At 69.6% G+C, this 56283-nt stretch carries 55 protein-coding genes and 6 pseudogenes (1 of these 61 only partly in view); 18 read left to right on the top strand and 43 right to left on the bottom strand.

All coding sequences use genetic code 11. The features are described from left to right. Nucleotides 1-478, top strand: partial view of an alpha/beta fold hydrolase gene (locus tag C3492_RS36490; protein WP_146075763.1) — the 3' portion only. The gene continues 314 nt to the left of window position 1, outside the view; the window shows 478 of its 792 coding nt (coding positions 315-792); its start codon lies beyond the left edge, outside the window; its stop codon occupies nucleotides 476-478. A 156-nt stretch (nucleotides 479-634) separates the two neighbouring features. On the opposite strand, the pseudogene C3492_RS36485 reads toward C3492_RS36490, so the two are convergent. From C3492_RS36485 to C3492_RS36470, 4 genes and pseudogenes are all read right to left on the bottom strand, one after another. Further along, nucleotides 635-1465 (bottom strand): annotated as a pseudogene (locus tag C3492_RS36485) (alpha/beta fold hydrolase); the annotation flags it as partial. A gap of 413 nt (nucleotides 1466-1878) precedes the next feature. Beyond that, nucleotides 1879-2715 carry an enoyl-CoA hydratase/isomerase family protein gene (locus C3492_RS36480; protein ID WP_103816917.1) on the bottom strand — a complete coding sequence of 279 codons (837 nt, stop codon included), beginning with the start codon at nucleotides 2713-2715 and terminating at the stop codon, nucleotides 1879-1881. Between the two features lie 140 nt (nucleotides 2716-2855). Beyond that, the gene (locus C3492_RS36475; protein WP_103816916.1) at nucleotides 2856-3749 is read right to left on the bottom strand and encodes an alpha/beta hydrolase; all 894 of its coding nucleotides are present in this window, start codon (nucleotides 3747-3749) and stop codon (nucleotides 2856-2858) included. Between the two features lie 97 nt (nucleotides 3750-3846). Continuing rightward, nucleotides 3847-4314, bottom strand: a complete 468-nt coding sequence (locus C3492_RS36470) for a helix-turn-helix domain-containing protein (protein ID WP_103816915.1) — start codon at nucleotides 4312-4314, stop codon at nucleotides 3847-3849. Between the two features lie 195 nt (nucleotides 4315-4509). Between C3492_RS36470 and C3492_RS36465 the strand changes: the two genes are divergently transcribed. Then, the gene (locus C3492_RS36465) at nucleotides 4510-4911 is read left to right on the top strand and encodes a tautomerase family protein (RefSeq protein WP_103816914.1); all 402 of its coding nucleotides are present in this window, start codon (nucleotides 4510-4512) and stop codon (nucleotides 4909-4911) included. Between the two features lie 121 nt (nucleotides 4912-5032). Further along, a complete protein-coding gene (locus tag C3492_RS36460; protein ID WP_103816913.1) occupies nucleotides 5033-5641 on the top strand; it encodes a DJ-1/PfpI family protein in 609 nt (202 codons plus the stop codon). Nucleotides 5642-6041: 400 nt separating this feature from the next. Here the strand turns inward: C3492_RS36460 and C3492_RS44940 are convergent, their stop codons facing one another. Together C3492_RS44940 and C3492_RS36450 are read right to left on the bottom strand one after the other, a co-directional pair. Continuing rightward, nucleotides 6042-6428, bottom strand: a complete 387-nt coding sequence (locus C3492_RS44940; RefSeq protein WP_181140734.1) for a hypothetical protein — start codon at nucleotides 6426-6428, stop codon at nucleotides 6042-6044. Between the two features lie 143 nt (nucleotides 6429-6571). Continuing rightward, nucleotides 6572-6864: pseudogene (locus tag C3492_RS36450) on the bottom strand (transposase family protein); the annotation flags it as partial. A 246-nt stretch (nucleotides 6865-7110) separates the two neighbouring features. On the opposite strand from C3492_RS36450, the gene C3492_RS44315 reads away from it, so the two are divergent. Next, complete coding sequence (locus C3492_RS44315; RefSeq protein ID WP_146075762.1) at nucleotides 7111-7419, top strand: hypothetical protein; 309 nt, start codon at nucleotides 7111-7113, stop codon at nucleotides 7417-7419. A gap of 518 nt (nucleotides 7420-7937) precedes the next feature. On the opposite strand, the pseudogene C3492_RS36440 reads toward C3492_RS44315, so the two are convergent. After that, nucleotides 7938-9502, bottom strand: a pseudogene (locus tag C3492_RS36440) (RHS repeat-associated core domain-containing protein); the annotation flags it as partial. 330 nt (nucleotides 9503-9832) lie between these two features. On the opposite strand from C3492_RS36440, the gene C3492_RS36435 reads away from it, so the two are divergent. Then, entirely contained in the window at nucleotides 9833-10072 is a 240-nt protein-coding gene (locus tag C3492_RS36435) for a hypothetical protein (RefSeq protein WP_058084289.1), read from the top strand. Beyond that, a complete protein-coding gene (locus C3492_RS36430) occupies nucleotides 10072-10449 on the top strand; it encodes a toxin Doc (protein WP_103816911.1) in 378 nt (125 codons plus the stop codon). The genes C3492_RS36435 and C3492_RS36430 overlap by 1 nt, the downstream gene beginning before the upstream one ends. Here C3492_RS36430 and C3492_RS36425 read toward each other — a convergent pair. Together C3492_RS36425 and C3492_RS36420 are read right to left on the bottom strand one after the other, a co-directional pair. Further along, nucleotides 10410-11111 carry a Fic family protein gene (locus C3492_RS36425; protein ID WP_258056103.1) on the bottom strand — a complete coding sequence of 234 codons (702 nt, stop codon included), beginning with the start codon at nucleotides 11109-11111 and terminating at the stop codon, nucleotides 10410-10412. The genes C3492_RS36430 and C3492_RS36425 overlap by 40 nt on opposite strands. Nucleotides 11112-11209: 98 nt before the next feature. After that, the gene (locus tag C3492_RS36420; RefSeq protein ID WP_258056102.1) at nucleotides 11210-11779 is read right to left on the bottom strand and encodes a hypothetical protein; all 570 of its coding nucleotides are present in this window, start codon (nucleotides 11777-11779) and stop codon (nucleotides 11210-11212) included. A 218-nt stretch (nucleotides 11780-11997) separates the two neighbouring features. Here C3492_RS36420 and C3492_RS36415 point away from each other — a divergent pair, with 218 nt between their 5' ends. Then, nucleotides 11998-12522: a hypothetical protein gene (locus C3492_RS36415; protein ID WP_103816910.1), complete on the top strand. Its 525-nt coding sequence runs from the start codon at nucleotides 11998-12000 to the stop codon at nucleotides 12520-12522. Between the two features lie 86 nt (nucleotides 12523-12608). On the opposite strand, the gene C3492_RS36410 is transcribed toward C3492_RS36415, so the two are convergent. Both C3492_RS36410 and C3492_RS36405 read right to left on the bottom strand, forming a co-directional pair. Then, on the bottom strand, nucleotides 12609-12935 hold the full coding sequence (locus C3492_RS36410; protein ID WP_374938415.1) for a WhiB family transcriptional regulator: 327 nt from the start codon (nucleotides 12933-12935) through the stop codon (nucleotides 12609-12611). A 160-nt stretch (nucleotides 12936-13095) separates the two neighbouring features. Then, on the bottom strand, nucleotides 13096-13491 hold the full coding sequence (locus C3492_RS36405) for a hypothetical protein (protein WP_258056101.1): 396 nt from the start codon (nucleotides 13489-13491) through the stop codon (nucleotides 13096-13098). Between the two features lie 114 nt (nucleotides 13492-13605). Here C3492_RS36405 and C3492_RS36400 point away from each other — a divergent pair, with 114 nt between their 5' ends. Then, nucleotides 13606-14730, top strand: a complete 1125-nt coding sequence (locus C3492_RS36400) for a hypothetical protein (RefSeq protein ID WP_103816909.1) — start codon at nucleotides 13606-13608, stop codon at nucleotides 14728-14730. A 126-nt stretch (nucleotides 14731-14856) separates the two neighbouring features. Here C3492_RS36400 and C3492_RS36395 read toward each other — a convergent pair whose 3' ends face one another. From C3492_RS36395 to C3492_RS36320, 16 genes are all read right to left on the bottom strand, one after another. Beyond that, nucleotides 14857-15174 carry a hypothetical protein gene (locus C3492_RS36395; RefSeq protein ID WP_103816908.1) on the bottom strand — a complete coding sequence of 106 codons (318 nt, stop codon included), beginning with the start codon at nucleotides 15172-15174 and terminating at the stop codon, nucleotides 14857-14859. A gap of 345 nt (nucleotides 15175-15519) precedes the next feature. Next, entirely contained in the window at nucleotides 15520-15864 is a 345-nt protein-coding gene (locus tag C3492_RS36390; protein ID WP_103816907.1) for a hypothetical protein, read from the bottom strand. 126 nt (nucleotides 15865-15990) lie between these two features. Further along, on the bottom strand, nucleotides 15991-17076 hold the full coding sequence (locus C3492_RS36385; protein ID WP_103816906.1) for an aldo/keto reductase: 1086 nt from the start codon (nucleotides 17074-17076) through the stop codon (nucleotides 15991-15993). A gap of 151 nt (nucleotides 17077-17227) precedes the next feature. Continuing rightward, a complete protein-coding gene (locus C3492_RS36380) occupies nucleotides 17228-18223 on the bottom strand; it encodes a hypothetical protein (RefSeq protein ID WP_103816905.1) in 996 nt (331 codons plus the stop codon). Between the two features lie 143 nt (nucleotides 18224-18366). Then, on the bottom strand, nucleotides 18367-19227 hold the full coding sequence (locus C3492_RS36375; protein WP_103816904.1) for an aldo/keto reductase: 861 nt from the start codon (nucleotides 19225-19227) through the stop codon (nucleotides 18367-18369). Nucleotides 19228-19330: 103 nt separating this feature from the next. Further along, entirely contained in the window at nucleotides 19331-20110 is a 780-nt protein-coding gene (locus tag C3492_RS36370) for an alpha/beta hydrolase (protein ID WP_103816903.1), read from the bottom strand. Between the two features lie 46 nt (nucleotides 20111-20156). After that, complete coding sequence (locus C3492_RS36365) at nucleotides 20157-21125, bottom strand: aldo/keto reductase (RefSeq protein WP_103816902.1); 969 nt, start codon at nucleotides 21123-21125, stop codon at nucleotides 20157-20159. Between the two features lie 371 nt (nucleotides 21126-21496). Next, nucleotides 21497-22714 carry an MFS transporter gene (locus C3492_RS36360; protein ID WP_103816901.1) on the bottom strand — a complete coding sequence of 406 codons (1218 nt, stop codon included), beginning with the start codon at nucleotides 22712-22714 and terminating at the stop codon, nucleotides 21497-21499. Nucleotides 22715-22890: 176 nt separating this feature from the next. Beyond that, a complete protein-coding gene (locus C3492_RS36355; RefSeq protein WP_103816900.1) occupies nucleotides 22891-23574 on the bottom strand; it encodes an NADPH-dependent F420 reductase in 684 nt (227 codons plus the stop codon). 104 nt (nucleotides 23575-23678) lie between these two features. Then, complete coding sequence (locus tag C3492_RS36350; RefSeq protein WP_219822116.1) at nucleotides 23679-24701, bottom strand: zinc-dependent alcohol dehydrogenase family protein; 1023 nt, start codon at nucleotides 24699-24701, stop codon at nucleotides 23679-23681. 180 nt (nucleotides 24702-24881) lie between these two features. Next, nucleotides 24882-25331, bottom strand: a complete 450-nt coding sequence (locus tag C3492_RS36345; protein ID WP_258056100.1) for an aldo/keto reductase — start codon at nucleotides 25329-25331, stop codon at nucleotides 24882-24884. Nucleotides 25332-25398: 67 nt separating this feature from the next. Continuing rightward, nucleotides 25399-26652: an MFS transporter gene (locus tag C3492_RS36340; protein ID WP_103816898.1), complete on the bottom strand. Its 1254-nt coding sequence runs from the start codon at nucleotides 26650-26652 to the stop codon at nucleotides 25399-25401. Between the two features lie 343 nt (nucleotides 26653-26995). Next, a complete protein-coding gene (locus C3492_RS36335) occupies nucleotides 26996-27874 on the bottom strand; it encodes a helix-turn-helix transcriptional regulator (protein ID WP_103816897.1) in 879 nt (292 codons plus the stop codon). Nucleotides 27875-28197: 323 nt separating this feature from the next. Continuing rightward, nucleotides 28198-28539 (bottom strand): YciI family protein, encoded by a 342-nt coding sequence (locus C3492_RS36330; RefSeq protein ID WP_181140729.1) that lies wholly within the window; start codon nucleotides 28537-28539, stop codon nucleotides 28198-28200. A 313-nt stretch (nucleotides 28540-28852) separates the two neighbouring features. Then, nucleotides 28853-30328 (bottom strand): FAD-dependent monooxygenase, encoded by a 1476-nt coding sequence (locus C3492_RS36325; RefSeq protein WP_103816895.1) that lies wholly within the window; start codon nucleotides 30326-30328, stop codon nucleotides 28853-28855. A 289-nt stretch (nucleotides 30329-30617) separates the two neighbouring features. Beyond that, on the bottom strand, nucleotides 30618-31493 hold the full coding sequence (locus C3492_RS36320; RefSeq protein WP_374938414.1) for an alpha/beta fold hydrolase: 876 nt from the start codon (nucleotides 31491-31493) through the stop codon (nucleotides 30618-30620). A gap of 119 nt (nucleotides 31494-31612) precedes the next feature. On the opposite strand from C3492_RS36320, the gene C3492_RS36315 reads away from it, so the two are divergent. After that, nucleotides 31613-32179: a TetR/AcrR family transcriptional regulator gene (locus C3492_RS36315; RefSeq protein WP_103816893.1), complete on the top strand. Its 567-nt coding sequence runs from the start codon at nucleotides 31613-31615 to the stop codon at nucleotides 32177-32179. A gap of 388 nt (nucleotides 32180-32567) precedes the next feature. Here C3492_RS36315 and C3492_RS47035 read toward each other — a convergent pair whose 3' ends face one another. Next, on the bottom strand, nucleotides 32568-32954 hold the full coding sequence (locus C3492_RS47035) for a hypothetical protein (RefSeq protein WP_219822115.1): 387 nt from the start codon (nucleotides 32952-32954) through the stop codon (nucleotides 32568-32570). A 105-nt stretch (nucleotides 32955-33059) separates the two neighbouring features. Here C3492_RS47035 and C3492_RS36305 point away from each other — a divergent pair, with 105 nt between their 5' ends. After that, nucleotides 33060-33845 carry an alpha/beta fold hydrolase gene (locus C3492_RS36305; protein WP_103816892.1) on the top strand — a complete coding sequence of 262 codons (786 nt, stop codon included), beginning with the start codon at nucleotides 33060-33062 and terminating at the stop codon, nucleotides 33843-33845. A gap of 454 nt (nucleotides 33846-34299) precedes the next feature. Here the strand turns inward: C3492_RS36305 and C3492_RS36300 are convergent, their stop codons facing one another. Beyond that, nucleotides 34300-35322: a glycosyltransferase family 2 protein gene (locus tag C3492_RS36300; protein WP_181140728.1), complete on the bottom strand. Its 1023-nt coding sequence runs from the start codon at nucleotides 35320-35322 to the stop codon at nucleotides 34300-34302. A 659-nt stretch (nucleotides 35323-35981) separates the two neighbouring features. Between C3492_RS36300 and C3492_RS36290 the strand changes: the two genes are divergently transcribed. Continuing rightward, a complete protein-coding gene (locus tag C3492_RS36290) occupies nucleotides 35982-36236 on the top strand; it encodes a hypothetical protein (protein WP_103816890.1) in 255 nt (84 codons plus the stop codon). Continuing rightward, nucleotides 36233-36808 (top strand): hypothetical protein, encoded by a 576-nt coding sequence (locus C3492_RS46295; protein WP_258056099.1) that lies wholly within the window; start codon nucleotides 36233-36235, stop codon nucleotides 36806-36808. Before C3492_RS36290 ends, C3492_RS46295 begins: the two co-directional genes overlap by 4 nt. Here C3492_RS46295 and C3492_RS36280 read toward each other — a convergent pair. After that, nucleotides 36704-37480, bottom strand: coding sequence for a transposase (locus tag C3492_RS36280; RefSeq protein ID WP_258056098.1), 777 nt, complete (start codon nucleotides 37478-37480; stop codon nucleotides 36704-36706). The genes C3492_RS46295 and C3492_RS36280 overlap by 105 nt on opposite strands. A 159-nt stretch (nucleotides 37481-37639) precedes the next feature. Here C3492_RS36280 and C3492_RS36275 point away from each other — a divergent pair, with 159 nt between their 5' ends. Next, a complete protein-coding gene (locus C3492_RS36275; RefSeq protein ID WP_308461175.1) occupies nucleotides 37640-37825 on the top strand; it encodes a hypothetical protein in 186 nt (61 codons plus the stop codon). Between the two features lie 77 nt (nucleotides 37826-37902). On the opposite strand, the gene C3492_RS36270 is transcribed toward C3492_RS36275, so the two are convergent. Next, nucleotides 37903-38445, bottom strand: coding sequence for a DUF6882 domain-containing protein (locus C3492_RS36270; RefSeq protein WP_258056097.1), 543 nt, complete (start codon nucleotides 38443-38445; stop codon nucleotides 37903-37905). 84 nt (nucleotides 38446-38529) lie between these two features. On the opposite strand from C3492_RS36270, the gene C3492_RS44310 reads away from it, so the two are divergent. Both C3492_RS44310 and C3492_RS36265 read left to right on the top strand, forming a co-directional pair. Then, nucleotides 38530-38793 carry a hypothetical protein gene (locus tag C3492_RS44310; RefSeq protein WP_146075761.1) on the top strand — a complete coding sequence of 88 codons (264 nt, stop codon included), beginning with the start codon at nucleotides 38530-38532 and terminating at the stop codon, nucleotides 38791-38793. Nucleotides 38794-38851: 58 nt separating this feature from the next. Next, nucleotides 38852-39295, top strand: a complete 444-nt coding sequence (locus tag C3492_RS36265; RefSeq protein WP_258056096.1) for a helicase associated domain-containing protein — start codon at nucleotides 38852-38854, stop codon at nucleotides 39293-39295. 102 nt (nucleotides 39296-39397) lie between these two features. Here the strand turns inward: C3492_RS36265 and C3492_RS36260 are convergent. Continuing rightward, nucleotides 39398-39577: pseudogene (locus C3492_RS36260) on the bottom strand (ATP-binding protein); the annotation flags it as partial. Between the two features lie 75 nt (nucleotides 39578-39652). Here C3492_RS36260 and C3492_RS36255 point away from each other — a divergent pair. Then, nucleotides 39653-39964, top strand: coding sequence for a hypothetical protein (locus C3492_RS36255; RefSeq protein WP_103816888.1), 312 nt, complete (start codon nucleotides 39653-39655; stop codon nucleotides 39962-39964). 1375 nt (nucleotides 39965-41339) lie between these two features. On the opposite strand, the gene C3492_RS36250 is transcribed toward C3492_RS36255, so the two are convergent. Continuing rightward, nucleotides 41340-41888, bottom strand: coding sequence for a DUF1062 domain-containing protein (locus C3492_RS36250; protein WP_103816887.1), 549 nt, complete (start codon nucleotides 41886-41888; stop codon nucleotides 41340-41342). Nucleotides 41889-42352: 464 nt separating this feature from the next. Here C3492_RS36250 and C3492_RS36245 point away from each other — a divergent pair, with 464 nt between their 5' ends. Then, complete coding sequence (locus C3492_RS36245; protein ID WP_258056095.1) at nucleotides 42353-43009, top strand: triacylglycerol lipase; 657 nt, start codon at nucleotides 42353-42355, stop codon at nucleotides 43007-43009. Between the two features lie 308 nt (nucleotides 43010-43317). On the opposite strand, the pseudogene C3492_RS36240 reads toward C3492_RS36245, so the two are convergent. The 10 genes and pseudogenes from C3492_RS36240 to C3492_RS47030 form a co-directional block, all read right to left on the bottom strand. Further along, nucleotides 43318-44362, bottom strand: a pseudogene (locus C3492_RS36240) (IS481 family transposase). Continuing rightward, nucleotides 44359-45537, bottom strand: a complete 1179-nt coding sequence (locus tag C3492_RS36235) for a Cmx/CmrA family chloramphenicol efflux MFS transporter (RefSeq protein WP_103816885.1) — start codon at nucleotides 45535-45537, stop codon at nucleotides 44359-44361. The pseudogene C3492_RS36240 and the gene C3492_RS36235 overlap by 4 nt, the downstream one beginning before the upstream one ends. Nucleotides 45538-45991: 454 nt before the next feature. Beyond that, on the bottom strand, nucleotides 45992-46744 hold the full coding sequence (locus C3492_RS36230) for a 2-phosphosulfolactate phosphatase (protein WP_103816884.1): 753 nt from the start codon (nucleotides 46742-46744) through the stop codon (nucleotides 45992-45994). Next, complete coding sequence (locus C3492_RS36225) at nucleotides 46741-47286, bottom strand: hypothetical protein (RefSeq protein ID WP_146075760.1); 546 nt, start codon at nucleotides 47284-47286, stop codon at nucleotides 46741-46743. The genes C3492_RS36230 and C3492_RS36225 overlap by 4 nt, the downstream gene beginning before the upstream one ends. Nucleotides 47287-47543: 257 nt before the next feature. Continuing rightward, nucleotides 47544-47903, bottom strand: coding sequence for a hypothetical protein (locus tag C3492_RS36220; RefSeq protein ID WP_146075759.1), 360 nt, complete (start codon nucleotides 47901-47903; stop codon nucleotides 47544-47546). A gap of 27 nt (nucleotides 47904-47930) precedes the next feature. Further along, nucleotides 47931-52502, bottom strand: coding sequence for a hypothetical protein (locus C3492_RS36215; RefSeq protein ID WP_146075758.1), 4572 nt, complete (start codon nucleotides 52500-52502; stop codon nucleotides 47931-47933). Next, nucleotides 52499-53374, bottom strand: coding sequence for a GPI inositol-deacylase (locus tag C3492_RS36210; protein ID WP_258056094.1), 876 nt, complete (start codon nucleotides 53372-53374; stop codon nucleotides 52499-52501). Before C3492_RS36210 ends, C3492_RS36215 begins: the two co-directional genes overlap by 4 nt. A gap of 821 nt (nucleotides 53375-54195) precedes the next feature. Then, the gene (locus tag C3492_RS36205) at nucleotides 54196-54543 is read right to left on the bottom strand and encodes a hypothetical protein (RefSeq protein ID WP_146075757.1); all 348 of its coding nucleotides are present in this window, start codon (nucleotides 54541-54543) and stop codon (nucleotides 54196-54198) included. A 534-nt stretch (nucleotides 54544-55077) separates the two neighbouring features. After that, nucleotides 55078-55245 (bottom strand): hypothetical protein, encoded by a 168-nt coding sequence (locus C3492_RS46290; protein ID WP_258056093.1) that lies wholly within the window; start codon nucleotides 55243-55245, stop codon nucleotides 55078-55080. 109 nt (nucleotides 55246-55354) lie between these two features. Beyond that, a pseudogene (locus tag C3492_RS47030) lies at nucleotides 55355-55729 on the bottom strand (PQQ-binding-like beta-propeller repeat protein); the annotation flags it as partial. 104 nt (nucleotides 55730-55833) lie between these two features. On the opposite strand from C3492_RS47030, the gene C3492_RS36195 reads away from it, so the two are divergent. Beyond that, the coding region (locus C3492_RS36195; protein ID WP_219822114.1) for a selenium-binding family protein at nucleotides 55834-56283 on the top strand (450 nt) is incomplete at its 3' end.

The raw sequence follows: 56283 nt of genomic DNA, 5'->3' as shown, positions 1-56283 counted from the left end.
CCTTCGTGACAACGGCCTGCGCGCAGGGGTCGTGGACCCGGGGATCGGCGAGGTCTCGCCTGCGGACCGCGCGAGGAACGTCGCGACCCAGGAAAAGCTCCAGAGGTCCTTCGCGTACTTCCAGCAGCAGAGCTACCGGCCCACCACGATCGGCTACTTCAGCGACTCACCGGTCGGTGCGGCCCAGTGGATCATCGACACGTACTACCTGTGGAGCGACCGCCGCAACCGCCGCTTCGAGCAGATCTACACCATGGACCAGTTGCTCACCGAAGTCATGCTCTACGTCGCTACTGACTCCTTCTCCACCGGCCTGTGGGTGTACGAAGGCGCCTACGAAGAGAACGGCAGCACTCTTCCGCGAGGCGCCCGTGTCGAACGGCTCACCGCCTTCTCCGCTCTTCCTGATCCGTTGGTACCGCCCCCCACCCGCACGGAACCTCGGGGTGACCCTTTAGCGACCGTGCCTCGATTCTGATCGCGACCGGCGGCCGAGGAGGAGGACGGCAGAACCCGCGGCCACCAACACAGTGGCTATGCCGCCCAAGGTGATCCCCTGCGTGGTCGGCCGCCCGGAGCCGGTCATCGCGAGGGTCGAGCCGGAGGGTTCCGTGGTGGTCGTCGCCGGACTGGCGGTGGCCTGTGCCGCCCGTTCGATCAGGCGGGCCACCGCGCCCGGCTGGGAGACCGAAACGGCGTGGGATGCTCTGACCTCAACGGTGTGTGCGTGGGCGCGCTGGGCCATGAAGCGCTGTGCGGCCGGCGGGATGTTGCGGTCCTCCGTGGTGACCAGAGTCCAGGTGGGACGGGTCTTCCAGGCGGCCCTGGTGGCCTTCTCCTCCAGGGCCGAGGCGGCCACGGGACGCTGGGTGGCGGCCATCAGGTCAGTGACGGACCTGGGTACGTCGGCGGCGAACTGGTCATGGAACTTATCGGCCTTGATGTACTGGTCGGTGCCGGTGCCACCACCGGGAAGGGGGAAGGGCACGCTGTTGAGCGTGGGGCCGAGAGTGCTCCCGGGGAACTTGTTGGACAGCTCCAGAGAACTCTCCCCCTCCGCGGGGGCGAAGGCGGCGATGTAGACCAACGCCTTGACCTGGGCGTCACCGACGGCAGCCTCGCTGATCACGGAGCCGCCGTAGGAGTGACCGACAAGCACGACCGGCCCCTGCACGCTTTTCACCACGCTATGGATGTACTCGGCGTCACTGGCCAGCCCCCGCAGCGGGTTGGCGGGAGCGATGACTGGATACCCTGCCCGCTGTAGGCGCTTGACCACTCCGTTCCAGCTGGAACCGTCGGCGAAGGCGCCGTGCACCAGCACGATGGTGGGCCTCATGCCACCCGCGTCACCATCCGCTGAAGCTGGTACCGCCGAGACCGCGCAGAGGGAGGCGACGGCGAATCCAGCCGCCGCACCGTGGAGACGCCATGTGTGGCGTCGCGTGCCATGGACCGCACTCATTCTGTTCACACCTTCCGTTAGGCCCTATGGCGATCACCTTCACGCGTCCGTGTCACAGGGTCATCCCATCCGGTGCAATCGGGTGAACTCGGTACTGCAGTAGGTGTAACCGTTTCTGCGAAAGGTGTGGGGCGGCCGAGTCACACGCCGGAACAGCGGCACCAATCAACCCTTGACTGCGTGCTGGAGAGCGGCGCGCCCGTACGGGACCGACTGGTGGACCCAAAGGCGCGCCCGGGGCCGACGTGCCGGAGGAGTGCCGGCGCGCAGATCCTCGACGTCACCGACGTGTGCCGAGATCCGCGCTCGTCTGCGCGTCCCCGACAGCGGTCATGACGACACCGAGGTCGCCCGGACCGTCGTCGGCCAGCCGCGGGCGAGGGCGCGTCAGTACGGCCACACTGCCGGCTCTGTCAGCCGGGGAACTCCGCCACGGCCTTGCCGAGGTGGCGTTCGAGATCACCAGGCGTCTGCAGGCCCCGATTCGCGAGGTGGTCCAGGCGCTCACGGGTTTCGGGAAGGGCGACCAGGCCGAGGAACGTGGCCGAGTCGGAGCGGACGGCCGCCGGCTGCGGCAGCGTGAGGTCGTTGATGGCGCGCTTCGCGGCCTTGACTCCTGCGGGCGGGAATCCGGCGATGCGCTTGGCCAGTCGCTCGACGAAGGCGTCCAGTTCGGCGTCGGGCAGGGCGCGGTTGATCCAGCCGTAGCGCTCTGCGAGGTCGGCGTCGAAGTCGTCGGCGCCAGTGATGGCCTCGATGGCGCGTGTTCTGCCGAGTCGCCGGGTCAGGTGCTGGATTCCGCCGGCGCCGGGGAGGGCGCCGGTGCCGGACTCGAACTGTCCGAAGACCGCGTTCTCGCGCGCGGCGAAGATCATGTCGCAGGCCAGGGCCAGTTCGTTGCCGCCGCCGCGGGCCCTGCCGCGCACCTTGGCGATGGTGATCACCGGGACGCGCGCCAGCTTGTGCAGGAACATGCCGAGCGAGGCGTCACCAGGGCCGCCTGCCTTGGCGGCCTCCGCGGTGTACTGCGGGATCGCCGTGAGGTCCACATGAGCCGAGAAGAATTCGGGTGAGGTGCTGTCGAGGATGACGACCCGCACGTCACCGGGGTCGCTGTACAGCGCGTCGACGAGCGAGACCAGGTCACGGACGAGGTCGACACCGATGAGGTTGAGGGGGCCGGCGTCGAGGGTGGCGAACAGGACACCGTCCTCTTCCCGGGTCTGAATCGACGAGTAGGCGAAGCTCATGGTCTTTCCTTTGCGTGGGGGTGCAGAAGGGAGCTGGGAAGGGGCGGAGGCTCCACTGGATCCGTCGGCGCCGTGGTGCTGGTGGATGCCGTTACCACAGAGCGCCGGTGTGGGGACGCCGGGGAAGGGTGCGTCGCCTGTCAGGCGAGGTGCTCACGGAACCAGGCGCGGGCGGCGCCGCTCGCCTGGTCGAACCGGCTGGTGTACGGGTCGAAGTGGCCGCCCGGGATCAGTTGCAGTCGCTTGGGTTCGAGGGCACGTTCGTAGGCGGCGAGCGCCAGGTCGGTCACAGTGACCGCGTCACTCAGGGCGACCACCATGAGCAGCGGGGTGGGAGAGACCCGCGTGACCCAGATCCCAGGCTCGTACATGCGCGCAGCGCGGGTTGAACGGACCGTGACCTTGTTCTCCCAAGCGCCGTCGGGCGTGGGCTGCAGGTAGAAGTCGAGGGCCTCCTGCGACCGGTAGGAGGCGGGCACCGCCGGATCGCTGCTGACGACGGCCACGGTGTGCGGGGCCTCGCCCCGGAACCGGGCCCGCTCGTCCTGCGCGAAGGACTGCTCGAGGGCCGCCACGGCGTCCGGTGCCACGCGGCGCAGGCCTTGCTCGTACCCGCTGATGGTCGGTACCTGGGAGACCACGGCGCGCAGCCGGCGGTCCGTCGCACCCAAGACGATCGCGTGCCCGCCGGCGTAGCTGCTACCCCATAGGCCGATCCGGTCGGCATCGACCTCCAGCCGGCTCTCCAGGTACGAGATTGCCCGCCGCCAGTCGGCGATCTGCTGCCAGGGGTCGACGTCCTGCCGGGGCTCGCCATCGCTGGCCCCGAAGCTGCGATGGTCGTGCACCAGGACGACGAACCCGTCCTCGGCGAAGGCTCGCGCGAAGGGCTCCAGGCCGTGCTCTTTGACCCCCGCATAGCCATGGGCCATGGTGACCGCCGGGTGCGGGCCCGGCCCGTCCGGCAGGAACAGCCATCCTCGAAGCGTGACCGCGCCGTCGGCTTCGAACTCGACATCCTCGCGCTCGATCATGAAGACCTCTCAGGTGGGACAGGATTCGGTCCCGGTGGGACGATCAGCCTCCATCCCGCCGTGCGATGCGCGAAAGGCCGAGACCGGGTTGACCGCGTCAGGTGGACAGCCGGACGGCGCCGGGGCCCAGGACCGGTTCCACGTCGGGACCGGCCACCTCGTGGCCGCAAGAACAGCGCAGCTCGACGTGGACGTGGCCGCCGCAGCCGGAGTGGCGCAGCACCACCGGCGCGTCCGCAGGGTCGCCGAGGTGGGTGTCGCCGTACTGGAGCAGCGCGGCCAGGACCCATTGCAGGTCGTGGGCGCGCACAGTGAGGTGGTACTCATGGCGCGAGCGCTGCCCGGACTCCTGGTAGCTCCGGCGTTCCAGCAGGCCGGCGTCGACCAGTTGCCCAAGGCGCTCGGTGAGAGTTCTGCGGGAGATCCCGAGGTGCTTGGCGATCTCGTCGAAACGATGCAGTCCCGCGAAGACCTCGCGCAGGACGAGCAAGGTCCATCGCTCGCCGACCAGGCTCAGTGTCGCGGCGACGCTGCAGTTGCCCAGATCAAGTTCTCGCCACTCCATGACGACAGCGTACCTCTTGAGTTCTACTTTGGAACTCAGCCTTGACGACATCTGAGTTCCAGATGGAGACTGAGGCGTCGGCACGTGCAGGGAGCGCGAGCAGTCTCTCCGTCCGGCGCCCCAGCCCCACCGCGGCGGGAGCCGGTCAGTCCCCCGACCGCACGAGCCGGCACCGCACTCCGTCAGGAACAGGTCATGCCCGTCTTCAACGCACACATCCCCGCCGACCGCTTCTCCTCGGAACAGAAGCGCGTTCTCGCCGATGCGCTCAACCAGTCGCTGGTCCAGGCCCTGGGAATACCCGAGGGCGACCGGTTCATCATGATCAGTGAGCACGGCGAGAACGAACTCTTCCTGGACCCGACGTTCATGGGCATGCAGCGCAGCGGCGACGCCATGATCATCAGCCTTCAGCTCGGGGCCCACCGGCCTCCGGAGGACAAGCGGGCAGTGGCGGCGGCCATCAACCAACTCGTGGTCGAAGCACTCGGTGTCTCGCCCGATGACATCTTCATCGCGTTGATTCCGGTCCCGAACGAGAACTTCTCCTTCGGCCGGGGCGAACTGCAGCTCGCCGACGGCGCTCCACGCTGGTAACACAAGGCCGAGGCCGCATGGTGCGGGTGCCGCACCTCGGCCGGCCGCTGACCCAGTTCTCGCCCCAGGACGGCGCGCCAGGCAAGAGCGCAGATCGCATGCCGCGCCCGAAGGAGATGTCATGCAGGTAGCCGTGGTCACTTTTGACGGATTCAACGAACTCGACAGCTTCATTGCTTCCGCGCTGATCAACCGCTGTCGCGAGGACGGCCTGGAAGCCTTCATCACGACACCGACACCGGTGGTCACTTCGATGAACGGCGTCGAGGTGACCGGACAGCGCCCCATGGACTTCGTGACCGAAGCCCAGGTCGTACTGATCGGCAGCGGTGTGAAGACACGAGACGTGGTCGCCGACGACCGGCTGGTCTCCCGGATACTCCTCGACCCTTCGCGACAGCTGATCGGCGCGCAGTGCTCCGGCGCGCTCGTGCTCGCCCGGCTGGGGCTGCTGGAGAACATGCCCGCGTGCACGGACAGCAAGAGCCGGCCGTTCGTCGAGGCCCGCGGCGTCACCGTGCTGGACGCGCCGTTCCACGCCGAGGGGAACATCGCCACAGCGGGTGGCTGCCTGGCGTCCCAGTACCTCGCCACCTGGGTGATCACCCGGACACTCGGGGAAGAGGCCGCACGCGACGTCCTCGACTACGTGGCCCCGGTTGGCGAGAACCGGGAGACCGTCGACCGTGCCCTACGTGCCGTCCAGGCGGGAGCCGTCGCACTGCGCTGACTTCTCGTCATCGTGGAGCGGTGCTGGCCCCTGCCCCTGAATTCGAGGGAGAGCCCCGGCGGTACGCCCCGCGCTTGGTGGGCAGGACCATGCCGTTCGCTTCCCCGCAGTCGTAGACGTACTCCGCGGCCGGGAATCCGCCCGCTACGTCGGCGCGATAGTCGTGTCGGCACAGCAGTCGGTCGGGTCCGAATTAGAAGTGGCTGGCCATGTCGGGTGCGGACAGTCCTCGCCGGCACGGCCAGCAGAAACGTCCGACCAGTCCGTGCTCGGACGTCCCGTGGCTCGTCGGTCCCCGTCACCTCGCCGGGCAGGCGTTGCACTCCTGGGGTCAGCTGAAGTGCACATCGTTGGGGCCGACCGAGGCCATGAACCGCTCGATGATGCGAGAGCCGTTGAGTCAGTGCCCGCGGAGAGTACACCTGCGCACGGCTCGGCGTACGGCCCTGCGCAGCGACTTGCTCAGGCGCAGGACGGGGTGTGGCGGGGACCGCCAGACGGGCGGCCGCTCCGGTCGCAGCGGGACCCGCGGCATGAGGTAGCGAGACCGGTCGACCTCCATCTCGCACAGGACCGCCTCGCCCATCTCTCCCAGCCGGATGATCACAGGACGCGGCGGGTCTCCTGGGATTTCGGCGCGCAGCACGGCGGTGCCCGCCCTCGGTACCTTTCCCTGGCCGACGACCTTCCCGTCGACCAGCACCTCGACCGAGCCTGATGCGCGTGCCGGCTGGACCGTGACGGAGTGGCCATCCTGGTCGAGGTGGAAGCGGCTGCCCGCACCCATGCGTCCAGCGTAGGGCCGCACGAGGGGTACGGCGCGACCCTGACAGGGAAGGATGTCGGACTGACGCCCACTGACCGCGGAAACCTGCCCTGGTGCTGGGCCACGCGGCCATCTGGGCATCCCCAAAGCCGCGACTTGTTCTCCGCCTTCTTCTGCACGGTCGTCATGGTCTGTTCCAGCGAGGGGGCCCGAGCGGCCAGGAGTTCGACGGCTTCGCGTATGTACCGGTGGACCGTCGCGATCCGGACACGGAAGCCTGCTGCGAGACGGGCGTAGGTGTCGCACCAGCGCAGGTGTGCCAGGACGAGCAGGGCCTGCCGGCCACAGGTCAGGCGACGCCACCGGGAGCCGATTTGACGGCGGTGGCCTGCGAGGAGACCGGAGAGGTGGTGCAGGTGCGGTTGGACAGATCAATGCCGGACGAGTAGACAAGCACGCGCAAGCTCCTGACGGGTTGGTGATCTTGGTCGTGAACCCGTCTACCATGAGCCTTCTTCATGTCCGCTGTCGGGGTCGCCCGCCCAACCTCCCGTCAGATCGGAAGCGGCTTCATGTCTGGGCCGCGTAGTTGGTCAACGAACCGCCCCACCTGCTGTAGCTGTTTGTAAGGTCCCGCAGATTTGTCCATTGTGCGTGCCGCATCCCCATCTCATCCATCAGAGCCAAAAGAGGGAATATTTTCATGACGAAGTGGATAATAACGGCCGCCCTGTTTGATATCGCCTATCCCCCCACCTTGCGAATCGTGGCAAGATTTGAGGGTAACGAAGAAGAAGCGCGCTCAAGGTTTCGAGAAGTGCTGAACTCATACGACGGAGCGGCTAGGAAATTGACGCGCCGCGAAGTATTCAAATTCTCCGACAGTCAATACTTTGTGCGCATCGAGGACCGCCCGAATGAGTTCGAATATATGATGCAACTCGGAGAATTGATCGTCGACACCCAGGATCCCGAGCTTCCGGACTCGGTTGTGTGGCCGGACGGCGTTTAGAAAAGCAGGACTCGATGTTTTTGGTGGAGCCGTCGGCCATGAGGACATTCGTGCCGGCCAGGAAGCACTTGCAGTCAACAGCCTTCCCGAGCTCTGCTACGTCGTCCGCGTACTTGCCGTACTTGCCGAACTTCAGGACCTTGAAGACCTTGCCCCAGGGCAGGTCCAAGGCCATCGGGCCGCAGTTCCCCCAGCTGACGTCATCCTTGCACTGGGCCGCCTGGTCGGTGTCGAAGACGAAGAAGTTGAACAGGTCCTTCGCCTGCTGCTTGCGGCGGTTCTCGCCCAGCGGGGCGATGCCGTTGTAGATGCCGTACTTGCCGACCGTGACATAGGTCTTGGCCCTGAAGCGCCGGCGGTGTGCGTGTAGGTGAACACGTCGAGCCGTCGGAACGGGAGGTCGTCTTCTGCTGGACCATGTGCTGGGTCCAGTGACCCTTGTCGTCCTGGGTGAACCACTCCTTGGTGCCCGGCGGGCAACCGCCCATCTCGCAGACGCCCACCGGGCGCAGGCCGTCGGGGTCGGAGGTGGAGACGGGGCTGTTGCGGGCGTAGGTGTAGCCGTTGATCTGGAGCGGGTCGGTGATGTCGATGACCGGGTCGGCGGACAGGAATCGGCCGGAGTTCTGGTCGTACTCGCGGGCCCCGATGTGGGTGAGGCCGGTGGCCGTGTCGTCGATGCCGGTGCCGAGGTAGCCGCGCTTGTTGGGCCAGGCGGCCGGCTTGGTACCACGGACCTCGCCGCGTTCGGCGAGGAGGCCGAGGGCGGCGACCGCGCGGACGAGCGCAGCGAGATGGGGGTCCCCCCGGGCGAAGGTTGGGGAGGGCCATCCTGCTCGGGGCCGCCGAGGGCCTGCTTCCGGACGTATGCCGCCTTCAGCTCCGCCCAGCGCGTTGCCTGGGCCGGGGTGAGGGTCCCGCGCAGTTCGGCCAGTTTCAGCAGGCTGGCCTCGGCGCCGCCGGTCAGCGTCTGGGCCTCGGCGGCGAAGTGGTCGTCGATGACGGCCGAGACCTCGGTGCCGTTCATGACCGGCCGGATGCGCTGGGCGATCCTGTTCATGGTGCGGTAGGAGCCCTGGAGCCGGAACGGCGGCTCGGTACGGGTGGCGCCGGACTGCGCCGCGGAGGCGATGTAGGCGGCGTTCACCGCGAGGACCGTCTCGCGCACCCGCAGCAGGTGGCGCACCACCGCCAGGATCTGCTCCAGCTCGGAGGCCCCGTAGGGGTGGGCTAGCCGGTCCGCGCGGGCCGTGGGGTCCCCCTCTGCGAGGCGGACGAACAGCTCCAGGTCGGCACGGTCTCGCCCGGCGAGCTGGGCGAGCACCGGGCTGGAGGTGAGCGCGTTCTCCAGGAAGCTGTCCGCGAAGCCCGCCTCCTTGCCGGTGCGGACGTCGCCGAGGTTCCACACGTCGGCTCGGTTGGCGAGCATGTCGGGCACCTGAAAGCGGGCCCCGGACCCGGTGTAGGGGTTGCCGGCCATGCAGACGCGAAGCGTTTACCCCGCAGGCCGTAGGTGCGTGATTCGGCGTTCCACACGCCGTCGACGTGACGGGTGGCGTCGCACAGCGGGATGAACTTCTGGAGCAGTTCCGGGGACGTGTGCTGGATGTCGTCCAGGTAGAGGAGGGTGTTGTTGCCGACCGCGAGCGCGAAGTTGATCTTCTCGATCTCCTGGCGGGCGGTGGCGTTCGGGGTCTCGGCCGGGTCGAGCGAGGTGACGGAGTGGCCGAGGGCCGGGCCGCTGACCTTGACCAGCATCAGGCCGAGCCGGTCGGCGACGTACTCGATCAGCGTCGTCTTGCCGTAGCCGGGCGGCGAGACGAGCAGCAGCAGTCCGCCTGTGTCGGTGCGCTTGGTCTCGCCCGCGGTGCCGAGCTGCTTGGCAAGGCTGTCGCCGACCAGGGGCAGGTACACCTCGTCGACGAGGCGGCCCCGCACGATCGAGGCCAGGGGAGCGCGGGCGGTGGTCGTCCAGCCGCAGCCTGGCGCGCTCGGCCGCCACCAGGGCGGTGCGCCGGCGCTGGTGGGCGCGGAAGGCCGGGACGTCCTGGTCGGCGAAGCGCCGGGTACGGGCGAGGAACTGGGCCCGGGCCCCGGGCTCAGGCAGCGGAAAGTGGCGGCCGCACCGGTCCGGCGACGTCGCCTTGGTCCTGCTCGTCCACGCCTCCATCGTCTTCCGGGCCAGGGCGCGCGGAGGTGGCTGCACGAAACCCCTGCGTCGGCATGCCCGGTGCTGGCAGGGTGAGGTGACGCGACCAGAGCGGCGCAAGCGCGTCACCCCACCTCGGTGCCATCATCGCGCCTGCTGCGCCGCCGACGCCCTCCATCCATCCAGGAGCCGGTGATGGTGTGGCTGCTCTGAGCACGCTCACCGGCCTTGAGGAATGGGGTACCAACTAGGTACCATCGGGTTATGCCATCACTGAACGTGTCCTTCTCTGACGAGGAAATGGAAGGCGTCCGGGCCGCCGCCGCCGCCGAGGGCAAGAGCCTCAAGCAGTACCTGCACGACCTCGGTGTACGCGAGATGCACCGCAAGCGGTTCGTCGCTGGCGCCACCGCCTGGGCCGACAGGCTGCGCGGGGAGTTCGACGAGGCGTTCCCCGAGGAGATTCCGCCTTCTCAGCGCGGCGACGGGGCTGCGGCTGCCTGATGGTTGTCCACATCGACGTCTCCTGGCTCCTCGACGTCCAGGAGGCCGCCCTCGGGCACGAAGACGTGACCGTGAGCGACTACTCCGCGCTGGTAGCGGCCGTCGCCCGGCACAAGACCCGGATGCCGACGCTCGAGGCCTCCGACCCGGATGCCGCCTGGGGCGCGGCCGCGCTCCTGCACACGATCGTGCGCCTGGAGCCACTCCCCCACCGCAACAGCCTCTTCGCCGCCTTCGTGGCCGCTCAGTACATGGATCAGTCCGGCGAAGGCATCGACCCCCCATACGGCGCCCTGTCCGACCTCGTCAGAAAGGTCCGGGACACCCGGCTGAGCGTCTACGCCGTCGCCGAGGCCCTGCGGTCCTGGCGCATCTGATCCAGGCGCCTCAGGCGGCGCTGGGACGGACGCCGCTTCGCAGCGGTGATCAGGATTCCGAGCAGCATTGCCAGATTGGCCGCGCCTTCCGCGTCGTCGGCCCAGCGGGTGGTCTGCAGTGGGTGAACTTGGTCAAGGAGGACGCCCTCGCAGGCCAGGACGAAAGCCAACGCCAGCATGGCCGCGCGGGCGTTGCCGTCCTCGAACGGATGGAAGAAGAGGATGTCGAGATAGGCCAGGGCAGCACGTGAGGGGAGGGGCAGATACGGTTCAACGCTCCCGGACAGACAGTGCTCGAACAGCGCCTGCGCATCGGGGACAAGACCGTAGCGCTCCCGTCCGCCCTTCGCGAATCCCGGCATCGTGCGGAAACCGACCAGGTCGTGGCCCAGCACGGTCCGCTGCCACTTCGCCATGAGGGCGAAGGTCAGCGGCCTGCCCTGCTCAGCGTCGGCGAAGGCCAAGTCGAGGGCGGTCAGGAGCCGCACGGTTCCCTCGCTGTCACGTCTGCCTCGCGTTGCCATGAAAAAGTTCCGGAAGCCGTCGCGGGCTGGCGCTTCGAAGGCGAGGCGTGCGCCACACCAGGACGGCCAGGAGATCTCCGGCCGGATGAGCAGCCACTCGGCGAGGCTGTCCTTCGGTTGGCCGAGCCCGGCGGTCATCTGATTCCGCCCACGCCTCTGGCGAACCGCGAGCTCACTGCGTCGACCACCGGAACGTCAGGTGCGATCCAACTGCCGAACTGGCCGCCGACCGCAGTCTAGACGATCTCCTCGGCCTGGCCCTCGTTGATGCCGTTGCAGGCGAGGAACCATCGGAGGACTTGCATGCAGTGCCCGTACCAGCCACTCTCGGCCTGGGTGCGGTCAGCCACCACGGTGACCAAGCGCGTGCACGCCCGCTCCCAGTACCAGAGGTCCGCTGTAGACGCCGGGGATTTCCCCGACGGAGCCAGGGCCGCGAACCGTTCCGCCAGGTCCTCCAGCCAGCCACGCCACTCCCGAAGGGCCTCAACAACCAGCGGGGCAGTCGCATCCGGGGTTGTCACGGAGTCGGATGAACAGCACCACGCCTCGACGACACCTCCGTCGACGTCACCCTCGCCGACTGACCAGTTCCATCCGCAGGCCCATCGGCCGTACCGGCCCGCCAGGAACTCGGTGACAGGATCCAGCGAACGCCAGCGCTCCTCCCGAGCGACCTCAGGCCTGGGCAGCAAGGGCGCAACAAGGGCCGCCAACTCCGCCGCCATGTCGCCGTCCATCTCGAACGGATGTCGAGCGGGATCCACGTCCGCCCACGTCAGGGTATGTGCCCACAGTTCACTCACCGTCCCACTCTGCCTCGCGTAATCACCCTGGCTCCACTCCATATCGAGTGGCCGCCCCACGCGCGGGAAACGATCTACGGGCAGCCGGGAAGCGATCTTCTACCGCTTCTGTCCTGCCTGGTCACCGCGACTCGTGAACACCCCACCGGCACCGTCGTCGCGGTCGAGGCAGGGGCCATTCCCGTCCTGGACTGCTGCTGCCCTTCATCGACGAGGAGTTGCTGCCTCACGACGACAGCGACGCGGCGGCAGATGCCTGGGAGCTGATGGAGAGCATCAGGTCGCTGATCGGCCAGATGCATGGTCTGGTCGACCGCCGCCTCGGTCCGCTCGGCGAGAACCTCGGGCCCGCCAGCGGTTACACGCTGCGTTGCCTGTCCTGCGGCCACATCGCGGCACTCGTCACTCCCGGCAACGGTGGTGCGCGGCCCGTCGGATGCCTGCTGTGCGGCAAGGCGTACGACGACGTCGCGGAGGTGGTGAACGCCTACGGAATGGGGAGTTTCTACGAGGCGATCAGCGAAGGCGGGGAGCCGCCGGCCTACGAGTGCGCGGAGTGCTCCACGGGGCAGGCATGCGTGGTGCCGACCCAGACGGCCGACGAGCCAGACGGGCAGGTCCTGCTGTGCCTGCTGGGCGCGCATGCGCTCGAAGGCATCTGCGACTTCTGTCAGCGAGCGGCGGACTTCGCTCTGCCGGACATGTGCAGTGACTGTCTGGACATCCGGTACGCCAAGTTCTGACGGGTTCTCCGGTCACCGAGGCCGCGTGCCGGACTGACAGCCGTCACCCCAGGGACCGTCCGCCCGGAGGGGATGGCCCGGGTTCGTCATCCGGTTGCGTGCCAGGCCTGTCCTTCATCCGCTGCAACCGCTCGTTCGTGCTCCGAGCGGGCGGTTTCCAGCAGGCGCCGCCAGGACGCGACTAGGGGGCGCCGCCGCAGGAGTGCCCTGCGTTCGCGCTCGGTCATCCCGCCCCAGATTCCGTGCTCGATGCGGTGATCGAGAGCGTGGGCAAGGCACTCGGTGCGCACCGGGCAGCCGGTGCAGAGCGCCTTGGCGCTGTTCTGGGCCGCGCCTTGTACGAACAGCTCGTCCGGATCGGCCCTCCGGCACACCGCTCGCGCGCTCCAGGCCTCCTGGTCATCCCCGATCATCCGATGCCGTCCTCTCCCCGGTACGGCCCGCCGTCCTCCCTGGGCAGGCGCGGTCCGAGAACGGTACGGCAAGCGCATGCGGCATGGGACATCCTGGTGTTCCAGCAATTCCATCGGGTGAAGCAGCCTTGACAAATACCCGGGCGCCTTGGGGCGTAGCTCAGCCAGTGGCCGAGCAGCCGGGCATCGCAGGCAGCGAAGCCTCGCCGGTCACGGCGCTGATGCGCCGCCGGATTGCCGCGAACGTCGCGGCGCGGTCTTGCCTGACGGCGTAGTCGACCCGGTCGTAACGCAGTTGAAGGGTGGCGGTGCGGTCCGGGGCCTTGAGCAGGATCAGGCCGAGGCTCCCGCCGGGGGTCAGGTCGCGGTGCCAGTGCAGCTGTTGCGGCAGACCGTGCTGCGGGTCGGTCAGAGCCTGCACCAGCTCGGCCCTGCGCAGCCCGGTGTCGGAGTCGTGGTCCAGCTCCAGGATCCACCACTCCCCCAGCCTGTCGCTCAGCTTCTTCAGCCGGGTGTTGGCGCGGGCGTTCTGGCCGTCGACGCGCGGTTCGTCCATGCGGTAGAGGGACTCACCAAACGTGAATAACGGCACGTTACGGTGGGGCTGGGTCCGCCTGGTGCCCTCGAATGGCCAACTGGCCTTGTCAGACGGTGGCCTTACAGTGCGGTCATGAGTGAGGACGATAACCGCCCACAGCTAGAAGACAAGCAGCCCGACGAACCTGGCCGCGAAGCCGCAGCGGAGCCCGAAGCCACAGAGGAAGAGTCCGGCGCACCTGGCTTCCGCCTTGACCCGAGCGTCGTTGCCAAGGTCGACATGACCAGGCTGCTCAGCTTCCAAGCTGCGGCTCGTCAATATAGCGAGCAGATAGCCAGCCAGTTCGCATCCCTCGCTGCCGCCGGGGACCGTCTCAGAGCGATGCAGCAGGACTTCGTCAAGTCGGCAGCCCCGTCACTCGCGGCGCTGGTCCAGCGCAGGGACGGCTTGGCTGAGCAAATGCGGCAGGCAGCCCGCATCGCCTTGCCGTTGCCTCGGTATGACTTTGGCGCCGACCTAGGCCGGGTTCTCGACGCGAACAGGCAGCAGTGGGTATCGAACATCCGCCGCCTCGTCGAGTTCGTCACGCAGCTCATCCCGGACAATCTGCGGGGGCTGCAAGCCGAGAAACTCGTCGAGGTATTCAAGGTCAACGTAGAAGACGGCACTTCCCTGGCGTGGGCTCCTCGCACCAGCATCGTCGAGCAATTGATCGAGGTCCCTGACATGGAGGCCCGGGGCGTCATCCTTGTCACCCACGCCTCGGAGATCGCCGATGACATCGACGCATCGCTCGCTGTAGTCGCCCTCCCTGAGCACCAGGACCTGAAGTCCATGCTGCTGGAGGCAACCGCTGCCATCCGCGCCGGCCTCTACCGCCCCGCCCAGGCAGCGGCCTGCGCCGTCTTCGACACCGTCGTGAACGAGCACATGCTGAAGCACCTCGCATACACCGGTCGCAAGACCAAAGACAAGACTCGCAATCACTTCCGCCCCATCGAAGTTTCGGAGTGGGATGATGCCAGCTTTGCCGAGGTAGGACTCGTCCTCGTCGGTGCTGGCATCTCCACGGCCTTCCAGCACTGGGACCGTGGCATCGGTCAGGCGTCATTCAACCGGAATGGGAGCACACACCAGGTCGACGACGGCTCCTACTCGTCTGCACATGCTGTCAGGGCCGCGTTGATCGCGCATGCCACTCTCCGGTGGCTTGACGAGGCCCTCGCGGCCGAGCAGGACGAGGGGGAGGCAGCCTGAAGTATGTTGGTGGCCGGGAACCAATCCTCGGGGCGCACAGGTTTCGAGTTGGTTCCCGTCCTCACTCCCACACGCTTCTGCGGAGTGCCTTCGCAAGCCCTGTCGGTAGTGACGTGAGCCCTCCTGCTAGCGCGTCGCGCCCGAGCTGCGCAGTTCGCCCCATGTGCACAGGTGGTCGTTTGGAACCCAGTGATCAAGGTGATGGGGCGCCGGGTCTCCGCTGTTCCAGCAGTACCAGTAGCCCTCAATGTCGTCATCGGACAGCGATGGATTATCGATGACGAAGGGGACGGCTGTGGGCGAGTCCGCTGGCTGCACTCGCCCGCCGTCTGGCGAGACCAGCATGACCACTGCCGCGAACGCAGCAACCACCAGGACCTCCGCCGGGATGAGCAGCAGCCCCTTAAACGTGAACTCCTGGGAGAGCCACCTCACCGTTTTCACGGCAATCCCTTCTCATGCGGGAGGCCTTGAGCAGGCGCACCTGCAGCATGGCACGCGGGTCTAACAATCCCCCGGTTCTACGGGGCTCTTGCTGTCCCCCGGGCAGGTGGGCTTGCTGCAAGAGGGGTGCTAAGGAGACATATCGGGGTTTACGCTGTCGCCCCTCCTCGGGTCGCTCTACGAGGCTAGGTGTGCTCACGCCACGGGACCGACCCGGGCCGAAAATACCGTCGTGTCAACTGCGGGAGCCGCGATCCGGGCGCGGGCCTGGGCCCGGGTGGGGCCGTGGCCCGAGAGCTGCGGCACGTCGCCGGCGCCCGCGGCAGCGACGGGCGTGGCTCCGGCCTAGACCCCTGGAGGCGGCAGCTGCTGGGGGCTGAGGTCGTCGCGTACGCGCAGGTAGCGGACGGGATGCCGGTAGCGGCCCGAGTCCACCGCGGTGTCCCCGGCGAACTCGACCACGACGTCGGGCACGACCGGCCGGTGGTCGATCACCTCGCGGGTGCCCCACCCGGCCAAGAAGCGGCGGCCCTGCCAGGGGTGGTCCGCGCCGCCCGGATACAGCAGACCGCCGATCTCGCGCCGTGCCGTCGCCGACAGCGGTGCCGTCCGCGCGACGAACCGCAGCCGGCCCGACTCGTCGTAGCGGCCCAGCAGCAGCGTCGACGGGGCGGCCCCCCGGCCCGTCACCGAGGCGACGACCGCTTCCGCACTGGCCCGGGCCCACTGGTGAAGAGCTGTTATTCGAAAGGTGCGGTATTCCCCTAACAGCTCTTCATACGGCAGGCATGTTGGCGAGGGGCGGTTTTGCCTCAGCTATGCGTGACCGAGGGGTGCGTCGCTTCCGCCGTCGACGAGGTTCGCCTGGGCCTTGCTGCCGTGGAAGTCGCGGGAGCGTTGCGCGGTACCGAAGCCGCCGTAGGGGTAGCCGCCGTGCTGGGGTGTGCTGACCGTGTTGAGAGCCGCGGTGGTGTCGGCGTCGAGGTGCAGTTCGGCCGCGCCGAGGTTGTCGGTCAGATGGGTGAGGGTGCGGGCGCCGACGATAGGGGCGGCGACGGCAGGCTGGTCGGCTGCCCAGGCAAGAGCGACCTGGCCCGGCGTGGCGCCGATCTCGCGGGCGATGCGGACGACCGTGTCGATGGTGTGCCAGTTACGGTCCGAAGCGGCGTACTCAGCGGAGACCCACTGGTACAGCTCGTCGTTGGAGCCGGCGCGAGTGTCGGGATCGGGGGTGGTGCCGCGCTGGTACTTGCCGGTGAGGAAGCCGCCGGCGAGGGGGGACCAGGGCAGCAGGGAGACCTGGTTGTGCAGGGCGGCGGGGATGACCTCGTACTCGCTCTCCCGAGACAGCAGGCTGTACTGCTGCTGGAGAGACACAGGGGCGTCGGTGCCCATTTGCTGTGCCGTGGAGAGGGCGAGCTGGAGCTGCCAGCCGGTGAAGTTGGACAGGCCTACGTAGTTGATCTTCCCGGAGTGTACGGCGTCGTCGAGGAACGACAGTGTCTCCTCGATCGGTGTCAGGGGGTCCCAGGCGTGGATCTGGTACAGGTCGACGTGATCGCGTCCGAGGCGACGCAGGGAGGCGTCCAGTGAGCGGCGCAGCTGCCGACGGGTGGAGCCGAGGCTGTTGACGTCGGTGCCGGTGCCGTAGCGGCCCTTGGTGGCCAGCACGACGCGGTCGGTGACGTCGCTGGGGCGGCTGGCGAACCAGCGGCCGATGATTTCTTCGCTGCTTCCGCCGCCGTAGAAGTTGGAGGTGTCGACCAGGTTGCCGCCGGCGTCCACGAATGCGTCCAGCAGCGCGAACGCCTCGTCCTCGGGCGTCTGGACGCCGAAGTACATGGTTCCGAACGCGATGCGGGAGACGGCGGTTCCGGTGTTGCCGAGCTTGCGGTACTCCATGGTGCTCCTTGTCGTGGTGCGGCTCGCGCCGCGGAGAGGGATAGGTCCGTGGCGGGCTCGGGACGACCTGGACGGTTCGCGGTGCCGGTCGGAAAGTGGGTGGCTTGGGCTGGGGCGGAGGCACCGCCCCGCCGAAGCCTCTGCGGGCCGTTTAGTGGTGCCGGGGGTGCTCGGTGAGGGCGTGGAGGTTGATGGTTGCGCTCTGCAGCTTCGCGTCGTGGGGTGCCTTGAACCCGGCATCGGCGATGTACAGCTTGTCACCGCTTATGGCGGTGGTGGTGGGTGAGGCGAGGCCGTCGCCGGTGGTGAGGGCGACCTGGGTGGTCCCGTTCGGGCGCACGACGGTGACCCGGTCGGTCGGGTCGTTCTGCGCGGCGAAGACGATGTCGGAGTGGTTGTTGAGGAAGGCGAAGTCGTCGAAGTCGGGGATGTTGTCGGCGACGGTGTGGATGGGGCCGGGGGTTCCGTGGGCGGTGACCGGGATCCTGAGCAGCTTGCCCTGGCTGTAGTTGCTCAGCCAGACGGCGCCCTTGTGGAAGCGGACGCCGTTGACGCCGAGGGGTAGGGAGCCGTGGGGGTCGGCTGCGAGCGCCGGGCCGTTCAGCCAGATCTTCGCCGGTCCGCCGGAGGTGGGCACGGCCCACACTGTGCTGTTGTAGCTGTCGGCGGCGTCCAGGGTACGGCCGGCCGGGTCGATGGCAAGGCCGTTGGGCAGGCCATCGGGCAGGGCGGTCAGACGCTCGGGGCGGCCGTTCGGGGGCAGCTTCCAGACGCCGTTGCGGGCGGTGTCGTCGGAGTCCACGTTGTAGTAGACGGTGCCGTCGCTGCCACGGGTGTTGCCGGTGATCTGATCGCCCAGATGTCCGTTGATGAGGGTGGTGCGCTGCCCGGAGGGCGTGATCCGCACCAGCTTGGGCGGCTTGTTCGCGGGCACGCCCAGCAGGGACACCGTCAGGGAGCGGTCCGGGTTGACGTTGATGTTCTCCGGCGAGTCGCCGGAGGCGAAGTCGAACGCGACCGCGGTCTTCGCCTGGGTGACGACCGGCTGAGTAGCACCTCGTCCGGTGGCGGCGGAGGCGGACGGGGCCGTGACGAGAACAGCCGCCAGAGCGGGGACTGCCGCCAGGTGAGCGAAGCGAATGTGCATTGTTGTTGCCTTCTGTAGAAGCGGCTGGAAGACGAGAAGGCAATGCCCTGTGTCTTCGGGCCGTGCGGTGGCCCGGCCGACCATCTGGTGGCCTGGGAGCTGACTGCGGATGCGCGGTCAGGTGAGTGAGGCGCGGCTAGGAATCAGGTGTCGAACCGCACCCCGCCGAGCCACGTGACCTTCTCCGGGTCGTGGTGGTCGAAGATGGGGCTGCGGCCGGTGTCCAGCGTGGCGATGCGTGCCATCTCTTCGTCGGTGAGCCGGAAGTCGAAGACGTCGATGTTCTCCGCCATGCGTTCGGGCCGTACCGACTTCGGGATCACGACGATGTCGCGCTGGACGAGCCAGCGCAGCGCGATCTGGGCGACGGACTTGTCGTGGGAGCGGGCGATGCCGGCGAGCACCGGGTTGTCGAAGAAGCCGTGTCCGCCTTCGGCGAGCGGCCCCCAGGACTCGTGCTGGACGCCGTACCGGCGCATCAGTTCCTGATCCTCGGTGCGCTGGAAGAAGACGTGCGTCTCGATCTGGTTCACCGCGGGGACGATCTCGTTGTGGGTGATCAGGTCGGCGAGCCGGTCGGGGTAGAAGTTGCTGACCCCGACCGCCCGGCTGCGGCCGTCGCGGTTGAGGGCTTCCATGGCCCGCCAGGCGCCGTAGTAGTCGCCGAAGGGCTGGTGGATCAGGTACAGGTCGAGGTAATCGAGACTGAGGCGGTCGAGCGAGCGGTCGAAGGCACGCTTGGCGCTGTCCTCGCCGTAGTCCTGGACCCACAGCTTGGTGGTGACGAACAACTCGTCGCGGGGGATGCCGCTGGCGGCGATGGCCCGGCCCACGGCGCGCTCGTTCTCGTACCCGGCGGCGGTGTCGATCAGGCGGTAGCCGGCTTCCAGCGCGGCCTCCACCGCCTGCTGGGTCTGGTCTTCGGGGATCTGGTAGACGCCGAAGCCGAGGATCGGCATCTGCACGCCGTTGTTGAGGGCGACCTCGGGAACCTTGATCGTCATGGCTGAGACTTTCACTTTCGGACGGTGGGGGACGTCGGCCGGGCAGCGCCGGTGGGGCAACTGCTGATATCGGACTGGGCGAAGACGGCAGGCCGCCGGGCTTCTACCAGGTCTGGCGTTCGAGCCAGGTCTTGATGCGCTCGGCCGTTTCACGCCAGCCGGGTTCGAGGAGCACGTTGTGGGTGCGGCCGGGAAGGAAGAGGTAGTCGGAGCCGAAGTAGGCGGCACTGCGGCGGATCGCCTCCGCGGGGACCACGACGTCGTTTTCTGCCGCGATGACCAGGGACGGGCCACCGATGCGGGTGCGGTCCACGCTGAAGGAGGTGGAGATGGTCTCCTGGATGGCGAGGGCCGACTCCCTGGACAGCAGGGCGTAGTAGCGGCGGGCGTCCTCTTCCGAACACCCGGCCAGCACACGGGGCCACTCCTCCTCGAAGGAGCCGATGCCGACCGGCTTCGACAGATCCAGCTGCCGCTCCGGGTGGAGACCCACCTCGGCGCAGATGGCGGGCGTGATGTGGACCTGCGCCACGACCGGGTGCTGTTCGGCGTACTTCTGGCCGACCAGCGCGCCCATGCTGTGGGTCACCAGGACAGGGACCTGTCCGATGTGGTCGACCACGATCTCCAGCTCTTCCACGGTCTCGGCCATGGAGCGCGCCGCGAACTGCTCCTCGGGCAGTTCATGGGAGCGGTGGTGGTTGTACCAGCTGAACGCGTAGCAGTCCCGGCCGGTCGCGGCGAAGAAGGGGAGGTAGTTTTCCCACACCCAGCTGCCCTGGCCGCCGCCGTGGACGAAGACGATGGGCGCAGCGGACGGGCTGCTTTCGGAGCGGGCGTACTCGATGAACACACCCTTGACGGTGGTGTTTTCGACCTTCACAGTGATTCCTTTTCGGTGTCGATGGGAGTGGGCGGTGTGGGGGCGGTCAGTTGCCGCGGCCGCCTTGTGGGTCGGGCAGGGCGTTCAGTGCGGCCAGGTCGGCCTTGCTCAGCTGGACGTCGGCGGCGCCGGCGTTCTCCAGCAGGTACTTTGGGGTCTTGGTGCCGGGGATCGGGATGACGTACCGGCCCTGGGCCAGGACCCAGGCGAGGGCCACCTGGGCCGGGGTGGCACCGATCCGCTCGGCGATCTCACGCACCCGGCCGACGAGAGCGAGGTTCTGCTGGAGGGCGTCCTGCTGGAAGCGCGGCATCCGGCGGCGGACGTCGTCCTGGGGCAGGTCGTCCACCGAGGTGAAGCGGCCGGTGAGGAAGCCCCTGCCCAGGGGCGAGTACGGCAGGAAGGCGATGCCCTGTTCCCGGCAGTAGGGCAGCACCTCCTGCATCCAGTCCCGCGTCCACAGCGACAGCTCGCACTGCACGGTGGCGATCGGGTGCACCCTCTGGGCGTGCTTGATCTGTTCGACGTCCACCTCGGACAGGCCGATCGCGCGGGCCTTGCCCGCGGCGACCGTCTCAGCCAGGGCGCCGACGCTCTCCTCGATCGGCACGTGGGGGTCGACCCGGTGCAGCTGATAGAGGTCGACGTGGTCGGTGCCGAGGCGTTGCAGGCTTTCGTCGATGGAGCGGCGGATGTGCTCCGGGCGGCCGTTCTCGGCGCGGACCGGCTTGCCCTGCTCGTCGCGGGACAGGGCGCCGACCTTCGTGGCCAGCACCGCACGGTCGCGGTGGCTCCCGGACAGTGCCCGGCCGACCAGTTCCTCGTTGGTGAACGGCCCGTACACGTCCGCGGTATCGATCAGGGTCACGCCCAGATCCAGCGCCTGGCGGATCACCGAGACGTACGTGTCCTCGTCACGCGCGGCGGCCATGTCGTAGGCGTAGCTCATGCCCATGCAGCCCAGGCCGATCACGCCCACCTCGGGACCGCCGGGTCCGAGTGTCGTCGTACGCATGTGCTTCCTTTCATCTCTCAGAACCCGAGGTGTCGGATGCTGGGCGGGGAGCACCGGCCTTCCCGCGCGGTGCAATCCGCGCTCATTCCACGAAATCAGCTCCCGCGTCCCGCTGACAGGCACGCTTGTTAGGGGTAACGGCAGTGACCCCCTCGGGCCCGAGCCGCAGGGCGTGCCCGGATGTGTATGGAGAGTGACTGGAGCGGGACGCCGGACGAACGGTGCATGGTGTCAGTTCTCGCTTCAGCCTGCGCCACAGCCGCGTCCTGGCCCCGCATGGCCGCCCGGCTGACCGACAGCTTCAGGCGTCCGCAGACCGATCAGGTTCGAGGAACTCGCGCACACCTTGGGTTCTGACATCTTCCGCCCCCTCAGAGGGACGTCTTGGGCCTCTCCACTCGCGGGTGGGAAGGGGCCGCCAGGCGGCTGCTCCTGTCCGCGAGTCGGTTGCGGCCGACGGCCCAGACGATGAGGCCAGCGCAGGTGACGGCCAGGGAGACAGCCATGATCGCTGTCCAGCGGCCGAGCGCCCAAAGAGGGCCGGCGGCGGCCGATCCGACTGCGCCGCCGAGAAAGTTGCTGACGACCAGGCCCGTGTTCAGGCGGCTGTGCGCGGAACCGGGCAGGGCGAACAGCCGGGTCTGACTCAGCACAAGGACGCTCTGCGTGGCGATGTCGGGCACGACGACAGCGACGATCAGCCCGAAGATCGAACCGCGTGCTGCCCAGGGAGCGACCAGGGACAACACCAGCAGCGCAAGCGCGGCGCCGGTGGCGGGCACGGACCAGCCCCGGTCGTGCAGCGCGCCCGCGCGGCGTCCGGCGAGGGCGCCGGCCAGGCCAGCCAGGCCCAGCAGGCCGATCTGGCTGGTCGAGTAGGAGAACGGCGCCGCCGTCAGTAGGTAGGTCGTCGACGTCCAGAACAACGAGAACACCGCGAAGGTCACGGCGGACAGCAGCAGGGTCGGTGGCGCCGCGCGATGGCGGGCCACGGTGGTGAAGACCGATCCCAGCAGGCGTGGGTAGGGGACGGGTTCGCGGGGTTCGAGGGGCGGGATGGCCGCGCGGAGCACGGCGGCGAGGGTGATCGCCGCCGCGGCGGCTATGCCGTATATCGCCCTCCAGCCGAGGAGGTCGGCGACGACACCGCTGATTGTGCGTGAGAGCAGGATGCCGATCAGCGAGCCGGATGCCACGGTACCGACGACCTGCCCGCGCCGTTTGGGTTCGGCGAGTTCGCTGGCCAGTGGGGTCAGCAGTTGCGCGCCGACGGTCGTCAGTCCGACGCCGCCGAGTGCCGCGAGGAGCACGGCGAACGTCGGGGCCAGGGCGGCGCCGAGGAGCATCACGGCGGAAAGGGCCAGGACGAGGGGGATCAGGCGGCGCCGGTTGAGGACATCGCCGAGAGGTACGAGGAGAAAGATCCCGAGTGCGTATCCGCCCTGGGTGACGGTCACCAGGGTCGCGGCGCTGGAGGATGAGACGTCGACAGACGCGGCGATGGTCTCGATCAGGGGCTGGGCCCAGTAGAGATTGCCGACGGCCAGGCCGGCGGCGACCGCAAAGGCCAGGGTGCGCGCCGGGGTCATCCGATGAGCGGAAGCGGAGGGCACAACGGGTCCTTTCACCCATGGGGTGGTGCTGCACTGAGGTGTGCGGGGGGCGGGAGGAGTACAGACCTTCCCGCCCACCCGCGGGCGGCAATGGGCACGCTTCGGCCGCGATCGGCCTGTCTTGCGCAGCCGCTTCGATCGAGCTCGTGCCGCTACTTGCGCGTGATCCCGATGTTGAAGTGGAACGTCCCCGTCGCGGCCGCCACCGCGAAGAGCAGTTCCCCGTACATCTCCACCGCTCGCGCGGCTTTGATCCCGCCGAGGTCGATGATCGCCTCGTCGGGCCAGCCGAACTCGCCGAGCAGGCTCTTGACCGTTTCCTTGGCTTCGGCGTCCTCGCCGGCGACGAACACGTTGTGGTGGCCGGGGAGCCGGCCCGGGTCGACCATGATCTCGGCGTGCATCGTGTTCAGCGACTTCACGACGCGGGCCTCGGGGTAGGCACGCTGGATCTGCTCGCCGAGACTGTCGGTGTTCGCCACCGTCAGCCTCGGCGGCATGCCCTGGGAGACGTCCAGCGGGTTCCCGATGTCGAGGAGCACCTTGCCGGCGAGGTTGGTGGCGCCCGTCGCCTCCAGCGCGTTCAGCGACGCGGCGCCGTGGGTGGCGTTGACGATGACTTCTCCCTGCGCTCCGGCATCGGCCAACGTCGTCAGCTGCACTGCGGGGTGCGCCTGCTGCCACCGTGCGAAGGAAACAATCCCAGGCCGGTCCTCGGTGTGCCCCAGGGTCCGCTCCACGTCGCGCGTGCCCACTACAACGTCGTGGCCCAGCGCGCTCAGCCGGCCCGCGATGGCACGGCCGACCATGGCTGTTCCCAGAACTGCGATCCTCATCATCATCCTTTGTGTCAGTGCGTTGAGAGTGTTCAGCGGCTTACCGGCGGCGTCCGTGAGTGCGCTGCCGCTGGGCGCCCGCGCTGAGACGGAGCCGCGGGCTTTCAGAGGGTGAGGAGGACCTTGGTGGCACGGCGCTCGTCCATGGCCTTGTAGCCCTCCGCGGCCTGGTCGAGAGGCAAGGTGAGGTCGAAGACCTTGCCGGGGTCGATCGTGCGGTTCCAGATGAGCTGGATCAGCTCGGGCAGGAAGTGCCGCACGGGGGCCGGCCCGCCGAGCGTGTGGATGCCGGCGAAGAACAGCTCGATCCCGGGGATGGTCACGTCGTAGTTCAGGCCCACATAGCCCAGGTGGCCGCCGCCGCGGGTGGCGCCGACGGCCTGCATGAAGGACTCCTGGGTGCCGACCGCTTCGATCACGGAGTGTGCGCCGAGCCCGTTGGTGAGTTCCTTGATCTTCGCGATGCCTGCCTCGCCGCGTTCTTCGACGATGTCGGTCGCGCCGTAGTAGCGGGCCAGCTTCTGCCGCTCCGGGTGGCGGGACATGGCGATGACCCGCTCGGCGCCCAGCTGCTTGGCGGCGAGGACGGCCATGAGGCCGACCGCGCCGTCGCCGACGACCGCGACGGTCTTGCCGGGGCCGGCCTGGGCGGCGACGGCGGCGAACCAGCCGGTGCCCAGCACGTCGGAGGCGGCCAGCAGTGCGGGGATCAGCTCGGGGTCGGGCTGTCCCGGCGTGGCGACGAGGGTGCCGTCCGCGTGCGGGATGCGGGCCTTCTCGGCCTGGGTGCCGATCGTCTGCGAGACGAACTCGGCGTGCACGCACTTGGACGTGAACCCGGCCTGGCAGATCTCGCAGGTATTGTCGGAGATGACGAACGAGCCGACCACGAAGTCTCCGGGCTTGACGTTCCTCACCGCCGAGCCGACCTCCTCCACGACCCCCACATACTCATGCCCCATGACCTGGTGGTCGGCGGGCTCGACCCCGCGGTACGGCCACAGGTCCGAGCCGCAGATGCAGGTCGCGGTCAGCTTCACGATTGCGTCGGTGGGCTCGATGATCTTCGGATCCTCGCGCTCCTCGACCCGGACGTCGCCGGCCTTGTACATCACTACTCCGCGCATCAGCGTGTTCTCCTCGTGGTTCTGTGTTCAGCGGTGCTTGATGCGCACCTGGGCGGGCGACGGTGGGCTCGGTGACGGGGACGTCGCCGAGGGCCTCGCGGCGGCCATGAGCAGGTCGTCCGTCAGCACCAGGCCGGAGGCAACCGCGCTGCGGCGCAGGATCGGTCGGCGGGTGTCCGGTCAGCGTCGGCGGGCTGCCGGTTCCAGGGCGGGATTGACGAAGCTGCTGTCGGCTGGGTTGATGACCGTGCCGGGCGTGACGATCTCGTCGATGCGGTCCAGGACCGCCGGGCCCAGGACGACGTCTGCCGCGGGCAGCTGCGACTTCAAGTGGGCCTGGGTGCGCGGGCCGATGAGCACCGATGCGACCGCGGGATGGTTGAGGGCGAAGGCGATGGCCATCTCGATCAGCGTCATGCCGTTGTCCTCGGCCAGGTGGGCGAGGGCCTCGGTGGCCTCCAGCTTGCGCTGGTTGACCGGCAGGGACATGTCGAAGCGGTCGGCCAGACGCTGCCGGGCCGGGGAGGGGGTGGGCAGGTCGGCGTCCTGGCGCCACTTGCCGGACAGCCAGCCGCCGGCCAGCGGGCTGTAGGTGATCACTCCCATGCCGTGCCGGGCCGCGGTGGGCACGCGTTCGGGATGTTCGGATCGAGGTGTTGCACGGCGTGCGGTGGTGCGGGCGTCCCTGCCCAGGAGGTCAGCTGCGCGTTGCTTCCGCCTTGCGCTGGGAGGCGGCCAGCAGGCCGAGGGGCAGCAGGGCCACCAGGGCGAAGGCGAAGCCGGTCAGGGACGGGCCCTTCAGGTCCAGACTGGAATTCAGGGCGACACCACCGAGCCAGGAGCCCGTGGCGATACCGATCTGGAAGGCCGAGGTGGCCACGGCTACCGGCAGGGACCGGCCCTGTCCGGCGATCTTGACGACCTGACCGACCACGATCGGGTTGCCAGCGAAACCGGCGGCACCGAGCAGCATGATCAGGACGACGGCCACGACGCTGTTGGTCGCCCACAGAGTGATCCCGCCCAGAGTGGCGGTGGTCAGGGCGGCGGTCGGGATGAGCGTGCCGTAGGGCCGCCGGTCACCGAGGCGACCGCCGACCGTGGTGCCGGACAGGGCGCCGATGCCGAAACCGAGCATCGCCAGCGGTACCGCCGAGCTCGCCAGGTGGGCGCGGTCGGTCAGCAGGGGGGCGACGTAGCTGTAGGCGCCCATGATGCCGGCCTGGAGCAGGGCGATGGACAGGTAGACCAGCCACAGCCGGGGCTGCTTGAGCGCGGCCACCTCGGCGCGCAGGGAGCTGTCGGCGCGGGTGGTGTCGGCCGGGATACGGCGGGCGATCACGGCCGCGGCGGCCACGGCGAGTGCGGCGAGCACCCAGTAGGGGGTCTGCCACCCGCCCAACTGGCCGACTGCCGTACCCAGGGGGACGCCGATGATGTTGGCGAGCGTGATGCCGCCGACCATCACGCCGGTGGCGCGGGTGCTGGCGGCGGGGCCGGCCGCGGCGGTGGCGATCACGGCGCCCACGGCCCAGAAGGTGCCGTGGCCCAGCGCGGCGGCGAGCCGGCCGACGATCGCGAGGGTCAGGTTGGGGCTGAGTGCGCTGAGGACGTGCCCGGCGGCGAAGACCAGCAGTGCGGCGATCAGGGCCGAGCGGCGCGGCAGGCGCTGGGTCGCGATCGCCATCAGGGGGGCGCCGATCGTCATGCCGATGGCGAAGACAGTGATCAGCATCCCGGCGCTGGAGACGCTGACGTTCAGGGCGTCGGAGATCTGCGGCAGCAGGCCGGAGACGACGAACTCGCTGGTGCCCATGATGAAGGTGATGCCGCCCATCAGCCACACCACGGGCGGCAGCTTGACCTTCCCGGCAGGCACGGACGTGCTGTCGTCGGCCGTGAGCGGTGCGGCGGCCGAGGTATCCGGCTGCGTGGACGAAGGGGAACTCACTGATGATCCTTTCCAGAGGTGGCGCGGGGCCCGGTCACCGAAGGCGGGCCGGCAAGCGTCATACGCGCCGAGGGTGGTGCGGGCGGGCCCCTTCAGGCCCGCCGCAATCCACGAAACCAGCCGGTGAGCAGCTCGGGGAGTCACGCTTGTGAGGGGTAACAGCAGGGACCCCCTCATGCCGAGAGCGTCAGTGAGTACACGCTGAAACGGGGTATCCGGCCGCGGCACACAGTGCGGACAGGCCGATGGCTGCCGCTGGCGCTTGTTGAGCGGGTGCCGGCGTGCAGGGCAGCGGGCCGCACGTCATCACGGCGGCGCCGGCACAGGGGCCGCCGGCTGCGTGTCAGTGCTCGGTGTCAGCCTGGGAAGCGGCCGCGTCCCGGTCCTCGCTTGCCGCCCAACTGGCCAGCAGGTTCAGAGCGTCCGCGGCCGGGGTGCCGGGCTCGGCGCTGTAGACGGTGATGGACAGTCCCTCGTCACCGGGCAGGTCAAGACTTTCGTGGACGAGTTCCATCTCGCCCACCACCGGATGGTGGAACCGCTTGGCTCCCCTGGTGAAGGAATGCACGTTGTGCGCACCCCACATCGTGCGGAAGGCGTCACTGCGGGTGGACAGCTCACCGATCAGGTTGGACAGCTCGCGGTCGTAGGGGTTCTTGGCGACCTCGAGGCGCAGCACCCCCACTGCGTCGCGGGCCACGCGTTCCCAGTCGAGGTAGAGCCGGGGGGCGCGGGGGTCGAGGAAGCAGAACCGGCAGGTGTTCGGCTGTTCCATCTCGAACACGTAGCTGTGCAGGACGCGGGCAAGCGTGTTGGCGGCCAGGACGTCCATCCGGTTGTTGCGCAGATACGCCGGCTGGTCGTGCAGGCCCTCGATGATGCGCAGCACACTGGGCCGCACCGTCGCCTGCTTCGGCCGGCGCCGGGCCCTGGCCGGGGTCACGTGCGCTGCGCGGGCCAGGGCGTAAAGGTGGTCCCGCTCGGTATCGTCGAGGCGCAGGGCCTGGGCGAGTGCGTCCAGGACGCTCTCGGAGACCCCGCCGAGATCACCGCGCTCCAGGCGCGTGTAGTACTCCACGCTCACCCCGGCGAGCATCGCGACCTCGCCCCGGCGCAGCCCGGGAACCCGGCGGTGTCCGTACACCGGCAGACCCACCTGTTCGGGCGTGATCCTGTCACGGCGGGATTTGAGAAATGCACTGACTTCGGCCCGGTTGTCCATGAATCCAGCGTAGAAAGACGGCACAGCCGGTGGGGGTCCCTGTCAGTACCCCCCACAGCACGCACCAACTCAGTGGCGGCCGTCAGCGCGAACGCTCTGACTTTCGAGGGAGGCCTCTTCCAGGCGACCTCGCGGCGCCTCCCCGCGCACCTGCGACCGGCACCGGACCGCGGCCATCTTCCACGGCACGCAGCAGGTGCTGCGGGAGGTGCAACGGCTGCGCGGCAGCGCGCACCGGCATCCGGACGCGCGTCCTGGCGGCACGTCCGGGGTCGTGGTGAGAGAAGTGCCGCTTGATCAGTCGGCTTCGAGCAGCGTCAGCCTCATGTCGATTCCGCCGGGCGCCGCCTGCGGTACCAGGGACTGACGGTGGGGGTGCGGAGTCCTGCCGCGTGCAGGGGGTCCTGGCTTGCGATCTGTTCTGCTTCGGCCAGGGAGGCGGCGCGCAGGATGTACAGGCCGGTCCCGGAGTTCTCACCGTCAGGCGTCATGAGGGGACCGCCTTCGAAGGTGATCCCCCTGCTTTCGAGGTCGGCTCCGAAGGCGAGGTGCTCCTTGATCTTCGGCAGCAGTGTGCTCGGGTCGTCACCGACGAGTCTGCTCATGACGAGGTAGAGAAGCTCGTGGGTGTCATCGGGATACGGGCGGTTTTGCTCGCTTCTCATCAGGGGTCCTACCTCCTTGAACGTGGGTCTGATCGGCTTGAACGGGCCCGGCGAAGGCGCCCGCGGTCTGGATGACTGCGGACGGCATGTCGGCCTGCCGGCCCGGCTGCGGAGCGGACGGGCCACCTCCCGCATGCTGACCGCCCGATCCCAGCCGATGTCGACGCGTCCGGTGTGAGACGTCGGCGTCGGCCGCAGCTGTCAGGTAGGGGGGCGAGGTCAGCGGTGTGGACGTAGGTTGGGTGATCTCGGGCTAGGCCATCCAAAGCATCCACCCCTTGTCGACGGCGTTGCCCGCCGAGGCGGTTCCTGGTCAGGAAGCCAGCCAGTCGGTGAGTGTCGCCCTGATCTGCTCGGTGTCCGCCCCTGTCCACGCGCGGGCGATGTGTCCGTCGGGTCGTACCAGGGCGGCAGTCAACCCGGACCAGGGCCCGGCGGGGACCACCTCCACCGCCGGCGAGCCCAGGGCAGCGAGCACCCCGCCCGGGGTGCAGTCCAGTAGCAGGAAGCGGTCGACGCGCAGTCGGCGCAGCAGGCTGTCCCCGTCCGGCAAACGCAAGTCCGGCACACGGTGCCCGTCCAGCGGGTGGCCCACATCGGGGGTGTCGTAGGACACGCTCAGCCCCGACAGCAGTCCGGCCAGGTACGCGTTGGTCTCCGGCCCGGCGAGCAACGTGCTCATCAGCTCCGGCAGGGCCGCACCTTGGGGGGTGAACGTGGTCATCAGCGCGGTCTGGGCCTGCGTGTTCTGCGCCAGGGAGGCCGCCACCGGGCGGCGTTCACGGTCGTAGGAGGCCGCGCCGTTAATGATCAGCGGGGTGGCCCGGCCCTTGACCTCGGCCGCGAGCTTCCATGCGAGGTTGACGGCGTCCTGCATGCCGACGTTGACTCCCTGGCCGCCCGCCGGGAAGTGCACATGCGCGGCGTCACCGGCAACGAAGACCCGGTTGACCCGGTACCGGGTGGCGTGGCGGGTGGTGTTGCCGGCCGTGGAGATCCACACCGCGCTGCGCAGCCCGTAGTCGGTGCCGGCCACGCGCTTGAGAATGCTTCGTAGGTCATCGAGGGTGAGCGGTTGGCTCCGCTTGGCAGTGACCTGCTCGGGCGTCAGGCCGGTGTCCTCCGGCAGAACGCCGAACATGCGGTGGATGCCGTCGAAGAGCGGCACGATACTGACCCAGCCGTTCTCGTGGTCCCACACGTGGGTCGCTTTCTGTGGTGCTCCGTCCAGTTCGACATCCGCGAGGTAGGACACCACGTTGCCGGGCGTGCCGGGAAACTCGATGCCGGCCTGCTGCCGGACCCGGCTCCCCGCGCCATCGGCTCCGACCAGGTACCGGGCCGTGTGGACGCAGTCACACGCATGCACGCGCACGGCGGTGTCGTCCTGTTCGAATCCGGTGACCTCCTGGCCGTAGTGCACGGGGATGCCGCGCGCTATGGCAAGGGAGGCGAGTACCCGCTCGGTGGTGGCCTGGGTGATCTGCAGTGTGTGGGGGTAAGGGGTGTCCAGCTCGGTGTAGTCCAGCAGCTGCGGCAACATCCCGAAGTGCGTCCGGGGCACCGCGCGGCCGTGTGACAGCAGGATGTCGGTGAGCGTGCGGCCATCCTCGGCCCGCACCGTCGCCAGGACCTCCAGAGTGCGCGGATGCAGGACGGCGGCACGGGAGTTCGCACTGCGCTCAGTGAGCCGCTCGAAAACCGCGACCTTCACCCCGGCCGAGTCAAGGAGCACGGCGGTCAGCAGACCGACGGGTCCGGCGCCTGAGATGATGACGTCGACACTCATGGGTGCCCTCCGTTCGTGATCGTCGGGGCCGCTGTCGGGGTGATCGGCCGTGTGGGTGGGATCGGTCCGATAGCACTGGTGAAGCACGCCCTCGGCACTGCGGTTGGGAGCTGGGAGTGGCTCCGCGCCACGAGACCCGGGGCTGCGGCAACGGTCCTCGCGACGCGGGTTCCTGTCCCAGTGCCGACGGCGGGCCGTGATGACTACCACTGCCAGGCGCGGAAATGCCTAAACTCGGCGCATGGCCGGCCCTCGGTGGCCGCCTGTCGTACGTGGCGCGATCCCCGGGTCAGCGCAGGAATCCCAGGACTGCCTTGCCGAGTTCCTCCGGCGCCTCTTCGGGCAGGAAGTGGCCGGCTCCGGGGATGACCAGTCCGGTGACGTCCGTGGCGACCAGGCACATGGTCTCCTCCGGCATGGTGCCGGTGCTGTACTGGCCGCCTATGGCCAAAACCGGGATGGCCAGCAGCCCCTCGTCGCGCCAGCGCAGGACGTACTCGGCGGATGCGTCGATGGTCCGGTAGTACTCGAAGCTGGCGCGCAGAGCGGCCGGGTCGCGCAGCGAGTCGACGTAGACGTCGATGGCATGCTGCGGGATGGCGCCGGGGGTGGCGGTCTTGGAGGTGAAAGTGTGACCGAAGTAGACCTCCTCGCGGCCGGCGACCATGCGCTCGTTGATGTCCGCGAGGCGGTTGAAGGCAAAGTGCCACAGCATCTCGTTGGTGGCCGGGTCCGACAACAGCGGCGGGGACGGCGAGATCCCGGGGATGACGGCCTCGCTGACGACGAGGCGGGTGACGCGGTCGCGGTGGCTCGCGGCCAGGGCGTAGCCGACCAGCATGCCCAGGTCGTAGCCGACGACGGCGAAGCGGTCGTGGCCCAGCGCGGTCATCAGGGCGGCCATGTCGTCGGCGAGCGTGGCGGCGTCGTAGCCGGTGGCGGGCTTGTCGCTGGCGCCCATGCCGCGCAGGTCGGGTGCGATGACGGTGAAGTGCTCGGCCAGGGCGGGCATGACCAGACGCCAGCTGTACCAGAACTGGGGCCAGCCGGGCAGGAGCAGGAGCGGCGGCCCGTCCCCGCCGACCACGGCATGCAGGGTCAGCTCGCCGGTCTTGACCGTGTGGCTGGTGAACGTGTCGGTGAAGCCGGCGGGCAAGCCCGGCACGTCAGTGATGGTGAACGGCACGGTGAGTCCTCTCGTGGCGCATGACGGCCACCTCAAGCGGATGAACTATCCAGTTCACCGTAACACAATCGGATGACCTATCCGTTTATGCTGTGCGCATGACCAGTGCACCGATGCGCAAGGACGCTGCCCGCAACCGGCAGCGCATCGTCGACGTCGCCCGGCAGCTCGTCGACGACGGCACCCCGCTGCAGCTCAACGACGTCGCCCGCCTGGCCGGCGTGGGAGTGGCCACCGTCTACCGGCACTTCCCGACACCGGAGGCCCTGATGGAGACCGTGGCGGCCCCGGGGCTGGAGGCGCTGGTCGCCCACGCGGAACGGGCACTGACCGAGGAGGACACCTGGAGCGCCCTGGCCGGCTTCCTCGACGTCACCTTGGAGGCGCAGCTGACCGACCCCTCGCTCACCATCGTGCGGGCGGCGCCGGAACGCGTCCTGCCCCGCACCGAGGAACTGACCGCCCGGCTGGACTCGCTCGCCGGCCGGCTGCTCGACCGCACGCGCGCGGCGGGCGCCGTACGCGGCGTGGTCACCTGGGACGACCTGCTGCCGCTCATGTGCGGGATCGCCTTCGCCGCCAACGTCCATGCCGGCGACCGGCAGACGCGTCTGGAGTCCGGCCGCCGCTACCTGGACGTGATGCTGCGGGGACTACGCAGCTGAGCCACCGCCGGACCCGCACAGCGTCCGTCAGCGCCGAGCTGGAAGGGCAATCCTCACATGATGGTGTTCAACTCCACCGTGGTGACGACGGTCGCCTGCTCCGCAGCAAAAGGCGTCGCCCACGCGGTCATCCCGTTCGTCGCCCAGGTCCTCACCGAAGAGGAGTGGGGTGACTTCGTCGCCAGTGTCCTCGGCAAGATCGAGGCCGTCGGCGTGGGACAGGCCCTCGATGAGCACGCGGCGCCGGCAAACATTCGGTGTGCCTCACCGACGTGTAGTTGCAGCGAGTTGAGCGGTGGCGGCCCTGCAACCCGCCACCGCCTGAAGACGCACCACGTGATCAGCAACGGCATCGCTCCCCCAGCCTGTCGTCAGGGCAGCGGTGCCGTTATCTGTGGACGGCCGCGCGCCTTCGATTCAGTTGGTCACCGTGGTGCGGGCTCCTGGATGTGCTGAGGTACGGCAGACCTGGCTGGGGCGTTCTGGTCGGGGTCGGGAGGAAGGTCCAGCTCGTGCGAGTCGGTTTCCCGAGGTGGGTGAGTGCGGCTGTGACCAGGGCCTGGACGCCGGTGTCCAGGGTGGGCTGCAGGACCGGTGCGAAGCGGGGGCTGTGGTTGACCGGGATGTCCTGGGCCACGGTGCCGCGTTGCCGGGCGGCCTGGTAGGCGTGCGGATTCACACAGCCCCGGGCCCAGTAGGTGTACGGGGTGCCGAAGGCGTCCGGGATCCGGCTGAAGTCCTCGCCGGAGAACGCGACGCTGGCTGGTTCCGCCACGTACGCATCCGTCATCCCACTCCCCAGGCCGAAGCAATCGCCATAAATGAGCCCCACCAGTGGGCCGCGTCAGAGGGCGCATCCCCCGCTGGCAAGCTGACACGCATGACGCCAATGACCCAGCCCCAGCCGAAACGCGCGGCCCTGACCGTGGACGGGCATCGCCTGTCCTTTCTCGACTTCGGCGGCCCGGGACGCCCTCTGCTCGCCTTGCACGGGCACTTCGGTGAAGGCAGGACGTTCACTTGCCTGGCCAATGACCTTCAGGACCACTGGCGGATCATCGCACCTGACCAGAGAGGGCACGGCCGTTCCGACCGTCCTGCGGACTTTTCCCGCGGCGGCTACGTGAAGGACGCAGCCAACCTTCTCAACCACTTGGGGCTCATCGACACCGTCGTGCTCGGGCACTCACTGGGAGGCATCAACGCCTACCAACTCGCCGCTCGCCACCCGCACTTGGTTCGCGCTCTGATCATCGAAGACATCGGCGCCGAGGTCGATGATGACCTGTCATTCAGCCTGTCTTGGCCGCATCGAGCCCCGACCCGAGCTGGGCTTCTGGAGGGTCTCGGGGCGTCAGCGAACTACCTCACCGACGCTATCCGCGAATACCCCGACGGGTGGGGCCTCGCCTTCAGTCCGCAGGACATGATCACCTCACAGCAGCAACTCAACGGCAGCCACTGGAGCGACTGGCTCGCCAGCAATTGCCCTGCCCTGCTTATCCGCGGCAGCCGCAGCTCGGTTCTCAGCATCCAGCACGCTAAAGACATGGCGGCACGACGCCCTCACACACAGCTCATCGAGCGGCCGACTGGCCACACCGTCCACGAAACCGACCCGGTCGGCTTCGCTGCTGTTGTCAGAAGCTTCCTTGACGCCTTGTGACCCCATACCGCCAGCCGTGTTCCACAGAGGCCTCTGCCCCTGTTGCGCACCATTCCTCGTTTGGCTGCCCAGTGACCTGCACATTCTTGAAGAACGTCCCACCGCAGGCAACAGAACACAGTCGAAAGAGAACACTGCTGAGGTCGGCGCCGTTCCTCGACTGCAGGTGCGCGCGACCAGGGCCCGCGAAGAGCACCACGCGGTAGCCGTCCGGCTTCTGCTCGAAGGCCAACCCGCCTGGCAGCGCCCGCTCGGGCGGGAGTCCGGGGCGTGCCTCGGCGAGCATCGGCCGGAGGGGAGGAGACAGCACAGTTCAGGTGTATGCCGGACGGGCGCCGGTCGCACCCGAGGGCTGTTGTCATTGGGTGACGTACCCCACGCGCCGGTGCCGGAACCGGGCGGCGGTCACGTCACGGCCCGGCAGGTCCGCAGCCCGCCGCTTCCTCCGGCCTGGTCACCGTCCGCGGAGGGCGGCGCCCCGGGAGACCAGACTCCGTGCCCGCTGCGGGAGACTGGCGGCCTCCAAGGCGCTGTATCTGCCGCTCGCCATGAGTTGGAACTTGACACCCTCTCGGCCTTCGGGGTGGTCGTAGCCGTCGGGGAGGTAGCGCCGGTAGTGCTCGCTGGCGCGTTCGAAGAACCGCGGGCGCTCGGAGCGGGAGAGACATCCCTCGAGGTTGAGCAGGAAGAGATAGTGGCGAATCATGCGGGTGAAGAGAGCGGGAGCCACCACGTCCAGGGCGCCGCGCTCGCCGAGCAGGCCGAAGCTCTCTTCGTACCGGCCGAAGACGTCGAAGTGGGTGCCGTCGGGTGAGCCTGCGGGGTGCTGGGTGTGCCGGCGGCGGATCTGCACGCAGTTCCATTTCAGGACGGCGATCCGGTCGGCGGCGAGCATGGCCCGGTGGACGACTGTGACCTCCTCGTGGAGACCGTCGGGGAAGGCGAGTTGCTGCCCGGTCCACAGCTCGCGGCGGACGAGACGGTCCCAGGAGTAGGCGGGAGCACCGAAGAACTCGGGCCGGTCGAGCGGGGCGAAGGGTTCACTTCCCTGCTGGGCCAGCAGGCCGGCCGCGGCACCGGGCCACGAGCGGCTGCGGTGGAGGCGGGTGTGCCCGAAGAGAAGAACATCCGGCTCGCCCGCCGCTCGCAGCCGGTCGGCCATCGCCTGCAGCGTTTCGCCCCGGACGATGTGATCGCTGTCCAGAAACAGCAGGTAGTCACCGGCGGCGCGCTGGGCCCCCGCGTTGCGTATCCGGCCGATGCCGGCGACACCCGTCAGCCGTACGACCGAGAGCCGCCCATCGCGCCGGGCATAGTCGTCCACCAAGTCTGCGGGGCAGTGGGCAGACTGGTCCAGGACCGCGACGACCTCCACGTCCCGGAAGGACTGGTCCAGGATCGATTTCAGGCAGACCCCAAGTTGTCCCTGGAGGTCGTGCGCGGCGACTATGACGCTGATCAGCGGGGATGCGAGCACGGTGACCGAACATAATTGGACAGCTGACGGTGTAACAAGTCTTGTGAGCACCCAGTCCACAGCACCATGAAAAGTCCCGCGTATGTTCACACTGCCTTCGCATAGCGGGCGTCCGGTCATCGCTCCGCCGCACACACCCCGCGCTGCGGCTCGCGCCGCGTGTACGGACATCGCGGGGCCGGCGGCACCCGACGACTGTGGGGCACCACCTGGCGAGCCTGCTGCGGCCAGTAGAACGTGAGCGCCGCCGCGGGCGTGCCCGCCAGGTCCCGGCCTTTGGGACTGGCCGCGTGCACGGCGAAGCTCCAGCCTCCCGCACCCACGGGTACGTACCCGTACCCGTCACGACCGTCGTCCGCCCGGATCCCGGCGGCCCCGCCGCTTCGGCCCCGCCGGTCCGCTGTGAGCTTGGCGGGGGTCGCGCTGTCCCTGACGCGCGAGAGGCACCCTGATCCGGCGGCCGGCCGCGAGTCAGGCGGTAGGGGGCAGCGTCTGTCCGCCGCATCAGGTAGGGCCGAACTCGTGAGCGGGGCCACCGCGCCACTGCACCCACTGAGGGTCGTCCAGGAGCGCATCGGGGTCGGCGATCCTGCTGAGCTTCCCCGGGCTCGGCATCGGGTCCTTGGAACTACCGGCTTGAAGCGACGCATCGCCGGGCTGTGCCCGCCAACGTCCGTATCCCCGAAGAGGCCAAGGAGCGTCTGGCCGCCATAGCCGCCGCTGAGGGGCTGTCGCTGCGCGCCTACCTGGCCCGCCTCGCCGAAACCCTGCTCACCCCGGCCGAGCGGGCCGCACGGGCCGAGCAGGCCCGGGCCGCGCTGGAGAAGTGGAACGGCTATGCGCCCACCGCGGCCGAGGAACAGGACCTCGACAGCGAGCTCGACCGCCGTCTGGCCCGGGCGGCCGCACGGTGACCGACGCCATGCACATCGTCCTGGACGACACCGCGATGGCCGCGGCCGGCCAGGGCAACGTCCTCGCTTCCCGTCTCATCCACCGCGCCCACGGACCCCCGGCCAGCCCAGCAACCGCGTCCCGGCGCTTGCGGAGCAGGTCCGTACGTGCAGGCCGGGCCCGCGCCCAGCAGGACTCGCTCTGGAACCGGCAGCAGCTCGCCAACCAGCTCCGCTCGCTGCTGCGGGAGTACTACCCGGCTGCCCTGGACGCCTTCGCCACCTGGACTAACGGCCTGTGCCGTCCCGAGGCTCGTGAACTCCTCAAGGCTGCGTCAACTCCCACCCGGGCCGCACGGCTTACCCGCACACAGCTCCAGGCCGTCCTCAAGCGCGCCGGCCGCAAACGCGGCGTCGAGGCAGAAGCCGACCGCCTCCGTGACGCCTTCCGTGCCGAGTGGGCGCACCAGCCGCCGCTGATCGAGGACTCACTGGGCCGACGTCAGGTCCGCGGTCTGCTGGTGGGACAGCAGGCCCGCGACGGCTTGGACGATGTCGCTCATGTGCTCGCGGCGGCCGAGATGGCGGGTTAGGGCCCGCCAGTTCTTCAGGTGCGCGATGCCGTGCTCGACGCGGATGCGTCGTGAGGAGTGCGCTTTGCGCTGCCGCTCGTGCATTTCCTCGTACCAGTCCGGAGCGTTCTTCTTGAACTTGCGGTGCGGAGGTGTGACCACACGTCCGCCGGTCTGCGCACCCAGGCCCTGGTAGCCGGCATCGGCGAGGATCTCCACGGCGGGACCGTCGGCCAGGAGCTTGACCAGCCCTAACTGGCGGGCGTGGGTGATGTCCGCGCAGCTTCCGGGCCTGGTCGGGCTGCACAACAGCACCCGGCCGTCGCCGCCCGTGACGACCATGGTCTTGACGGCGTTCTGCTTGCTCTTGCCAGAGATGAACTTGTCCCGGTCCTTGCGACCGGCGGCCGGTCGGCGGACCCGGATCTCGGTGCCGTCGACGATGCCGGTCATCCCGCTGGCGCCGAGATGGTCGACGACCTCGGCCAGAGTCCGCAGCCGAAGGCCAGGGCTGACCGTGCAGCCTCGCTCGGCGAGCAACGGTCGTATCTCGCCGACGGCGCGGGTGACAGTGGAGCGGTCCCCGTCGAACCAGCAGGCCAGCACGCCGTGCGTGGCCCCGTGCCGCAGGTACACGAGGGTGGCCAGGAGCCGGTCGACGAAGACCAGCCGGTGCTTCGCTCCGGCGCCCACCGCCCGCTCCCGCGGCCTGGACGCAAGCTTGGCCTGGTGCCGTTCATGCCACAACGGGCCCAACTCAGCCACCATTTCAGCGATCAGATCGGCCGAGAGACCCGTGATTCTCCGGTCGCTGACGATCACTGCACGAGACGCGTTCCCCACCACACGCCCATGATCGACGATCAGCAGCCCGACGCCTCACCACCTACCGTGCACGAGCTCGTTAACCCGGTCGTCGCCGAGTCACTGCTGGACCGGCTGATCAACGCCAGTCACCAGGTGATCATGAACGGCCCCAGCTACCGGCCCAACAAGCGACCGAAGGGCCCCACCGAGAAGCCGGACAAACCGATCTGATCCGCCGAGCCCGGGCGCTGCCGAGATGCCTGGCCGCGCGAGGCCAGGCACCGGGCCATCGTCCCCGGCAACAGCTGCTATTCGATATTGATCTTGAAGGTTGACGTGCTGCCGTCCTGGGCGGTCAAGGTGACGGGTCCGAACGTGATGATCGCGATCGACCTCGCGCCGGGCCCACGATAGAACCCTGTCGCCTTAGTGATCCGGACGGCCAAGGCCGCGAGAGTACCTGCCGTCTGCTCGTCGGCCTCGACCTCCGGCTCTACGAGAGCAGCGTGACCATGGGCCTCGCCCCAGTCACGAACGGTGCGGGCGTCGCGGCTCATCTCGGGCAGGATGCTCTCGTTGGCCCATGCCCACCGCCATGAGGACGACGAGGGGCTCCAGCTGCTGAGGATCTGTGCTGGGGCGGTGGCGGTCTTGTCGGGGAATGTCCAGGTGATGACTCCGGTTCGCTGGTCGAGTCCCCACCGGTCCGCCGAGCCAAGTCCCCAGGACATGTGCGCGCGGGCCAGCTGGTCGATCATGTCTTCGCCCTGCAGGAGCAGCGTGCTCAGCCCTTCCGGGTCGGGGCCCTGCGGGGCGCCTTCCGGCTTTCCGCCTCGCTTGAACAATCCCATGCGGCGAAGTCTGCCAGGGCGATTCCCTGCCCACGGCACCGGCTTCGGCTCGGGTGCCGTTCAACCGAGGAGCTGGGGAATTACGTGACGTTCGACCTGGGGCATTACGTGACCGTCGACACCAAGACCAGCCATCCTCGCCGAACTCGCCGGCGGTCACGCGGACCGCACCTGGGACAAGCGGATGCGCGGCACTTCCTGCCCCCGGTCAACGCGGTCGGGGACAGCGGTCATCCGATCGGGGTATGGGCCAAGAACAGGCGCGCCGAGGCCCGCAGGACCTGGGAGAAGGCCGAACGGCGCGCCGCAGGGGAAACCCGTGCCGGTGGGCGCTGGGGAGCTGCCTGAGAGCCGTCTGGAGGCTTTGGAGGTCATCGACCCGGGATGATGCCCGCTGGGGTGGACCGTGGCGTGGCAGCGCTGCTTCACCCTCGCACGCACCCACGTCCGGGCCGGGAATGCGCTGCCCGAGACGGCGGGTGAACTTGTCGTGCAGGGCGAGGATCTCGGGGCGTGGACGGCGGCGCAGCGGCAGCGGTGGGACAAGCTGACCCCCGCGCAGCAGTGGCTCCTGGGCAGCACGCTCGGCTTGGAGCCGGCCGCGCCCGGGGCGCGGCCGGGGAAGCTCACCGCAGATGGCAAGTGGGCGCTCAACCTGCGCGCCGCGCGGCAGTTCCACGACCGTGAGGGGCATCTGCGGCCGGGGCGGAAGCACATCGAGCGCGTGGACGTCGACGGCGTGGAGGTCGACATCAAGCTCGGCCCGTGGCTGGACAACGCCCGGCGCCGGGCCGACAAGCTCACCCCCGAGCGACGCGCCGAGCCGGACCAGCTCGGGATGCGCTGGTGACCCGACCGGACACCGACGGGGCGGCGGGCGGCTGAGCCGAAGCACCGTAGTTGCCACATAGGCAGTCTTGTTGTCACCTGCGAGGTGCGGCGCCGGGAGATCTCAATTCTTGACGGTCTCCGCGATCTGCTGGGCGGCCTGCGCAGGGGTGAGGTGCGTGGTGTCGATGACCTCGGCCTCGGCGTGCAGCCACGCGCGGGCGGCCTCGGCGTAAGGCTCGATGTACCGGAGACGGAACGGGGAGTTGGGACCGAGCACGGTGTCACCCGCGATGCGCGCCCGGTCCCGGCCGGAGGCAGCCACGGCTGACGAACTGGCCTCCCGGCAGAACCGCCGGCCGCGCCCGAGGCCCCGCCCGTGAAGCTCACCGCCAACGACAAGTGGGCGCTGAGCGCGTCTGCCAGGCGCCGGTACCGCGACGACGTGTGCCGGGCCCAGGCGTACCGGGCCCGGCGGGTCTCCGACCGGATCATGGCCTTGGGGATGCTGCTGGCCGAAGCGGAGTGGACCGGCGACAGGCGCATGATCAGGCTGTTGACCTGCCCGGAGTGCGGCCGGATCACGTTCGCCGGTGGCGACTGCCGCCGCGACGCGGTGTACTGCTCCGGCCGCTGCCGCTCCAGAGCGTGGCGCCGCCGCGCAGCCCCCCACGTCGGGGCGTCAGCGTGACGTAGCCGTCACAAAACCGCGCCGTACCAGCGCGTATGACGCCTCGACGTCACACACATGCCTGTCCTACCGCGCGCGGCCACGCCGCTGCGCGCGATACCCAGCCCGGAGCACACCCTGCGCAACGGCTCGCGTACCGCCGGGTCGGGCCTGCGTGGTGGTCGGCCGCGGCGGGACCACCAGTGCGGCCGCTCGCCTTGCTCCTGGCGGTGGCTATCGCCCGGTCGGACGCGGCCGGGGTCATGGCGGGGTCGGCATCGGGACTGCCGGGAGGGAGCGGGAGTCGGCGTGGCGCGGGCGCGGCGGCTCGGGCGGCCGGACAGACGGGAACGGGACAGCGGACGCGGGCCCGACTCAGCAGCCGGCGCAGTGCGGGGGCCCGTGCACTGCGGGCGGGGAACACGGCGCCCCGGCGCGGGCGGGAACGCACGAGCACGGCGGGACGAGCGCGGGCCCGCCAGGCGGCCGGGGAGCGGCGCGCGGCCGGGGAGCGGCGGCGCGCGGAGGATACGACGGCGGCGCGGCCGGGCCGGGCCGGCCCGGGCAACGGGGAGTCTCCGGCTCCGGCAGCCGGGCGTAGCGGGGGCGGGGTCGGGGCCCGCCCGGGCCCGGCCCGGCGAGACGGCCTGGCGCGCGGCCGGGAGGGAGCGGGACGGCGGCGCGGCGCGGGCGCAGCGGCGACTCGGGCGCGGCAGCGGCTCGGGCGGCCGGACAGGCGGCAACGGGACAGCGGACACAGGCCAAGGCCGGCGGGACGAGGCGCCGCAGGCCGGCACAGCGCGGCGGCCCGTCCACGAGCGGACGGGGAACACGGCACACCGGCACGGGCGGGAACGCACGAACACGGCGGGACGAGCGCGGGCCCGCCAGGCAGCCCTGGAGCGGCGCGGAGGCACGGAGAATACGGCGACGGCGCGGCGGCGGGCGCAGCATGCGGGGCGCGGCCGCAGGAGGGGCGACCGCCGGCAGTCCGGCCTCCGCAACGGCGGACAGGCGGGGAGCAGCACGCGGGACGGACGGCGGTCAGGCGCCGCACGGCCGGAACGGCCGGGCACGGCCGAGCCGCCAGGACGCCGCACAGCTCGGCGGCAAGCCTCCGGACGGCCAGGGGCCGGCGCGGCACGGTGGGCGAGACGACCGAGCCGCCGACGGGCGGCCGGAGGCCGGGCGCGGACGGCCAGGGGGCGCGGCGGGACCACGGCATCGGGAGTCCGCCTTCGTGCACGGCACCGCACGGCAACGAAACCAGAACGGCGCAGGCGGCCGCCCCGACCGTGTGACCGGTCACGGCCGGCCGGCGACCCCTGCACAACGGCACGCTGAACGCGGCCTGTCCGGCGGACCTCGCCGGACAGGCCGCCCGTCCGCGGAGGGCTCAGCGCTTGAGCGTGAAGGTGAAGTCGGCGGAGAGCTTGCCGCCCAGCCGGACCGCCGAAACGACTTTCCCCTCCGTGAGCAGTCTTTCGACCTCGGCCCGCGAAAGACGGCAACCTTCAGCGATCAGTCGCACCGGCCGGACAGGAACCCGCGCCGCGAAGCGGACCGAGACGTCGATCACCTCGCGGTCCGGGTGATCCGGTCCGCCGGTGTCGAGGCGCCAGGCGTCCTCCCAGTCGAGGGCGACGCGATTACGGCGCCGTACGACCGGATTCTGGAGCAACTCAGCTGCCAGGCCGGGGTCGTTGTCATGCATCCGGTCCAGCAGCTCAGGTCGCACGGAGCGCACGTTCATCCGCTCCAGGACCGTGAGTTTCGCAGTTTCCCCGCAAGCGGTACAGAGCGCGAGGAGCCAGGCGTCGATGAGCTTGTGGTGTGCGTTGACCCGAAACTTACCGCTTGTCCGGAAGCGCTCGGACGCGCACGCGTGGCAGCGTCGGAGGACGAGCGGCAGGCAGGTGGGCACGACCACCCAGTTTGTGAGCACAGAAGTACACCGGTTTCAGTGAGAAATCCGCAGCAAAAAGGAGCGCGGCGCACATGCGCGACGCGCGACGATTCAGCTCTCGGGAGGTCTCACAGGGTGTACAACGGCCCGTCCTTTGCCAGACGACTTGGTTCGGCAGCACGGTAGTGGCGCACAGCGGTGCTGCTCCACTGGTTTTCGCACGCCTCACCGCCGAGTCCTGTCCCGCGGATCGGCCCGCTGGTTCCTCGACCCCGGGAGCATCACTCAGCGGGTGCGCGGCGAGCAGCTGCTTCTCCACCTCATATCCGCCCGCCTGCTGCGCCGTGCACGCCGGACCGCCCGCGATCACTCGACATGGGGAAACGTTCCTGGGGTGAAGCAGACGGGCCGGTCGGGTGATCGACGGCGTGCGCCGCGGGTCGGCCTAGCTCGTCGGCGTTACAACGCTGCCTGTGAAATCGAGCATCCGATATACGTCCCGCGTGATCGCCATTGCTTCCCTCGCACTGCTGCCCCCGACCGCGGCTGCGCCGGCGGTATCGGCCCACGCGGCGGCCGTGCCCGATCCAGTCATCTTCGTACACGGCTGGAACAGCAACGGCTCGACCTGGAACACCATGGCCGACCGGTTCCGCGCCGACGGTTGGCCGGCCGGTCGCCTCGATCAGTGGACCTACCCCACCAACCAGTCCAACGCGACGACCGCCTCCCAGCTGGCCCGGGAGATCGACCGCGTACTCGCTGCCACCGGCGCCTCCAAGGTGGACCTCGTCACCCACTCCATGGGTGGCCTCTCCTCCCGCTACTACCTCAAGAACCTTGCAGAGCACGCCAAGGTAGACGCTTGGGTGTCCTTGGCAGGTCCCAACCACGGCACACCCGCCGCCTACTGGTGCGGCGGCGCCTCCTGCACCGAGATGCGACCCGGATCAGCGTTCCTCAACCAGCTCAACGCCAAGGACGAGACACCGGGAACCACCCGATACGCCACCTGGCGCTCTCCGTGCGACAACGTCGTCACCCCCGACGACACCGTGCCCCTCACCGGAGCACACAACACGAAGACGGCATGTCTGCGGCACACCGCTCTCCCCGCCAACGCGTCCGTCTACCGGCAGGTCAGGGACTTCATCCGGTAGCAGACCTGGACCAGGGGGCAACGCGAGCGCCGGCCCGGCGGGTGCGCAGAACGGCGCACCACGGACTCGCTGTCGAGCGAGTGGGCCTCCACCCGGCAGCCACGAAGGACGAATGCTCCAAGGTCGGCGTTGTGCCGCACCCACCACACTGGTTTCCGCTTCCCCAGCTGCCCGCCTAGTCTCCCGCTTCGCCGCACAGGACGGCGGAGAGCCGCGCTGAGGACGCACGTGCCAGGGCCGACGCCCTGGCACGGCAGTGCGGCAGCGCAGCAGCCACGTCGCGCAGGCGAGGCGGGCAGGCTCGGGCGCTAGGTGTCGCTGGCCATGACGTTGGTGACGCTCCTGCGCAGGCGTGAGGCTGGAGGAGGTTGCCGGCTGTGGTGTGGGGCCGGTGGTAGTTGTAATGGACGTTCCGGACCGCGATCGCGCGGGCCCCGTGACCTTGAGCGGCTGGGCCGCGAACCATCCGGGGGTTCCTCCTCCGGGGCCCACTGACGGGCGTAGAGCAATTCTTCGGCGAGGATGCGCTGGTGCCGCTCAACCTTGCCGTTGTGCCGAGGCGTGTAGGGCTCGGTCCGCTGGTGGCGGAAGGCCCGGGAGGTCAGCGAGCGCGCGAAGCCACGTGGCGCGGTAGTTGGCGCCGTTGTCGGTGACCACGCGGACGATCCGGTGGATGCCGTGGGCGGCGAAGAACGCGCGGGCGCGGCTGAGGAAGGCGACGGTGGTGGCTGCTTCTCGTCGGGGAGGGAATCGGTGCAGGCCAGGCGGGAGAACCCGTCGACGGCGGAGTGCAGGTAGACGTATCCGCCCCTGGCGCCGCCGGTCTTCGCACGCTGGGCGGCCCTGGCCTGTGCGGAGTCGCAGCCGTGGACACGCCAGCCGCCTCCCGCGGGGATGCGTCCGACTTTCTTGACGTCCAGGTGGACCATGTGGCCCGGGTTGCGGGCCACGATCCGTTTCGGCGGGCGCCGGTTGGCTGACCCATCGGGGTCGAGGAACCGGCGGTGATTGATACCCAGGCGTGCCGGCCACCGGCCCACGGTGGGTTCGCTGATCCGCACGCCCTGGTCCGCGAGTTCGAGCGCGATCCGGCGGGCGGACCACTTGTGGTTCCGCCGCAGTCGCTCGATCCGTTCGACGATCTCGGGCGGGGTCTGGGTCGGTGAGGAGTACGGGACGCCGGCGGTCGCTCAGCTCCGTTTCGCCGTAGGCGTGGTATCGGTTCTTCCACTGGGACAGGCAGGCGCGGGTGACGCCGGCCTCGGCGGCGACGTGCGCCATCGCACGAGTGCGGCAGCGCTCGACGAGCCTCCTGCGTCCCGCGATGGTCAAAGGGGCGTTCGCATGCGTCACCGGAGCACCTCCGTACTCCGGCCCGCCGCGACCACTGGGCGCAGGGACAACGCGATGAGCAGCGCGACCGCGACGAGAAGCCCGCTCACCCACAGCGGCCCGAGGTCCCCGACCGCAGTGGTCAGGGTGGTTGCGGCAATGAGCGGTCCGACGGCGGCGCCGATGTTGAGTGCGGCGGTCGCGTAGGAGCCGGCCATGGTGGGGGCCTCGGCCGCCTCGTAGAAGATCCGCGTGATCAGGGTGCTGCCCAGCGCGAACGACAGCGCACCCTGGACGAATACGAGGACGAGCAGTGCGGCCGGCCGGTCGGCCAGCACCGCCAAGGCGGGCCAGCCGATGAGCAGCAGTGGACCGCCGACGGCGAGGATCAGTCCGGGGCGCTGGTCGGACAGCCGTCCGGCGACGGTGACGCCGACGAAGGAACCGGCACCGAAGAGTACCAGGACGACGGAGATCCACAGCTCGCCCAGCCCGGCGTTGCCGGTCACGACCGGGGCGAGGAACGTGATGCCGGCGAAGGTGGCCGCGTTCACCAGCGCGCCGACCAACACGACCACGAGCAACCGCCGACTCCCGAGCTGTGCGAGCTCCGCTCGCAGGGTCGGCCTCTCGGCCGCGTCCTTCTGCCCACGGCGCGCCGGGATGCCGGTGAGGATGCCGATGGCTGCGGGCAGGCACAGCGCGGCGACGCCCCAGAACGTGGCCCGCCAGCCGAGCAGGGTACCGAGCACCGATCCCCCAGGGACGCCGGCAACCATGGCCACCGTGGTGCCCGACAGCAGCACGGCGAGCGCGCGCCCCTTCTGGTCGGCAGGGACCAGCGTGGCGGCGGTCGTCAGGGCGACGGCGAGGAACCCGGCGTTCGCGAGCGCTGCGACCACCCGGGTCGCGAACAGGACCGGGAAACTCGCGGTGGCGGCGCCCAAGGCGTGTGCTGCCAGGAATACGAGGACGCACCCGAGCAGGCTCGATCGTCCGGGCCGTTTCCGGGCGAGTGCGGCCATGAGAGGGGCACCGACGGTCATGCCGGTCGCGTATGCCGAGGTGAGCGTGCCCGCTGTCCCGACGGTGACGTCGAGGCCTGCGGCGATGTCCGGCAGGAGGCCGGCGAGCATGAACTCTGATGTGCCCATGGCACAGACCGCGAGGGCGAGTAGGTACAACGGGAGAGGCATCGAGTGGGCTCCGAGGTGAGGAGAGGCACGAGAAAGTCATCTCGTCACCGCGGCCAGCCCCCAAGGCGCACGTCGTCCGACCGCAGAACGCGGCGCGACGACAGGCTGCGAGCTCAGTGGTTCAGGGGCTGACGGCGTGACCGAAAGCCCCCACCCTGTCTGACTCAGGACTCGACATGACCCGCACGCTACCCGACCGACGCCCGCCGAGACACCCCGGTTTCACCGGCATTGACCCATGCCACCAACGTCATGTCCCGCAACGACTAGGCGCTGGACCCCTGACTCCAGCCCGGGTCCTGCTCGGATGACGCGAACCCGGCCGGTCGCTCGCGGCGAGGCCGAGTCACCACGATGCGAACCGTCCGCCATGACCGACGTGGCGGGCGCGAAGCGGCACCGGAAGCCTTGCGGGGCTCGGTCCGCTGCAGGGGACAGGTCAGCCGCAGGCTGGTCACCGGCTTCGGAAGGCTCCGTCGGTCAGAATGGGGACGACCGAGGTGGTGTCCAGCTCGGTCGCGATCGCGACGTCATCGGCGAATCCGTCCTGGGCGAGTTCCCGGCCGGAGGAGCTGTCCGCCACCGCCTCCGCAACATCGTCGGTGCCGTAGAAGGAGCTGCGTGCGGCGGCGGCCTCTGGTGACAGAAAGCCGGAGCACCGTTCGGACAGTTCGGCGATGATGGCACCGGCTCCATACGCGTCTTCCAGTGCAGGGCGCAGGCTTCCGTCAGGCCAGCGCTCGCCTGCGGCGATCACGCCGACCGGTCGTTCGGGGACTCCGTAGCCCTGGGAGGCAAGCCATCGCGCCACGGCCGTCGCGTTGCGCAGGCAGCCGGCGACCACGGTGGCGGCACCGGCCGCGGCGGCGATGGCGGATCCGTTGGGCGACGGCAGGACCAGCCGCGGGGTGGAGGGAGCCCTGCGGAGTGCCGCCGGTGACAGCGACCAGGGGGAGGCCGGTGTCGTCTTCCGTCGCCCCACCGCCAGTTCCGCGGCATGGTCGCGGGCAAAGGTGAGCGCGGTGTCGTCGCGCCAGGCGTAGGGGAAGACCCGGGTGCCCGATTCCACGGCCACCGTCACCGATGTCGTGAATGACAGGACGTCGACCACCACCAGGCAGGCGACGTCCGGTGCAAGCCGTTGAGCACCGGTGGGGCCCCATTCGAAACGGACTCCATATCCACGTTGGAGGTACCAATCGGTCATGGACGGTTATTTTCCCAGCTTGACACTGTGCTGAGTGCCAGGGCGTGCTGCTTGGCACGGGTGGGATCGACAGCGCCTACACTGATCCGGATGTAGCGGGGGCCGTCAGGCTGGTTGAGCCGGTCCACTCCATAGGACCGCGTCGTCGTCCACGGCGAGCCGAAGCCGGCCTGGAAACGGACCGGTTGGTCCAGTTGCGAGGTGGTGGCGACCCATCGGTCCACGATGGCGGCGCAGTCGGCGCTATCGTCCGAGGGGCGCAGGAACAGCAGATTTCCGGTGCGCAGCCGCGACGGCAGGCCGACCCGCTCCAGCAGGCCGGCGTCGGGCTCCATGACCTCCCGTGCGGTCCGGTCGACATGGGCGGCAAATTCGGCTGCGGCGGCCACATGGGTGAGGATCCGGGTCCCAGCCAGCCGGATGTCAGCCGGGCTGAGGTAGGCGAGAGCCGCGCCCTGCAGGAGCTGTCCGGTGCGCCGTGCGAAGGTCCGTACGGCGTCGACCGCCTCCCGCTCACCGTAGACGATGCCGCCGGAGATCAAGCCGGACAGGTATGTGGCGACGCTTGCGACGACCACTGGTCTGCCGCCGAGCCAGGTGCACAGGTCGGCGTATGGAAAGGCATGAGGAACAGGAGATCGGCAATCAGCCGGTCGAGAAGAGCGACGGCCTCGCCGCGCGGGCCTCGACGGCGCCGGTGCGGGCCCCGGTGAGCCTCTCGGTGAACCAGTAGGTGCTCATCCCAGGCTCCTGGTCCCAACCTCAACGAGGAAGATCTCGTACGGGAACGGGATGCCCGTCACGTCTGGGAGCTGGTGCACCAGACGGGTGTCACCGTACTGCCCGAGGAACTCCAGCCATCCCTCGACCGTGCGGTGCTCGCCCGGGCAGTCCACGTCGAAGTCGTTGAGGCCAGGTTGAAGAAGGAGTCCATGAAGTCGTGGAACTCGTTGGACACGGTGGCGCTCAGGCAGTTCTCGACGACCGCCAGGCGGGTGGGTCGCGCGGTTGCCAGGACCTTCTCGATCAGTGCCGACGGGTCGGGCTCGTGATGCAGCACGGTGGCGAACAGTGCGGTGTCGTAGAGGGGCTTGGCGGGAACGGCCGGATCGGCGGGGTGAGCGAGTTCTTGGGTCACACCCCTGTCATTGACGATCACACTCCCGTCGTAGCCGAACGTTTTCGTTCAGCGCGGTCTGCCGAAGAGGTAGACGTCCATGTCGGCGCAGAGGACGAGGTGTCCGTCGGGTGTGAACTCCAGGGTGGTGACAGCGGCGTCGTCGGGCACGGTGAACGTGTCGGAGGCAGCGTCGCGGAACGGTGGCGGCCAAGTGCTGCCGGGCGTTTCCCAGACCGTCACACACCCGGAGGCGTCGCCCGTCGCCAGCAGCAGGCGCCCGTTGACGACGCGTCCCGCCAGCGACACGACCTGGCTGAGCCGGGTACGGGCGGTCGCCGCCTCGTGCGACGTTCCCATGGAGGCCGCACGAGGCGTGGAGGGAGACCCGACGGCGACCCGCGTGTCGTTCGCATTCGCTTCCCCGCCACTCCGGTCAGGCGTGGACGGCCGGTCGTGACCACTCGCGCCGCGGTCCCGTGTAGCCAGGACGACGGCGTCGGCGCCGTCCCACGCCCGGATCGTTCCGTCGTCGCAGGCGATCACGGCGACGGGGCGCCCCTGTACGCGGACGCATACGACCTGCACCGCCTGCCATGTGCTCTGCAGCCGGTGTCTCGTGAAGCCGACGCCGTCATGCCTCCAGAGCACCACCGAGCCGTTCGCCAAGGCTGCGGCGATGGCCGGGGCGCCGCCCGCGGGTGCGCACGCGAGTGCGGTCACCCGGCTGCCGCATTTCTCCAGTCGGTGCAGCGTGATACCGCTGACCATGTCCCACACCTCGGTGCGGTGGGTGTGGTCGGCGGTGACAGCGACCGGGCGGCCCCTTTCGTAGCCGATCGCCGCGGCCACGGTCCAGCGCGGCCGCAGCCGTTCCATCGCGGTACCGGTCAGGAGGTCCCACACTTCGACCGGGCGGTTGGCGGAGCGGGTCACGGCGAGCAGCCGACCGTCGACCACGGCCGCGACGACGCCGGTGAACGCCGACACCGTCTCGGTGACGGGAGGCAGGGCCGGCACCCCCGTGTCCATGCGCCAGGTGCGCACCGTCGTGTCACCGCCCGCGGTCACCACGTACCGCGGCCGGTACCCGTCACCGGCGACGGCCGCGCCGACGACGGCCCTGGTGTGGCCGTCGCCCGGTGCCCAGCGCGCCGCCGCCAGGTCGCAGACGTGGACCGATCCGTCGGCCGCTCCGAGTACGGCGGTGACGGCCTGGCCGGCGGAGACGTGCACGTGCAGAGTGGAGTACGACGTCGGCTCGGAGGGGCTCGGGGCCGTGACGGTGACCGGCGGCCGCCATGCCGACGAGGAGGCGGTCAGCTCCCGGCTCTCCAGGTCGAACAGCCGCACGGTGCCGTCCTCGCAGGCCAGGACCGCCGTGGGGCGACCGCCCAGAGCGGTGCAGGACACTGCGACGGCCGGGGACGGCAGAGTCACGCTGTCCACCTCGCGCGGTGCGCGTGGCCTGCGCAGGGACCAGACGCGCACGGTGGCCCCCTCGCCGGCCACCGCGAGGGGGATGGTGTGGACGACGGCGCAGCCGATCGAGCCGATGGCGGGTCGTCCCGGTTCCGCCGGGGTCGCCGTGAGCTTTCCGCGCAGCGGGTCCCAGACGTACAGGACGCCATGTGGACCGCCGGCGATCACGATGTCCCGGCCCCGCCGCAGGACTTCGTTCCTCGCCGTTGGGTCGGCGTCCACGGTGACCGTCGCGAGACTGCTGGGGTTGCCGTCCGGCAGCCGGATCCTCCAGGGCAGCGCCGTGGCGTCGGCGAGGTCCCAGGCGCGCAGCTCAGCGTTCGCGGATGCGCTCAGCACGGCTTTCCTGCCCGCGAGTTCCAGGGTGACCAGCGCGGCCGTCGGTGCTGCGTCCTCGTCCAGCGGGGCGGTGCTGCGGATCCGCCCCGAGGCGAGGTCGTGGATGTGGAGGGCGCCGGTATCCGTGCCGACAACCAGCAGGTCGTGGTCGGACAGTGCGGCCGCGGTCACGGCGGTGGCGTTCGTGTCAGCCAAGGTGTCGGGGAGTTCGGTCGAGCGGCCTGTCGCCATGTCCCAGCCCTGCAGGGACCCGCGGCCGACGATGACGATGGTGTCCCGCCCGGCGAGGCCGACGCACGTCGCCGAGTCGGCCGGCCCGCGGCCGTCGGCGAGGCGATGCACCGACAGTGTGGTCGACACGCTGCCCGCGACAGCCCACTCGGGTCGCCAACGGCTATTCTCCGTGGCGGAGTTCAGGTCGGCGAGCAGCGCGGTGTGCTGATGGCGGGCGGCGTCGCAGGCCAAAACGTGCCGTCGGTCCTGCGGTGACATCTCGTGGTGGACGTCCAGATGGGCGCGGTACACGGCGGCGGCCAGCCGTCCTCGCTCGGTCGTAAGACCTCGCAGCCATGGAACGAGTCCGGTGGGCCGGGCGTGGACGAGGAATCCGCCGTCGGTGATGAGTTCGTCGAGGCGGCCCGCCGCCGCGGCCTTCGCCGGCAGGTGGCGCAGGACGTAGGGGTCGGCCTCGTGCCACTGCGGTGTGCCGTCGGCCGCCCGGGACACCGTGTCTCGAAGCCGTACGTACCACCGCGTCTCGACGTCGGGCGGCGCGTCGTTCCGCCGCAACTCATCGGCCAGTGCCTGGTGGTAAAGCCGGTAGACCGAGCGGCCGTCCTCGTCGAGGGTCTCGACCAGATACGGTCCGACCGCCTCGTCGCGGAGTAGGCGCGTCAACCGCTCGGCGGTGGGGGCGATCTGATGCGGGTGGTCGGCCGCAAGTGGCGCCCAGATCTGGTGGAGGGGCATGCCGTGCCCCTCCCCGTAGGCGAGGGGCAGGAGGAGCGCTCTGACCTCCGCCGCCCGATCGGGGGTCAACTGCTGTGCCAGTGCCCAGCGGAAGGCGCGGCCCACGAGTGCCGAGGACCCGGATGCCGGATCGTACTCCGGCAGCTCCAGCGCTGAGCGCGCCGGTGCAATCCCGGAACCGGCGACGGAGCGGGCCATCAGCCGGGCCACGAGGTAGATCGCGTGGGCGGCCCGGGCGATATCGTTGGCGGCCGAGGAGACCAGGGCGGGGGGCAGGCCGCTGTCGCTGTGGGGTCCGAGCGGCGTGCGAAGGATGAGCTCGCAGTACCGCACGAGGTCCTCGGGCTCGTTCCATTCCGGAGCCGCGAGGTCGATGACCCGGGCGTAGGGCGCCTTGTTCGCCACCGCGTCCGCGAGGTGGGGGCGGGTCCCGATGAGGAGCCGCAACCGGGGCGCCGTACCCGCCAGGTCGGCCAGGAAGCGGGCTATGCGGCGCTCCTCGTCGTGGACCACGCCTGACTCGTCGAGCGCGTCGACGATGACGGTGGTGGTGCCGTCGAGCGCGCCCAAGCGTTCCCGCAGCGCCATCTCGGTCGGCTCGGGGCAGTCGAACGCCGCGGCCAGGGCGGAGACGATTTGCGGCAACGTCAGGGCGCGGGCGTGCACGGCCACGGTGACGGAGCCGCTCGGCGGCAGTGTCCCGGGTGCGACGGCTCCGGCGGGAATGGCGTCACGCGCATCGTCGTCGGCGAGCGTGACGAGGCGACCCAGCACGGCTGACTTGCCCACGCCCGGAGGTCCGGTCACCACAAAGACGCGGGTGTCGCGGTCGTTCTCGCCCCGCATCCATCCGGCCAGGCGTCTCAGGACGTTGACCCGTCCGGTGAAGTAGTGGCCGGTCTCCCGAACGGTCTGGCGGCCGGTCCCTCGGGGCGAGAAGTGCTCCACCAACTCCTGATGGCGGCGCCGTTGTTCGGCGTCGCCGTAGCCGGACGCCGCGCCGAGCCATCGTACGAAATGCCGCTGTTCGGCGACGTCGAGGTCGCGGGCGACCTGGAGAAGCTCGGGGACGTGAAAGGGGTTGGGGAAGAACCCGGTGGCAAGGTCCCCCCGTACGGTGTCGTCGCACAGCTGAGCCCAGTCCGCGTGGTGGTCCGCGCCGCGCCGCCGGAACTCCGCGTTGAGCGCGCCTACGAGGTCCGGCAGGGAGATGTGACTGGCGCGGTTGCCGATCCAGGTCTCGTCGGCGAGCACGTGCGAGAGCGCCGCGCTGAACTCGCCGTCCTTCGCTTCCTCGGTGATCCGCGCGGCGCTGAGCACGCCGAAGGACTTCAGGAAACGGTGGTCGGCGCCCGGTGCGTGGGCGACCGCGTGCTTGGCCCGGACGGCCCAAGTCACCGCGTCGACCGCGCCCCGGCCCGCGTAGCAGGCGTCTATCACGAGCAGGATTCGCCGGACGCCTTTGAGCGCGGGGAGTTCCACGAGGTGGCGGGTGCTCATGGCGCTGAGCCTGACCTCAGCCGCCCCGGGATCGGACCTCGAACACATCAGGAAGTGTTCATCGCCGTCCGCCTGCCCGTGTCCGCTGTAGTAGAGGAGCAGGGTGTCGCCGTCGTCGAAGCCTTCCGGGATCCACCGCAACAGGGGCCCCAGGACATCCTCGGGGCGGGCTGGGTCCAGGCTGCCCTCGGGGAAGACAGGCACCGGCGCGTACCCCACGGCGGCGAGCGAGCCGAGCACCCTCGGCAGGTCATCGGCAACGCCCGGCAGATCGGGCAGTTCCTCGTGCGCGTACCGCGCGGCGCCGAAGGCCAGCACATAGCGTCGTGATGGCTCCACGTCGTCCGTCATCCCGCTCGCAGACCCTCACCGATCGCCGCACCCGTTTCCCGGGCGGTCAGATGCCGCAACAGGTCGTGGACTCTCCATCCGTTGTCCACCTGTACGTCGCGCAGGACGCGCGCCTGTGCCTCTGGAGGCGCTTCCGCACCGTCCGCAGTGCCCCCGGCCGGTGCGCCGAACGGGGGGAAGAGATCGGCGAGCTGCTTGACCGAGGCCACCACGTCGTGCTTGTCGGCGAGGTTCGTCCAGTGGGCCAGGCCGCCGGGCCAGTGGCCCCGCCCGTGACGGGGCGCGGGGCGCAGCCGGTCGAAGACCAGCGAGGGCATGCCGAGCGGGGATCCGAGCGTCACCAGGGTCCGGACGGGCCACTCGGGATGGGCGCACAGGGCCTCGTACGCGACGACGGACCCCAAGGAGTGGCCGACGAGTACGGTCGTGTCCGGCCCGACGCGGGCCGCGACCGCCTCCACGGCCCGCTCGCGCACCACGTCCTCGCCGAAGTAGCGGCGCACCTGACGGAGCACGCCGAGCAGGAACCGCTCTGCCACGGGCCCCGGAAGGAAGGGCGAGCGCAGCAGGGCGTTCATGGCCCGCTGCAGCGTCCGCGGCGTGGGCGCCTTGGTCCCGTACTGTTCCTGCGGACCGCCCGCCGCGGCGGCCCACGCCAGGAGGAGGTCCACCTCGTAGGGGTCCGTCACCTCGGCGGCGGAGCGTGGGCCGGTCCGGCCGCCCTTCGCTCCCGGGGTGCGGAAGACATCGCCGTAGAAGGCGACGTCGACGTCCTGGACGTCGGGCACCGAGCCCGGAGGGAGGACCCCGGCCCGCTCGGCCGCCTCCACGCCGTCCGCGACGGCGGCCGCGACGGGTCCTTGGAGGCTCAAGCGTCCCAGATACTCCTGTCCCACTCCGTGGACGACCACGACGTGCGCCATCACTACCCCCGTTCCGCGCCGGCCCCAACCACGACACACCCTTGAGACGGCACGGTCATCGACGGGTGCCAACACAACTGCCGTAGCACACCGAGGAGTTGCGATGAGGACGCCGCCGCCTACCGCGTCGTTGCGCCAGTCTAGTCAGAACGGCCGACGGCCAACGGCCAACGGGTGAACAGCACCTCACCGGTGAACGAGGCCCCCCGGCAGCACGGTCGGCACGCCGTACCCAGCTCGCCGGATGCAGCTGGGCGCCCTGCAGCCGACGGGACGAGCGCGGCCGGGCCGGGCGGCGAGGGCGTGGTGGGTGGGGCTCACCAGGAGCGCGGCCGCGCGGGGTGGCGGGAAGGGGCGGGTCGGTCGCGGGCGGGCACGGTGTCCTCGTTCCTCCGGTCGGCTGGCCGGGTCTGTGGCCGTCCGGCTCGCGCGCGGATGTGCGCACGAGCCGGGGCCACCGTGAGGAAGGACCCCTTGTCCGCGGTCTGACGCTCACCGACCGTGGGTGTCCGCTTTCGCCTTGACCACCCCCACGACGGGTGGGTTGGTCCGTGAGCGACGACATATCACCGGGGCAGAGTTCAGCCTCTGTATGCACATTGGGTGGAGCGGGCGGGAGTGGCACAGTCACTTCCCTGCACATCGTGCGGCGCACCGGTGCGGTGGACGGAGCCTCCGCCAACTTGTGACCACAGGAACCGGGGCCGGCGTGACCGGCTCTCAGGAGCTCATGCTGGTCGTCGGCGGCAGTCCGCGAAGTAGATCTTCCGTCAGGTTGCGTTACCGGCGTCGACGACCCGGATCGGGTCGTCTCCGTGCTCACCGCGGCAGGTTGGCCTGGTCCGCTTGGCGGAAGATGTCTCCGCAGGCGGGTGCGGGCACCGGCGCGCGGGCGTCGAGGACGTCAGAGTATGGCGCACTTCCGTGCTCAGCCGAAGGAGCTGGAGACTGGTTTTGCCGCCCTTGTAGGCGTACAGGCGGAGGACCTTGACCGCGATTTCGTCGTGTTCGTCGGGGAAGGTGTCGGGGAGCCCGGCGAGTAGTTCGAAGTCCTGCTTTCCAGTCACCGTGTCGGCCACGGCGCCGAGGGGCAGGGTCTCGAACTCCGATGCGGGCAAGGAAGTGTCCACCGCGGCGGCGTGGGCGGCTGAGGTCGCGAAGACCCCGATGAGCCGTTCCCCCCACCGACACGTCGATGTCCCAGGAGTGCAGCCGCTCCCGGCGGCGATCTTGACGCCATGGCTCCTTGTCCAGCAGTGGCAGCAGGACGCGACCCAGGTGCGCGCAGTGATGCCACAGCGTGTCGTGGTCTCGCAGGTTGCCGCTGCGGTCGACGACCGTAGCGGAGGCGCGCACTTGGACTGGCGAGCGGTCCCGATCGCCATTCACTGGTTCGAGAAGTCGTTGTGGAGCTTCCAGGTGCACCTCGCTGGTGCAGGCCACGGGCCCGCCGGCGCACGTCTTGATGCCTCCGGTGCTGTCAGGACGAGCAGGGCGCGCAGGAGGTGGGGGGCGGGGGCGGCGCGGAGCTTTGTGGGCCGGATGGCGTGGAAGCAGGTGACGATCATGGGGTCCGAGTACGTCGTTGTCCAAGACGCGGAACCCGAGGTCCGCCAGGACCCCTAGGCGCGATGTCACACAACGCAGTCACATCATCCCGGCCTGCCCACCGTGAAGGCCGGGGGCTCCAAGATCGGGTCGGCGCTGGTGGCCTCGCCGAACCAGCGGCCGGACGCGGTGAACACCGGGACCTGGTCGCGGCCGGCGTCGAAGACGACGACGTAGTTCCCGAACCGCTCGTGCCCGAGGTCGTAGAGCACGGAGGCCGGGGCGCCCCGAGGAGTTCCATGCCGTCGACGGTGACGTGGGCGGGGGCCTCGGGGTCGTCGGGCTGGACCAGGGCGCCGGTGGCGGCGTCCAGGCGTAGATCTTGCCGTCAGCGCTGTCGATGTAGAGGGCACCGTCGACGACCGCGAGCGAAGGAAACCCGTCTCCGCCGGTGGTGTAGACCCATTTCCTGGTGCCGGTGGCAGCGCAGGTCCGGGTTGCACGGGTGCCTGGGCCGAAATGGAGCGGTGTCGCAGCGCGGGGACAGGCGTCGTAGTGCAGGGACAGGCGTCGTAGTGCGGGGAATACGGGCTGTCTCAAGGCCGGCCGCGACGAGGGCGCCGGCAGCCGCGTCGACACCAGGAGTGCGCCGGCAGCCGGACCATCGGCCCTGGTTCTCGGTGGCCGGCAGCGCTGTCGCGGCCGGGCGCCGTGGCAGGGCCCCGGGGACTGTGAAACGATCGAAGGCAGTGGCATATCCGTCCTTCACCGCACGTCGACGGCGGACGAGAGAGCCGGCCCGTCCGTGACGGGGGTTCACCCGGTCCTTGGCCCTGTGTTCGCCGAGTGGGGAACACACGATGACGACGACCGAGCACCCGCACGACCACGACGGCAACCAGGATCCGACCCTGTACCGCACCCCGGCGGACGCCGTCGCCGCGCCCGGGGAGGGACTCGCCTACGTCGTCGGGTTCGACCCGGCCGGAGCGCGCCCGGACGCGCTGTTCACCGTCGGCACCGACCCCGGCTCCGCGTCGTACGGCCGGGTGATCGCCCGCGCCGAGGTGCCCGGCGTGGGCAACGAACTGCACCACTTCGGCTGGAACGCCTGCTCCAGCGCGCTGGCGCATGCCGGTCACCACCACGCCGCTCGCCGCTATCTCCTCGTCCCCGGACTGCGCTCCTCCAGGCTGCACGTCTTCGACACCCTCCCCGATCCGGCCCGCCCCCGCCTGGTCAAGACGGTCGAGCCCGGGGAACTGGCCGCCCGGGCCGGGTACTCGCGCCCCCACACCCTGCACTGCGGT

Origin of the sequence: Streptomyces sp. Ru62, assembly GCF_002920615.1 — a bacterium.
Classification (GTDB): Bacteria; Actinomycetota; Actinomycetes; order Streptomycetales; family Streptomycetaceae; genus Streptomyces.
This window is presented reverse-complemented; position numbering and strand designations above follow the sequence as displayed.

What these genes read in the sequence shown, in the direction of transcription:
- C3492_RS36480 (WP_103816917.1), bottom strand. Translation starts at nt 2,715, where the DNA reads ATGAGCTTCGCCTACTCGTCGATTCAGACCCGGGAAGAGGACGGTGTC.
- C3492_RS36475 (WP_103816916.1), bottom strand. Translation starts at nt 3,749, where the DNA reads ATGATCGAGCGCGAGGATGTCGAGTTCGAAGCCGACGGCGCGGTCACG.
- C3492_RS36470 (WP_103816915.1), bottom strand. Translation starts at nt 4,314, where the DNA reads ATGGAGTGGCGAGAACTTGATCTGGGCAACTGCAGCGTCGCCGCGACA.
- C3492_RS36465 (WP_103816914.1), top strand. Translation starts at nt 4,510, where the DNA reads ATGCCCGTCTTCAACGCACACATCCCCGCCGACCGCTTCTCCTCGGAA.
- C3492_RS36460 (WP_103816913.1), top strand. Translation starts at nt 5,033, where the DNA reads ATGCAGGTAGCCGTGGTCACTTTTGACGGATTCAACGAACTCGACAGC.
- C3492_RS44940 (WP_181140734.1), bottom strand. Translation starts at nt 6,428, where the DNA reads ATGGGTGCGGGCAGCCGCTTCCACCTCGACCAGGATGGCCACTCCGTC.
- C3492_RS44315 (WP_146075762.1), top strand. Translation starts at nt 7,111, where the DNA reads ATGACGAAGTGGATAATAACGGCCGCCCTGTTTGATATCGCCTATCCC.
- C3492_RS36435 (WP_058084289.1), top strand. Translation starts at nt 9,833, where the DNA reads ATGCCATCACTGAACGTGTCCTTCTCTGACGAGGAAATGGAAGGCGTC.
- C3492_RS36430 (WP_103816911.1), top strand. Translation starts at nt 10,072, where the DNA reads ATGGTTGTCCACATCGACGTCTCCTGGCTCCTCGACGTCCAGGAGGCC.
- C3492_RS36425 (WP_258056103.1), bottom strand. Translation starts at nt 11,111, where the DNA reads ATGACCGCCGGGCTCGGCCAACCGAAGGACAGCCTCGCCGAGTGGCTG.
- C3492_RS36410 (WP_374938415.1), bottom strand. Translation starts at nt 12,935, where the DNA reads ATGATCGGGGATGACCAGGAGGCCTGGAGCGCGCGAGCGGTGTGCCGG.
- C3492_RS36405 (WP_258056101.1), bottom strand. Translation starts at nt 13,491, where the DNA reads ATGGACGAACCGCGCGTCGACGGCCAGAACGCCCGCGCCAACACCCGG.
- C3492_RS36400 (WP_103816909.1), top strand. Translation starts at nt 13,606, where the DNA reads ATGAGTGAGGACGATAACCGCCCACAGCTAGAAGACAAGCAGCCCGAC.
- C3492_RS36385 (WP_103816906.1), bottom strand. Translation starts at nt 17,076, where the DNA reads ATGGAGTACCGCAAGCTCGGCAACACCGGAACCGCCGTCTCCCGCATC.
- C3492_RS36380 (WP_103816905.1), bottom strand. Translation starts at nt 18,223, where the DNA reads ATGCACATTCGCTTCGCTCACCTGGCGGCAGTCCCCGCTCTGGCGGCT.
- C3492_RS36375 (WP_103816904.1), bottom strand. Translation starts at nt 19,227, where the DNA reads ATGACGATCAAGGTTCCCGAGGTCGCCCTCAACAACGGCGTGCAGATG.
- C3492_RS36365 (WP_103816902.1), bottom strand. Translation starts at nt 21,125, where the DNA reads ATGCGTACGACGACACTCGGACCCGGCGGTCCCGAGGTGGGCGTGATC.
- C3492_RS36360 (WP_103816901.1), bottom strand. Translation starts at nt 22,714, where the DNA reads ATGACCCCGGCGCGCACCCTGGCCTTTGCGGTCGCCGCCGGCCTGGCC.
- C3492_RS36355 (WP_103816900.1), bottom strand. Translation starts at nt 23,574, where the DNA reads ATGAGGATCGCAGTTCTGGGAACAGCCATGGTCGGCCGTGCCATCGCG.
- C3492_RS36350 (WP_219822116.1), bottom strand. Translation starts at nt 24,701, where the DNA reads ATGCGCGGAGTAGTGATGTACAAGGCCGGCGACGTCCGGGTCGAGGAG.
- C3492_RS36335 (WP_103816897.1), bottom strand. Translation starts at nt 27,874, where the DNA reads ATGGACAACCGGGCCGAAGTCAGTGCATTTCTCAAATCCCGCCGTGAC.
- C3492_RS36330 (WP_181140729.1), bottom strand. Translation starts at nt 28,539, where the DNA reads ATGAGAAGCGAGCAAAACCGCCCGTATCCCGATGACACCCACGAGCTT.
- C3492_RS36325 (WP_103816895.1), bottom strand. Translation starts at nt 30,328, where the DNA reads ATGAGTGTCGACGTCATCATCTCAGGCGCCGGACCCGTCGGTCTGCTG.
- C3492_RS36315 (WP_103816893.1), top strand. Translation starts at nt 31,613, where the DNA reads ATGACCAGTGCACCGATGCGCAAGGACGCTGCCCGCAACCGGCAGCGC.
- C3492_RS36305 (WP_103816892.1), top strand. Translation starts at nt 33,060, where the DNA reads ATGACGCCAATGACCCAGCCCCAGCCGAAACGCGCGGCCCTGACCGTG.
- C3492_RS36275 (WP_308461175.1), top strand. Translation starts at nt 37,640, where the DNA reads ATGATCGACGATCAGCAGCCCGACGCCTCACCACCTACCGTGCACGAG.
- C3492_RS36270 (WP_258056097.1), bottom strand. Translation starts at nt 38,445, where the DNA reads ATGGGATTGTTCAAGCGAGGCGGAAAGCCGGAAGGCGCCCCGCAGGGC.
- C3492_RS36235 (WP_103816885.1), bottom strand. Translation starts at nt 45,537, where the DNA reads ATGCCTCTCCCGTTGTACCTACTCGCCCTCGCGGTCTGTGCCATGGGC.
- C3492_RS36230 (WP_103816884.1), bottom strand. Translation starts at nt 46,744, where the DNA reads ATGACCGATTGGTACCTCCAACGTGGATATGGAGTCCGTTTCGAATGG.
- C3492_RS36215 (WP_146075758.1), bottom strand. Translation starts at nt 52,502, where the DNA reads ATGACGGACGACGTGGAGCCATCACGACGCTATGTGCTGGCCTTCGGC.